The organism is Pseudomonas sp. AK181 (assembly GCF_051122975.1).
GTDB classification, from domain to species: domain Bacteria; phylum Pseudomonadota; class Gammaproteobacteria; order Pseudomonadales; family Pseudomonadaceae; genus Aquipseudomonas; species Aquipseudomonas lactis.
Genome location: NZ_CP146348.1, coordinates 398,747 through 453,368 on the forward strand (window position 1 = coordinate 398,747; position 54,622 = coordinate 453,368).

Annotated in this window: 58 protein-coding genes and 1 pseudogene (2 of these 59 cut by a window edge); 27 read left to right on the forward strand and 32 right to left on the reverse strand. The window is 61.0% G+C overall.

The window, feature by feature from the left end:
• Positions 1-460, reverse strand: the start of a protein-coding gene (gene ilvD / locus V8689_RS01855; protein ID WP_003195159.1) for a dihydroxy-acid dehydratase. Its footprint begins 1,382 nt before the window's first position; only the first 460 of its 1,842 coding nucleotides appear in the window; the start codon lies at positions 458-460; its stop codon lies off the left edge, out of view.
• 383 nt (positions 461-843) lie between these two features.
• On the opposite strand from ilvD, the gene V8689_RS01860 reads away from it, so the two are divergent.
• Entirely contained in the window at positions 844-1,302 is a 459-nt protein-coding gene (locus V8689_RS01860; RefSeq protein WP_056783084.1) for an REP-associated tyrosine transposase, read from the forward strand.
• Between the two features lie 129 nt (positions 1,303-1,431).
• Here the strand turns inward: V8689_RS01860 and V8689_RS01865 are convergent, their stop codons facing one another.
• On the reverse strand, positions 1,432-2,628 hold the full coding sequence (locus V8689_RS01865; protein WP_003195152.1) for a class I SAM-dependent rRNA methyltransferase: 1,197 nt from the start codon (positions 2,626-2,628) through the stop codon (positions 1,432-1,434).
• A gap of 279 nt (positions 2,629-2,907) precedes the next feature.
• Here V8689_RS01865 and V8689_RS01870 point away from each other — a divergent pair, with 279 nt between their 5' ends.
• Both V8689_RS01870 and mutM read left to right on the forward strand, forming a co-directional pair.
• Positions 2,908-3,720, forward strand: coding sequence for an HDOD domain-containing protein (locus tag V8689_RS01870; protein WP_177342985.1), 813 nt, complete (start codon positions 2,908-2,910; stop codon positions 3,718-3,720).
• 21 nt (positions 3,721-3,741) lie between these two features.
• Complete coding sequence (gene mutM / locus V8689_RS01875) at positions 3,742-4,554, forward strand: bifunctional DNA-formamidopyrimidine glycosylase/DNA-(apurinic or apyrimidinic site) lyase (protein ID WP_056783080.1); 813 nt, start codon at positions 3,742-3,744, stop codon at positions 4,552-4,554.
• 123 nt (positions 4,555-4,677) lie between these two features.
• Here mutM and V8689_RS01880 read toward each other — a convergent pair whose 3' ends face one another.
• The 5 genes from V8689_RS01880 to V8689_RS01900 all read right to left on the reverse strand — a co-directional run bounded on the left by V8689_RS01880 (position 4,678) and on the right by V8689_RS01900 (position 9,268).
• Positions 4,678-4,929, reverse strand: a complete 252-nt coding sequence (locus tag V8689_RS01880) for a YfhL family 4Fe-4S dicluster ferredoxin (protein ID WP_003195146.1) — start codon at positions 4,927-4,929, stop codon at positions 4,678-4,680.
• Positions 4,930-5,031: 102 nt separating this feature from the next.
• Positions 5,032-5,511, reverse strand: coding sequence for a pantetheine-phosphate adenylyltransferase (coaD, locus tag V8689_RS01885; protein ID WP_003195136.1), 480 nt, complete (start codon positions 5,509-5,511; stop codon positions 5,032-5,034).
• Between the two features lie 103 nt (positions 5,512-5,614).
• The gene (locus tag V8689_RS01890; RefSeq protein ID WP_056783078.1) at positions 5,615-7,210 is read right to left on the reverse strand and encodes a GMC family oxidoreductase; all 1,596 of its coding nucleotides are present in this window, start codon (positions 7,208-7,210) and stop codon (positions 5,615-5,617) included.
• A gap of 55 nt (positions 7,211-7,265) precedes the next feature.
• Positions 7,266-7,811, reverse strand: a complete 546-nt coding sequence (locus V8689_RS01895) for a hypothetical protein (RefSeq protein WP_056783075.1) — start codon at positions 7,809-7,811, stop codon at positions 7,266-7,268.
• 29 nt (positions 7,812-7,840) lie between these two features.
• Positions 7,841-9,268 carry a coniferyl aldehyde dehydrogenase gene (locus V8689_RS01900; RefSeq protein WP_060766327.1) on the reverse strand — a complete coding sequence of 476 codons (1,428 nt, stop codon included), beginning with the start codon at positions 9,266-9,268 and terminating at the stop codon, positions 7,841-7,843.
• Between the two features lie 145 nt (positions 9,269-9,413).
• On the opposite strand from V8689_RS01900, the gene V8689_RS01905 reads away from it, so the two are divergent.
• The gene (locus V8689_RS01905; RefSeq protein ID WP_032894689.1) at positions 9,414-10,085 is read left to right on the forward strand and encodes a TetR/AcrR family transcriptional regulator; all 672 of its coding nucleotides are present in this window, start codon (positions 9,414-9,416) and stop codon (positions 10,083-10,085) included.
• A gap of 33 nt (positions 10,086-10,118) precedes the next feature.
• Positions 10,119-10,973, forward strand: a complete 855-nt coding sequence (locus tag V8689_RS01910) for a sulfurtransferase (RefSeq protein ID WP_056783070.1) — start codon at positions 10,119-10,121, stop codon at positions 10,971-10,973.
• A gap of 115 nt (positions 10,974-11,088) precedes the next feature.
• Here the strand turns inward: V8689_RS01910 and V8689_RS01915 are convergent, their stop codons facing one another.
• The 4 genes from V8689_RS01915 to V8689_RS01930 form a co-directional block, all read right to left on the reverse strand.
• Entirely contained in the window at positions 11,089-12,087 is a 999-nt protein-coding gene (locus tag V8689_RS01915) for a hydrolase (RefSeq protein WP_056783068.1), read from the reverse strand.
• 112 nt (positions 12,088-12,199) lie between these two features.
• Positions 12,200-12,805: a 16S rRNA (guanine(966)-N(2))-methyltransferase RsmD gene (gene rsmD, locus V8689_RS01920; protein ID WP_032894696.1), complete on the reverse strand. Its 606-nt coding sequence runs from the start codon at positions 12,803-12,805 to the stop codon at positions 12,200-12,202.
• The gene (locus V8689_RS01925) at positions 12,805-14,295 is read right to left on the reverse strand and encodes a M16 family metallopeptidase (RefSeq protein ID WP_032894697.1); all 1,491 of its coding nucleotides are present in this window, start codon (positions 14,293-14,295) and stop codon (positions 12,805-12,807) included. The genes rsmD and V8689_RS01925 overlap by 1 nt, the downstream gene beginning before the upstream one ends.
• Positions 14,288-15,643, reverse strand: coding sequence for a M16 family metallopeptidase (locus V8689_RS01930; protein ID WP_056783065.1), 1,356 nt, complete (start codon positions 15,641-15,643; stop codon positions 14,288-14,290). Before V8689_RS01930 ends, V8689_RS01925 begins: the two co-directional genes overlap by 8 nt.
• 232 nt (positions 15,644-15,875) lie before the next feature.
• On the opposite strand from V8689_RS01930, the gene ftsY reads away from it, so the two are divergent.
• From ftsY to rpoH, 4 genes are all read left to right on the forward strand, one after another.
• A complete protein-coding gene (ftsY, locus tag V8689_RS01935; RefSeq protein ID WP_056783063.1) occupies positions 15,876-17,288 on the forward strand; it encodes a signal recognition particle-docking protein FtsY in 1,413 nt (470 codons plus the stop codon).
• On the forward strand, positions 17,285-17,956 hold the full coding sequence (gene ftsE, locus V8689_RS01940; RefSeq protein WP_003195112.1) for a cell division ATP-binding protein FtsE: 672 nt from the start codon (positions 17,285-17,287) through the stop codon (positions 17,954-17,956). The genes ftsY and ftsE overlap by 4 nt, the downstream gene beginning before the upstream one ends.
• Positions 17,953-18,975 carry a permease-like cell division protein FtsX gene (gene ftsX / locus V8689_RS01945; RefSeq protein WP_003195111.1) on the forward strand — a complete coding sequence of 341 codons (1,023 nt, stop codon included), beginning with the start codon at positions 17,953-17,955 and terminating at the stop codon, positions 18,973-18,975. The genes ftsE and ftsX overlap by 4 nt, the downstream gene beginning before the upstream one ends.
• Positions 18,976-19,105: 130 nt before the next feature.
• Positions 19,106-19,960, forward strand: coding sequence for an RNA polymerase sigma factor RpoH (gene rpoH / locus V8689_RS01950; RefSeq protein WP_003176698.1), 855 nt, complete (start codon positions 19,106-19,108; stop codon positions 19,958-19,960).
• Between the two features lie 718 nt (positions 19,961-20,678).
• On the opposite strand, the gene mtgA is transcribed toward rpoH, so the two are convergent.
• A complete protein-coding gene (gene mtgA, locus V8689_RS01955) occupies positions 20,679-21,401 on the reverse strand; it encodes a monofunctional biosynthetic peptidoglycan transglycosylase (RefSeq protein WP_056783061.1) in 723 nt (240 codons plus the stop codon).
• Positions 21,402-21,475: 74 nt separating this feature from the next.
• On the opposite strand from mtgA, the gene V8689_RS01960 reads away from it, so the two are divergent.
• From V8689_RS01960 to V8689_RS01980, 5 genes are all read left to right on the forward strand, one after another.
• Positions 21,476-21,850 carry a DUF423 domain-containing protein gene (locus V8689_RS01960; protein ID WP_056783059.1) on the forward strand — a complete coding sequence of 125 codons (375 nt, stop codon included), beginning with the start codon at positions 21,476-21,478 and terminating at the stop codon, positions 21,848-21,850.
• 79 nt (positions 21,851-21,929) lie between these two features.
• Complete coding sequence (gene thiS, locus V8689_RS01965) at positions 21,930-22,130, forward strand: sulfur carrier protein ThiS (protein WP_056783185.1); 201 nt, start codon at positions 21,930-21,932, stop codon at positions 22,128-22,130.
• 54 nt (positions 22,131-22,184) lie between these two features.
• Positions 22,185-22,979: a thiazole synthase gene (locus V8689_RS01970; RefSeq protein ID WP_003195103.1), complete on the forward strand. Its 795-nt coding sequence runs from the start codon at positions 22,185-22,187 to the stop codon at positions 22,977-22,979.
• A 9-nt stretch (positions 22,980-22,988) separates the two neighbouring features.
• A complete protein-coding gene (trmB, locus tag V8689_RS01975) occupies positions 22,989-23,714 on the forward strand; it encodes a tRNA (guanosine(46)-N7)-methyltransferase TrmB (RefSeq protein WP_056783056.1) in 726 nt (241 codons plus the stop codon).
• Positions 23,715-23,793: 79 nt separating this feature from the next.
• The gene (locus V8689_RS01980; protein ID WP_056783054.1) at positions 23,794-24,606 is read left to right on the forward strand and encodes a hypothetical protein; all 813 of its coding nucleotides are present in this window, start codon (positions 23,794-23,796) and stop codon (positions 24,604-24,606) included.
• Here the strand turns inward: V8689_RS01980 and V8689_RS01985 are convergent.
• From V8689_RS01985 to V8689_RS02030, 10 genes are all read right to left on the reverse strand, one after another.
• A complete protein-coding gene (locus V8689_RS01985) occupies positions 24,599-25,147 on the reverse strand; it encodes an RNA 2'-phosphotransferase (protein ID WP_056783052.1) in 549 nt (182 codons plus the stop codon). The two genes, V8689_RS01980 and V8689_RS01985, sit on opposite strands and share 8 nt — an antisense overlap.
• Before the next feature lie 29 nt (positions 25,148-25,176).
• Positions 25,177-25,500 carry a DUF3392 domain-containing protein gene (locus V8689_RS01990; RefSeq protein WP_003195099.1) on the reverse strand — a complete coding sequence of 108 codons (324 nt, stop codon included), beginning with the start codon at positions 25,498-25,500 and terminating at the stop codon, positions 25,177-25,179.
• Between the two features lie 19 nt (positions 25,501-25,519).
• Positions 25,520-26,722 (reverse strand): radical SAM family heme chaperone HemW, encoded by a 1,203-nt coding sequence (hemW, locus tag V8689_RS01995; protein WP_056783050.1) that lies wholly within the window; start codon positions 26,720-26,722, stop codon positions 25,520-25,522.
• Positions 26,719-27,315 (reverse strand): RdgB/HAM1 family non-canonical purine NTP pyrophosphatase, encoded by a 597-nt coding sequence (rdgB, locus tag V8689_RS02000; RefSeq protein WP_056783049.1) that lies wholly within the window; start codon positions 27,313-27,315, stop codon positions 26,719-26,721. Before rdgB ends, hemW begins: the two co-directional genes overlap by 4 nt.
• Positions 27,312-27,746: a DUF4426 domain-containing protein gene (locus V8689_RS02005; protein WP_056783048.1), complete on the reverse strand. Its 435-nt coding sequence runs from the start codon at positions 27,744-27,746 to the stop codon at positions 27,312-27,314. The genes rdgB and V8689_RS02005 overlap by 4 nt, the downstream gene beginning before the upstream one ends.
• A 21-nt stretch (positions 27,747-27,767) precedes the next feature.
• Positions 27,768-28,388: a methionine biosynthesis protein MetW gene (metW, locus tag V8689_RS02010; RefSeq protein ID WP_003195091.1), complete on the reverse strand. Its 621-nt coding sequence runs from the start codon at positions 28,386-28,388 to the stop codon at positions 27,768-27,770.
• A gap of 7 nt (positions 28,389-28,395) precedes the next feature.
• Positions 28,396-29,535: a homoserine O-succinyltransferase MetX gene (metX, locus tag V8689_RS02015; protein WP_056783045.1), complete on the reverse strand. Its 1,140-nt coding sequence runs from the start codon at positions 29,533-29,535 to the stop codon at positions 28,396-28,398.
• Between the two features lie 218 nt (positions 29,536-29,753).
• Positions 29,754-30,341, reverse strand: coding sequence for a YggT family protein (locus V8689_RS02020; protein WP_056783043.1), 588 nt, complete (start codon positions 30,339-30,341; stop codon positions 29,754-29,756).
• 25 nt (positions 30,342-30,366) lie between these two features.
• On the reverse strand, positions 30,367-31,185 hold the full coding sequence (proC, locus tag V8689_RS02025; protein WP_056783041.1) for a pyrroline-5-carboxylate reductase: 819 nt from the start codon (positions 31,183-31,185) through the stop codon (positions 30,367-30,369).
• Positions 31,186-31,218: 33 nt separating this feature from the next.
• A complete protein-coding gene (locus V8689_RS02030; RefSeq protein WP_056783039.1) occupies positions 31,219-31,905 on the reverse strand; it encodes a YggS family pyridoxal phosphate-dependent enzyme in 687 nt (228 codons plus the stop codon).
• 57 nt (positions 31,906-31,962) lie between these two features.
• Here V8689_RS02030 and V8689_RS02035 point away from each other — a divergent pair, with 57 nt between their 5' ends.
• The gene (locus V8689_RS02035; protein WP_056783037.1) at positions 31,963-32,997 is read left to right on the forward strand and encodes a type IV pilus twitching motility protein PilT; all 1,035 of its coding nucleotides are present in this window, start codon (positions 31,963-31,965) and stop codon (positions 32,995-32,997) included.
• Between the two features lie 148 nt (positions 32,998-33,145).
• Here V8689_RS02035 and V8689_RS02040 read toward each other — a convergent pair whose 3' ends face one another.
• Complete coding sequence (locus V8689_RS02040; RefSeq protein ID WP_056783034.1) at positions 33,146-33,784, reverse strand: C40 family peptidase; 639 nt, start codon at positions 33,782-33,784, stop codon at positions 33,146-33,148.
• A gap of 249 nt (positions 33,785-34,033) precedes the next feature.
• Here V8689_RS02040 and V8689_RS02045 point away from each other — a divergent pair, with 249 nt between their 5' ends.
• Positions 34,034-34,462, forward strand: coding sequence for an NINE protein (locus V8689_RS02045; protein WP_003195076.1), 429 nt, complete (start codon positions 34,034-34,036; stop codon positions 34,460-34,462).
• 147 nt (positions 34,463-34,609) lie between these two features.
• Here V8689_RS02045 and V8689_RS02050 read toward each other — a convergent pair whose 3' ends face one another.
• The 7 genes from V8689_RS02050 to gshB all read right to left on the reverse strand — a co-directional run bounded on the left by V8689_RS02050 (position 34,610) and on the right by gshB (position 40,708).
• The gene (locus V8689_RS02050; RefSeq protein WP_034128939.1) at positions 34,610-35,881 is read right to left on the reverse strand and encodes a dihydroorotase; all 1,272 of its coding nucleotides are present in this window, start codon (positions 35,879-35,881) and stop codon (positions 34,610-34,612) included.
• Positions 35,878-36,882 (reverse strand): aspartate carbamoyltransferase catalytic subunit, encoded by a 1,005-nt coding sequence (locus V8689_RS02055; protein ID WP_014720325.1) that lies wholly within the window; start codon positions 36,880-36,882, stop codon positions 35,878-35,880. Before V8689_RS02055 ends, V8689_RS02050 begins: the two co-directional genes overlap by 4 nt.
• A gap of 24 nt (positions 36,883-36,906) precedes the next feature.
• Positions 36,907-37,413, reverse strand: a complete 507-nt coding sequence (gene pyrR / locus V8689_RS02060; RefSeq protein ID WP_056783033.1) for a bifunctional pyr operon transcriptional regulator/uracil phosphoribosyltransferase PyrR — start codon at positions 37,411-37,413, stop codon at positions 36,907-36,909.
• A 148-nt stretch (positions 37,414-37,561) separates the two neighbouring features.
• Positions 37,562-37,999 (reverse strand): Holliday junction resolvase RuvX, encoded by a 438-nt coding sequence (ruvX, locus tag V8689_RS02065; protein ID WP_016972946.1) that lies wholly within the window; start codon positions 37,997-37,999, stop codon positions 37,562-37,564.
• Positions 37,999-38,568, reverse strand: coding sequence for a YqgE/AlgH family protein (locus tag V8689_RS02070; RefSeq protein WP_032894725.1), 570 nt, complete (start codon positions 38,566-38,568; stop codon positions 37,999-38,001). The genes ruvX and V8689_RS02070 overlap by 1 nt, the downstream gene beginning before the upstream one ends.
• 203 nt (positions 38,569-38,771) lie before the next feature.
• Positions 38,772-39,677, reverse strand: coding sequence for an energy transducer TonB (locus V8689_RS02075; protein ID WP_056783031.1), 906 nt, complete (start codon positions 39,675-39,677; stop codon positions 38,772-38,774).
• Between the two features lie 77 nt (positions 39,678-39,754).
• Positions 39,755-40,708 (reverse strand): glutathione synthase, encoded by a 954-nt coding sequence (gene gshB / locus V8689_RS02080; protein ID WP_056783029.1) that lies wholly within the window; start codon positions 40,706-40,708, stop codon positions 39,755-39,757.
• Between the two features lie 239 nt (positions 40,709-40,947).
• Here gshB and pilG point away from each other — a divergent pair, with 239 nt between their 5' ends.
• The 9 genes and pseudogenes from pilG to V8689_RS02125 all read left to right on the forward strand — a co-directional run.
• Positions 40,948-41,355, forward strand: a complete 408-nt coding sequence (gene pilG, locus V8689_RS02085) for a twitching motility response regulator PilG (protein WP_014720321.1) — start codon at positions 40,948-40,950, stop codon at positions 41,353-41,355.
• A 46-nt stretch (positions 41,356-41,401) separates the two neighbouring features.
• Positions 41,402-41,767 carry a twitching motility response regulator PilH gene (gene pilH, locus V8689_RS02090; RefSeq protein ID WP_056783027.1) on the forward strand — a complete coding sequence of 122 codons (366 nt, stop codon included), beginning with the start codon at positions 41,402-41,404 and terminating at the stop codon, positions 41,765-41,767.
• Between the two features lie 11 nt (positions 41,768-41,778).
• Positions 41,779-42,303, forward strand: a complete 525-nt coding sequence (locus tag V8689_RS02095; RefSeq protein WP_056783025.1) for a chemotaxis protein CheW — start codon at positions 41,779-41,781, stop codon at positions 42,301-42,303.
• Entirely contained in the window at positions 42,300-44,351 is a 2,052-nt protein-coding gene (locus V8689_RS02100) for a methyl-accepting chemotaxis protein (protein ID WP_056783024.1), read from the forward strand. The genes V8689_RS02095 and V8689_RS02100 overlap by 4 nt, the downstream gene beginning before the upstream one ends.
• A 175-nt stretch (positions 44,352-44,526) precedes the next feature.
• Complete coding sequence (locus V8689_RS02105; RefSeq protein WP_056783022.1) at positions 44,527-50,346, forward strand: Hpt domain-containing protein; 5,820 nt, start codon at positions 44,527-44,529, stop codon at positions 50,344-50,346.
• Positions 50,339-50,794: a chemotaxis protein CheW gene (locus tag V8689_RS02110; RefSeq protein WP_003195048.1), complete on the forward strand. Its 456-nt coding sequence runs from the start codon at positions 50,339-50,341 to the stop codon at positions 50,792-50,794. The genes V8689_RS02105 and V8689_RS02110 overlap by 8 nt, the downstream gene beginning before the upstream one ends.
• A 261-nt stretch (positions 50,795-51,055) precedes the next feature.
• Complete coding sequence (locus tag V8689_RS02115; RefSeq protein WP_081089486.1) at positions 51,056-51,439, forward strand: polymorphic toxin type 44 domain-containing protein; 384 nt, start codon at positions 51,056-51,058, stop codon at positions 51,437-51,439.
• Positions 51,417-51,836 carry a hypothetical protein gene (locus V8689_RS02120; RefSeq protein WP_056783020.1) on the forward strand — a complete coding sequence of 140 codons (420 nt, stop codon included), beginning with the start codon at positions 51,417-51,419 and terminating at the stop codon, positions 51,834-51,836. Before V8689_RS02115 ends, V8689_RS02120 begins: the two co-directional genes overlap by 23 nt.
• A gap of 20 nt (positions 51,837-51,856) precedes the next feature.
• Positions 51,857-51,982: pseudogene (locus V8689_RS02125) on the forward strand (DUF6124 family protein); the annotation flags it as partial.
• Between the two features lie 121 nt (positions 51,983-52,103).
• Here V8689_RS02125 and V8689_RS02130 read toward each other — a convergent pair.
• A complete protein-coding gene (locus tag V8689_RS02130) occupies positions 52,104-52,391 on the reverse strand; it encodes a HigA family addiction module antitoxin (RefSeq protein WP_020301914.1) in 288 nt (95 codons plus the stop codon).
• Positions 52,392-52,405: 14 nt separating this feature from the next.
• Complete coding sequence (locus V8689_RS02135) at positions 52,406-52,684, reverse strand: type II toxin-antitoxin system RelE/ParE family toxin (protein ID WP_056783018.1); 279 nt, start codon at positions 52,682-52,684, stop codon at positions 52,406-52,408.
• 508 nt (positions 52,685-53,192) lie between these two features.
• Here V8689_RS02135 and V8689_RS02140 point away from each other — a divergent pair.
• Positions 53,193-53,432: a DUF6124 family protein gene (locus V8689_RS02140; RefSeq protein ID WP_056783016.1), complete on the forward strand. Its 240-nt coding sequence runs from the start codon at positions 53,193-53,195 to the stop codon at positions 53,430-53,432.
• Between the two features lie 642 nt (positions 53,433-54,074).
• Positions 54,075-54,622, forward strand: partial view of a hypothetical protein gene (locus V8689_RS02145; protein ID WP_150073306.1) — the 5' portion only. Its footprint extends 181 nt past the window's final position; 548 of the gene's 729 nt are visible here — the first part of the coding sequence; it begins with the start codon at positions 54,075-54,077; the stop codon falls past the right edge of the window.

The window sequence follows — 54,622 nt, forward strand, 5'->3', positions numbered from 1 at the left end:
TGGTCTTGCCGGCTTCCATCGGCCCGCCGGAAACGAAGATCACCGGGATGTTCAGGCGCAAGGCAGCCATCAACATGCCGGGGGTGATCTTGTCGCAGTTGGAGATGCACACAATGGCGTCGGCGCAGTGGGCGTTGACCATGTACTCCACGGAGTCGGCGATGATCTCGCGGCTCGGCAGGGAGTACAGCATGCCGTCATGGCCCATGGCGATGCCGTCGTCCACGGCGATGGTGTTGAATTCTTTTGCCACGCCACCGGCGCGTTCGATCTCGCGGGCGACCAGTTGGCCCAGGTCCTTGAGGTGGACATGGCCCGGCACGAACTGGGTGAACGAGTTGGCAATCGCGATGATCGGCTTTTTGAAGTCGTCATCTTTCATCCCCGTGGCACGCCACAGCGCGCGGGCGCCGGCCATGTTGCGGCCGTGGGTGGATGTTTTCGAGCGGTAATCTGGCATGGAGCACTCCGGGCGGCTAATCAGGTACTAAAGGGGAGTGAGCTTCTATTGACGTCTGGAACACCCGAAAAATGGCCGTGGTGTCCGGAAGTTGCCACTCGCACCGCGGGATCGCCGCTTGCTTGGGCCTCGAGCTCATAAACCCGCCGGGGGATGACTGGCGATGAATAGGGCCGATTCTACACCGACTTCTTGTAGGAGCGAGCTTGCTCGCGAAAATCGTCAATGATGACGATGTGCTATCAGGTAGCCCGTGTCGTCTGTGGGTTTTTCGCGAGCAAGCTCGCTCCTACAGGGGGGACATATTCAGAACTACTGTTTAAAGGCTGGTTGGCGCCTCAGCTCCTACCGTTTCTCTTCCAATCACAGAAGAGGACGAAGGAATGTCCAACCAGCAAAATGCGAATCGGCTGCGCAGCGGGCGCTATTCAGAATCGGGCCGTATCTACTTGCTAACGGCCGTCACCCATCAACGGCAACATATTTTTCAAGACTGGCTTATCGGTCGCTTGCTGGTCCGCGAATTCAGAAAGGCTCAGGAAGACAAAGATGCAACGTCACTCGCCTGGGTGGTCATGCCCGACCATTTCCACTGGCTGGTGGAGTTGCACAGCGGCGATTTGCCCAGGCTCATGCAGCGAACCAAATCGCGAAGTGCCCGTGCAGTCAATAAGGCAAGACAGTCCTTTGGAGTGCTTTGGCAAAAAGGCTATTTCGACCGGGCGTTGCGCCGTGAAGAAGACTTGAGGGCAATGGCTCGCTACATCGTCGCAAACCCCTTGCGCGCAGGCTTGGTCGAGCACATTGGCCAATACCCACTATGGGACGCCATCTGGCTATAAGACACCTTCCCCTGTAGGAGCGAGCTTGCTCGCGAAGATCGTCAACGATAACGCAGCGCTATCAGTTAGCCCGTGGCGTCTATTCGTTCTTCGCGAGCAAGCTCGCTCCTACAGAGGGTTTGGTTTTAATCAGCTATTGGGTAGCAACCGGCAGGTAATGCTCTTGATATAGCGCGTTTCGGCAATCGCCGGGTGCACCGGGTGGTCCGGGCCTTGGCCGCCGCGTTCGAGCATCTGGATGTTGCGGTCCAGGTGGCGGGCGCTGGTGAGCAGGATGTTTTGCAGGTCGTCTTCCGGCAGGTGCATGGAGCATGAAGCACTGACGAGGATGCCGTCCTTGCTGAGCAGGCGCATGGCTTGCTCGTTGAGGCGGCGGTAGGCGCCTTCGCCGTTTTTCATGTCTTTCTTGCGTTTGATGAAGGCCGGTGGGTCGGCGACGATCACGTCGAAGCGTTCTTCGCTGGCTTTCAATTCTTTGAGCGCTTCAAAGACGTCGCCTTCGATGCAGGTCATTTTCTCGGCAAAGCCGTTCAGCGCAGCGTTGCGCTCTACGCCGTCGAGGGCGAAGGCGGAAGCGTCGACGCAGAACACTTCACTGGCGCCAAAGGCAGCAGCTTGCACGCCCCAGCCGCCGATGTAGCTATACAGGTCCAGTACACGCTTGCCCTTGGCATACGGGGCCAGGCGGGCGCGGTTCATGCGGTGGTCGTAGAACCAGCCGGTTTTCTGGCCCTGAATCACCGGGGCTTCGAATTTCACGCCGTTTTCTTCCAGCGCCACCCACTCCGGCACCAGGCCGAATACGGTTTCGACGTAGCGGTTGAGGCCTTCGGCGTCGCGCGCGGCGGAGTCGTTCTTGAACAGGATACCGCTGGGCTTGAGCACTTGGGTCAGCGCGGCGATCACATCTTCTTTATGGGCTTCCATGGTCGCCGAGGCGATCTGCACCACCAGGATGTCGCCGAAACGGTCGACCACCAGGCCCGGCAGCAGGTCGGAATCACCGTAGACCAGGCGGTAGAACGGCTTGTCGAACAGGCGATCACGCAGGGACAGGGCCACGTTGAGGCGGTGTACCAGCAGCGACTTGTCCAGCGGCAACTTGATGTCGCGCGACAGCAGGCGGGCGCAGATCAGGTTGTTCGGGCTCATGGCCACGATGCCCAGGGTCTTGCCGCCGGCCGCTTCCAGGATAGCCTGGTCGCCTGCCTGGAAGCCGTGGAGTGGGGTGGCGGCCACGTCGATTTCGTTGCTGTAGACCCACAGGTGGCCGTTGCGCAAACGACGATCGGCGTTGGCTTTGAGACGCAGGCTTGGCAGGGACATGACGTCGCTCCGGAAAAAAGAGCGGGAGTATACCCTTTGCGCACTCTTTCATGTGGGAGCTGGCTTGCCTGCGATGCGGGCGGCGCGGTGTATCAGACGTACGGTGGTGAGGCTATCGCAGGCAAACCAGCTCCCACATTTGATCCGATTTCACAGTTGGGTTTTTGGGTGTCGGCCATGTCGGCATAAGGGGTAGAATTCGCGCCTAGCCCAGAGTGTGTACTTATGTCCCAAGAGCTTTCCCCCGAGCAGATCCAACAGGCCCTGCAAGGCATCAGCGTGCCGCCTCAACCGCAAATCATGGTGGATTTGCAGATGGAGCAGTACATGCCCGACCCGGACCTGGAAGTGATTGCGCGGCTGATCTCCCAGGACCCGGGCTTGTCCGGTGCGCTGCTCAAGATTGTCAATTCGCCGTATTACGGCCTGAGCAACAAAATCGCTTCGATCCAGCGTGCGGTGAACCTGCTGGGCAGTCGTTCGATCATCAATTTGATCAACGCGCAGTCGATCAAGGGCGAGATGTGCGACGACACCATCGTCACGCTCAACCGTTTCTGGGACACCGCCCAGGATGTGGCCATGACCTGCCTCACCCTGGCCAAGCGCACCGGTTCCCAGGCTGTGGACGAAGCCTATGCCTTGGGCCTGTTCCATGATTGTGGCGTGCCGCTGATGCTCAAGCGCTTCCCCAATTACATGGCGGTACTGGAAGAAGCCTACGCCAACGCGGGCCCGGATTGCCGCGTGGTCGACACCGAAAACAACGCGTTCCACACCAACCATGCGGTGGTTGGCTACTACACCGCCAAGTCCTGGCGCCTGCCGGAGCATGTGACCGACGCCATCGCCAATCACCACAACGCCCTGGCGATTTTCAGCGATGAGTCCTCGCGTAACCCGCAGCTCAAGAACCTGCTGGCCATTTTGAAGATGGCCGAGCATATCTGTTCGTCCTATCGCGTACTGGGCAACCAGCCGGTGGATCATGAGTGGAATGCCATCGGCCATCTAGTGCTGGATTACGTGGGCCTGTCGGACTACGACTTCGAGAGCATGAAGTTGTCGATCCGCGAACTGGGCGCGCACTGACCCGTTATTCAAGAGGTACACATGCCCGAGTTACCAGAAGTCGAAACCACCCGCCGCGGGATCGCCCCGCACCTGGAAGGCCAGCGCGTCAGCCGCGTGGTGGTGCGTGAGCGGCGCCTGCGCTGGCCAATTCCAGAAGACCTGGATGTGCGCCTGTCGGGGCAGCGCATCGTGCTGGTGGAGCGCCGGGCCAAATACCTGTTGATCAATGCCGAAGTGGGCACCTTGATCAGTCACTTGGGCATGTCGGGCAACTTGCGCCTGGTGGAAGTCGGCATGCCGGCGGCCAAGCATGAACATGTGGATATCGAGTTGGAGTCGGGCATGGCCCTGCGCTACACCGACCCGCGGCGCTTCGGTGCGATGCTCTGGAGCCACGACCCGCACAACCATGAGCTGCTGATACGGCTGGGGCCGGAGCCGTTGACTGACCTGTTCGATGGTGAGCGCTTGTTCCAGTTGTCTCGCGGCAAGTCGATGGCGGTGAAGCCATTCATCATGGACAACGCGGTGGTGGTGGGCGTGGGCAATATCTATGCGACAGAGGCGCTGTTTGCCGCGGGGATTGACCCGCGCCGCGCCGCTGGGGGGATTTCACGCGGGCGTTATTTGAAGCTGGCGATTGAGATCAAACGGGTGCTGGCCGCTGCCATCGAGCGGGGCGGTACCACGTTGCGGGACTTTATCGGCGGCGATGGGCAGCCGGGGTATTTCCAGCAGGAACTGTTCGTGTATGGCCGGGGCGGCGAGGCGTGCAAGGTCTGCGGCACTGAGCTGCGCAATGTGGTGCTGGGGCAGCGGGCGAGTGTGTTTTGCCCCAAGTGTCAGAGCTGATTGTTGGGGGAGGGCTGATATTGCTATCGCAGGCAAGCCAGCTCCCACCTTTGAATATATTCACCTATCCAAATGTGGGAGCTGGCTTGCCTGCGATGAGGCCCTTACGGGCAATGAAGAGGCTTAAGCCTTACCGGTAATCTTGCGGTACTTCTCCATCAACTGCTCTTCAGTCTCAGGGTGTGCCTCATCCAGCGGGATGCAATCCACCGGGCATACCTGCTGGCACTGCGGTTCGTCGTAATGACCGACGCACTGGGTGCACAGGTTAGGGTCGATCACATAGATCTCTTCGCCCTGGGAAATGGCGGCGTTCGGGCACTCGGGTTCGCAGACGTCGCAGTTGATGCAATCGTCGGTGATGATCAGGGACATGGAAACTCCTGCCAGGGCACTCTGCCAAGGCATCTGAAAACTAATGCGCGTAATTGTGCCGCATTGGCGCCCGCAGTGCGAGCAGGCGCCGACCGAGCAGCCCTACTTCTTGAAGCGTAGCGTCAGCGCATCGGCCACGGCTGGATGGACGAACTTGGTGATATCTCCGCCCAAAGCGGCGATTTCACGAACCAACGTCGAGGAAATAAACGAATAACGCTCCGACGGCGTGAGGAACAGGCTTTCGACGTCCGGCGCCAATTGGCGGTTCATGTTGGCCAGCTGGAATTCGTATTCGAAGTCCGACACCGCACGCAGGCCACGCAGGAACACATTGGCGTTCTGCTCCTTGGCGAAATGCGCCAGCAATGTCGAAAAGCCCACTACTTCCACATTCGGCAGGTGCTTGGTGACCTCTTGCGCCAGCTCCACACGTTGTTCCAGGGGAAACAACGGGTTTTTCTTGGGGCTGGCCGCGACCGCGATGATCACATGGTCGAACAGGCGAGAGGCGCGTTCGACCAGATCGCCATGGCCTTTGGTAATCGGGTCGAAGGTACCTGGGTACAACACTCGGTTCATCGCGTCGTCCTGGCGGAGTCCGTTGGGGAACCGGATGGTATCGCAGCATTACCGGTGGGCCAAGTCGACTTATGTAGATAGATGCCGTGAATACCCTGTTTTTTCATGCCGTTTTCAGACGTTCGGCCAATGCGCTCGCCAGTTGCGCGGTCAATCCGTACACCGACAATTGCGGGTTGGCGCCAATGCTGGTGGGGAACAGCGAGCCATCGTGGATCGACAGGTTACGCAACTGATGATGGCGACCCAGGCTGTCGGCCACGGCATTTTTTGGCTCTTCTCCCATGGCACAACCGCCCATCACATGGGCGCTGCCTAGGGTGGTGCGATGCAGTTCCAGGTTCAAGCCGTCGATCACGCTGCGCGCTTCGGCCAGGTTGTTCACAAAGCGCGCGTCGTGATGCAAGGGCTTGACCGATTTGGCCCCCGCCGCGAACTGAATCTCGGCCATGCTGTGGAAGGCCCGGCGCAGGCCGTCCCAGGCGTAGGGCGAGACCTGATAGTCGAGCACGGGCGTGCCATCACCGCGTAGCTCCACGGCGCCGCCCGGGCTGTCGGGGTGAAAGCCGTCGCGCAGCAGGGCGAGCATGGCGTGGGTGTGGGGCAATTGGTTCATGTCCAAGGCGTTCTGCTTGCCGTAGCCACCGAACAGGGTGCTTGCCAGGCCTGGATGCAGGGGCGGTGCTTCCAGTTTGTAGGACATTTTGCCGGTAGTGCCGTCCTGCCATTGGAAATGGTCGGAGTAGATGGATTGCGGCGCACCGTAGAAGGGGTTGATCACCTCGTCGAACAGCCCGGCGGAGAAATTGACCAGGTGCAGGAAGGTGCGCTTGCCCAACCGCGAATGCGGGTCGGGTGCGTCCGAGCGCATCAGCAGGGCCGGGCTGTTGATGCCGCCGCCCGCCAGCACATAGTGCTTGGCTTTCACGCTGATCTTGCGCCCGGTGGGCGCTACACAGCGCTCGTCCATGGCCACGCATTCAAGGCTGCTGATGGTGTCGCCGCTGTAAATGAGCCGCTCGGCGCGGGCCAGGTAAAGCAGTTCGCCGCCCTGTTCCAGGGTGGACGGGATGGTGGTCACCAGCATCGACTGCTTGGCGTTGACCGGGCAACCCATGCCGCAATACCCCAGGTTGAAGCAGCCGCGCACATTGCGCGGGATCACATGCCAGCTGTAGCCGAGCTTTTCGCAGCCTTTGCGGATCACATCGTTATTGGCATTCGGCGGCAGCGCCCAGGGCGCGATGCCCAGGCGCTGTTCCATTTTTTCGAACCAGGGCGCCATTTCGGCGCTGCTGTGGCCTTTGACCGCATATTCGCTGGCCCAATGCGAGAGGGTGGCATCGGGGGTGCGAAAGCTGGAGGTCCAGTTGATCAAGGTGGTACCGCCCACCGCCCGGCCCTGCAGGATCGTGATAGCGCCGTCCTTGCTCATCCGCCCGATGCCTTCCTGGTAAAGGCTGGCGTAGGCTTCGTCTTCCAGCAGCTTGAAGTCGCTGCTGGTCTTGAGCGGGCCTTCTTCGATCAGCAACACTTTGTAGCCGGCGGCGCTGAGGATTTCGGCGGTGGTACCGCCCCCGGCGCCGCTGCCGATGATGGCGACATCCGCTTCCAGGGTGAGGTCGTTATCCAAGGCGGCGCCATTGTGGGTTTTCCAGCCACGGGCCAGGCCGTCGCGGAACAGATCGGGTACGGGCATAGGTGTGCACTCTTATTCTTGTAGGAAGATGCAATCTTTGGGGGGATTGCCCAGGCTAGATCTTCGGCGGGCCGGGGTAGCCGCAATGGCCCCAGGACTCGGGCCGGAAGTACCAGGCCATGATCACCAGCTTGAGCAGCGAGCCCTGGCCCATGCGCAAAAGATTCAGGTAGCTGTTTTCCCAGCGGTGCAGGAAATTGCGGATCTGCTCGCTGCTGGCGTTTTCCCAGCTGCCCCAGATACCGGTCAGTGGGCCGCGGGTGACGCCCATTGCCAGCACGTCGAATAATTGCTGGGTGAGCTTGAACATCTCGGGCGACAAGTGCTGCAGGCTGTAATCGAGCTTTTTCAGGGTGTCCTCAACACCAGCAAGCACGTGCTCGGCGCTGGCCGCGCCTTCCAGCAGCACCGGGATCACCGCCCGCAAGAACGGCAAGTCGCTGGTGCGCAACATCGCAAAGCCGCTGGCTGGCGTACTGCTGGAGCAACCGCTGAGGCTGGCGCCCAGCCCTGCGGTGGCGAGGAAGGCGCTGGCACACAGGCCGATTTTCAAGACGCCGCGCCGTGACAGCGCGGGTGAATCAGTCAGGCTGGGATTCATTGTTTTTATTGTCCCGAAGGTGGCGGTTATCAGCGGATAAACAGCTTCTGGATCAGCTTCTGGATCGACTTGCCATAGGGCGGGTAGATCAATTTCGCTGCGTTCAGGCGCTGTTTGACCAGCACACCCTTGGCCTTGCTGAACGTCAGGAAACCTTCGTGACCGTGGTAATGGCCCATGCCCGACGGGCCGATGCCACCGAACGGCATATCGTCCTGGGCGACGTGCAGCAAGGTGTCGTTCAGGCACACACCACCGGAATGGGTTTCGTGGAGCACCCGCGCTTGTTCGCCTTTGTTGTAGCCGAAGTAATACAGGGCCAGTGGGCGCGGGCGCTGGTTGATGTAGGCAAAGGCTTGGTCAAGGCCGCGATACGGCACGATAGGCAAGAGCGGGCCGAAAATTTCGTCCTGCATCACGGTCATGTCGTCGCTGACATTCAACAGCAGGCTGTGGGCCATTCGCCGCGCCTGGCCTTGCTCGTACAGCGGGATCAAGGTGGCGCCTTTGTCGGTGGCGTCCTTGGCGTAGGCATTGAGCCGAGCCAGTTGGCGTTCGTTGATGATGGCGGTGTAGTCGGGGTTGTCGGCCAGCGTCGGATAAAACCCACGCACGGCCTTGGAATACGCCTCGACAAAGGCCTCCACGCGATCTTCCGGTACCAGCACATAATCCGGTGCCACGCAGGTTTGCCCGGCGTTCAAGGCTTTGCCGAAGGCGATGCGTTCGGCGGCGTCCTTGAGCGGCACATCGGCCGAAACAATCGCCGGCGATTTGCCGCCCAACTCCAGGGTCACTGGCGTGAGGTTTTCGGCCGCCGCACGCATCACATGCTTGCCTATGCTGGTAGCACCGGTGAACAGGAGCTGATCGAAGCGCAACTTGGAAAACGCCATGCCCACGTCGGCTTCGCCCAGCACGACGCACACCAGGTCCTCGGGGAAGATCTTGGCCAGCAAAGCCTTGAGCAGTTCACCGGTGGCGGGCGTGGACTCGCTGAGCTTGAGCATCACCCGGTTACCGGCAGCCAACGCCCCCACTAACGGGCCGATGGCCAGGTACAGCGGGTAGTTCCACGGCACGATGACGCCGACGACGCCCAGTGGTTGGTAAATGACTTTGGCTGAGGCGGGCTGGAAGGCAATGCCTACAGCGCGGCGGGAAGGTTTCATCCAGCCCTTGAGGTGTTTGCTGGCGTAGTGAATGCCATGCAGGCTAGGCATCAGTTCGGCAAACAGGGTTTCGTCGGCACTGCGATGGCTGAAATCATGGCTGATCGCATTGATCAGCGCCTGGCGTTCGTCGCTCAGCAGATCCCGCAGGGCCTTGAGCCATTGCTGGCGCTGCCCGGCCGGCGGCATCGGGTTGGCGGCATAGGCGCGGCGTTGGGCGTCGAACAGGTCCTGGAGTTGATCCAGCGCCTGGGAATCTTGCAGGTAAGCAACGTTGGCAGACATGGCGCGGCACCGATTGTTATTGGTCTGCCTGGATTTTTAGAGTCATTGCTCTAAATTGTCAAATAACATTGCAGTAACATCCAGATTTATCCTGGCCGGGTTAGGCCGTAAGATGCCCCATCCCGTGTATAGAAGCTGATCCCCTATGGCACCACGAGTAAAGACCAGCGAGCGCATTGTGCAAACCAGCCTGGAGCTTTTTAACCAGCAGGGCGAGCGCAGTGTCAGTACCAACCACATTGCCGCCCATATGGAAATTTCTCCGGGCAACCTGTACTACCACTTCCCCAACAAGCAGGCGATCATCGCCGTGCTGTTTCGCGAATATGAAGCCTTGGTAGACAGTTTCCTGCGCCCACCCCAAGGGCGGGGGATGCTGGTGGAAGACAAGCGCTTTTACCTGCAAGCGGTATTGGCCGGCATGTGGCGTTATCGCTTCCTGCACCGCGACCTCGAACACCTGCTGGAGAGCGACCCGGAACTGGCAACTGGCTACCGGCGTTTTTCCCAGCGTTGCCTGATCCAGGGCGGCGCGATCTATCAAGGCTTTGTCGACGCCGGCATTCTCAATATGGACCCGGTGCAAACCGAAGCCCTGACCCTGAATGCCTGGATCATTCTCACTTCGTGGGTGCGCTTTTTGTGCACCACCAATGAAAAATCCACCCACCTGAGCGCCGAGGCGATCAAGCGCGGGGTCTATCAGGTGCTGGTGCTGGAGGCGGGGTTTGTCACGCCGCAGGCCAAAGAGGCGGTGGATGCCTTGTTCAAAGAGTTTTACGTGCCATTGAATCAGGCACTGGAAGAAGTGAAGTAAGACATTTCCCCTTTGTATTCACAGGAGTCAGTCATGCCGCTTGCCCAACTGATCAGCCCCCAGCAATTGGCCGAGCGCCAACAGTCGAGCGGGTGGGTGATCCTGGATTGCCGCTTTGCCCTGGAAGACCCGGACTACGGCCGGTGCAGTTACGCCGAAGGGCATATAGAGGGCGCGCAATACGCTGACCTTGAGCGCCACCTGAGCGGCCCGGTGACCAAGGGCGTGACCGGTCGTCATCCTTTGCCGGCGGCGGACACGCTCACCAGGCAACTGCAGGCCTGGGGCATCAGCGCCGATACCGATGTGGTGCTGTACGACGACGGCCCCGGTGCCTACGCCGCCCGTGCCTGGTGGTTGCTGGCCTGGTTGGGCAAGCGTGATGGCGTGTTTATCTTGGATGGTGGCCTCAAGGCCTGGCATGCCGCGGGTTTCCCCCTGAGCCTGGACGCGCCTGTGGTTGAGCCGGGTACCTTCGCCGGTACGCCGGATCATCGTCTGTTGCTGGATGCCGAACACCTGCAAAAACGCCTGGGCCAACCCGGCCTGACCTTGATCGACGCCCGCGCCCAGCCGCGCTTTCGTGGCGAAGTAGAGCCCATCGACCCGATTGCCGGGCATATCCCTGGCGCGCAATGCGCGGCGTTCAGTGAAAACCTCGGCAGCGACGGCCGCTTTCTGCCGGCCGAGCAGCTCAAGCAACGCTTTGCCGCGCAGTTGCAAGGGCGCGAGGCGCAGGAATTGGTGGCGTATTGCGGGTCTGGGGTGACGGCGTGCCATAACCTGTTTGCGTTGAGCCTGGCGGGGTATCCGTTGGGCAAGTTGTATGCGGGGTCGTGGAGTGAGTGGATTACTGATCCTGCCCGGGGAATAGCAACGGGCGACTAAACGATTGGTGTGAACACTTGCTCAAAATGTGGGAGCTGGCTTGCCTGCGATAGCGGAGTGTCAGCCACCTCAACATTGGCTGGCCCACCGCTATCGCAGGCAGCCAGCTCCCACACTATTGACCGTACTGGGCCTGAAGCCACTGCGGGATCCGGCGTTCCAGGTAATAACCCGGACGCTTCAGCGAACCCTCCACAAACCCCACATGCCCGCCCTTGGCCAGCAACTCGAACTCGGTGCAGTCCGACAGCTCACGGGCCTTTGGCAAGCTGTGCGCAAACACAAACGGGTCATCGGCCGCCTGGATAATCAACGTGGGCGTACGGATATCGCCCAGGTAATAACGGCTCGACGCGCGGCGATAGTAGTCTTCGGCGCTGATGAAACCGTGCAGCGGCGCGGTTACCCGCCCGTCGAAGTCCCAGAACGTACGCATCTTTTCCAGGGAGCCAAGGGCCTCCAGGGTTTTGAGCCCATCCTCACGACCGTCCAGTAGGAATTGGCGCTGCTTGACGCGGATATACGCGAGCATTTCGCGCATGAAGTGCTTCTGATACACCCGCGAGAACCCCAGGCCGATGCGATCGGCGCATTGATCCAGGCGAAACGGCACCGACACCGCCGCCGCGCCCTGCAAGCCCGAGGCATTGCCGGTCTCCCCCAGATGCTTGAGCAACACATTGCCACCCAGGGAATAACCCACCGCATACAAGGGCGCCAACGGCCGCTTGGCGCGCAGATGAGCAATCGCGGCTGCCAGGTCTTCGCTGGCGCCGGAGTGATAACTGCGAGCCAGCAGGTTGGGTTCGCCCGAGCAGCCACGCCAGTTCAACGCAGCACTGGCCCAGCCTTGGGCGGCCAGGACTTTTTGCAGGCCGGCCACATAGGGCGAATTGGACGAGCCGGTCAGCCCATGCAGCACCAGCACCAAAGGCGCTTGCACGTCATGGGGCCCATGCCAGTCAAGATCTAGGAAGTCGCCATCCTCCAGCCACAGGCGCTCGCGTTGGCGTTCGATGTGGGTGGTCGGACGCCACAGCGGCCCCCACAGTGTCTGCAAGTGGGGGTTGCCGAGGCCGAAGGCGGGTTTGAAGCGGTCTGTCGATGGAATCATGAATTACCCGCTGCCGCGTAGGAGCGAGCTTGCTCGCGAAAAACGTTAACGATAACGCAGCGCTGTCAGACAGTCTGTGTCGCCTGTTCGATCTTCGCGAGCAAGCTCGCTCCTACAGGGCGCGATGCCACAACGCGTAATACACCCGACCGGACTTCTGCTCCCGGTGCAGGCGCCAGCCACTTGGCAGGCCGAGCGTGGAGGGCGCGGTCTCGCTCTCAGTGTAGATCCAGGCATCCGGTGCCAGCCACTGGCGTTCTTCCAGCAGGGTGCAGACGGTCGGCAGCAGGTTCTGGTTGAACGGTGGGTCGAGGAACACTACGTCGTATTCAGTCGCCGCCTGGGTTTCCAGGTAGCGCAGCGCGTCGGCCGTCTGTACCTGGCCGGTGGTGCAACGCAGCGTACCCAGGTGCTCCTTGAGGCTGGACACCGCCACGTTGCTGGCGTCCAGCGCCTGGCCCTGAGCCGCGCCACGGGACAGCGCCTCCAGGAACAGCGCACCGCTGCCAGCGAACGGGTCCAGCACCTTGGCCCCGCCAATGTACGGCGCGAGCCAGTTGAACAGGGTTTCGCGCACGCGGTCTGGCGTCGGGCGCAGGCCCACGACGTCGGGGAAGCTCAGCTTGCGGCTGCCCCATTCACCGCCAATGATGCGCAGTTGGCCCACACCGTTATGCACGTTGTGGACAGGTTTTTTCGGGCGAGATGAACTGGCCATTAATGCTCCGGAACCCCGAGCGGCTGCTCGGCAGGTTTATCAGTGGGGGGCGGTAGTGGCTTTTGCGCAATCGTCGGGCCGGCGGTCACGATGACCATCTTGTCGGCGCTCAAGTGTTTGTTCATTGCAGCCTTGACCTGATCGACGGTCAGGGCTTGGGATTGTTTCATGAAATCTTCCAGATAGCTCAGCGGCAGGTTGTAGAAACCCATGGCGCCCAACTGTCCGACGATATCGGCATTGCTGGCGGTGGACAGCGGGAAGCTGCCGGCCAGCTCGCGCTTGGCGTCATCCAGTTCCTTTTGCGTCGGGCCGGTCTTGAGGTAGTCAGCCAGCACGTCCTCCACCAGGCGCAAGGTGCCACCGCTCATTTCGGCGCGGGTCTGCAGGTTGATCATGAATGGGCCGCGCACCTGCATCGGTGAGAAGCCGGAGTACACGCCGTAGGTCAAGCCGCGTTTCTCTCGCACTTCGCTCATCAAGCGGGTGCCGAAGCCGCCGCCGCCAAGGATCTGGTTACCCAGGGACAAGGCTGCGTAGTCCGGGTCGGCACGGTCGATGCCCAACTGCGCAAACAGCAGGTGGGTTTGCTTGGACGGGAACTCGATACGGCTCAGGCCGGCTTTTGGCTCGGTCGGCTGGGCGATCTTGGCCATGGCCGGGCCCTTGGGCAGCGAGGCGGACACCTTGGCCGTCATGGCTTCAGCTTCGGCGCGGGTCAGGTCGCCCACCACTGCAATCACCGCGTTACCCGCCGCATAGGCCTTGGCGTGGAACGCCTGCAACTGCGCCAGGGTAATCTTCGGCACGCTCTCGGGGGTGCCTTCGCTCGGGTGTGCGTAAGGGTGGTCGCCGTAAAGGCGCTTGAACAGCTCGATGCTCGCCAGTTTGCCGGGGTTCTGCTTCTGGTACTCGAACCCGGCCAGGATCTGGTTCTTGATGCGTGCCAGTGAGTCTGCCGGGAACGTCGGCTGGCCGATCACCTGGTTGAACAGTGACAGGGCTGCGTCGCGCTTGGCGCTGTCGCTCAGGCTGCGCAGGGTCACCAGCGCCATGTCGCGGTAGGCGCCGTTACCAAAATCGGCACCCAGGCCTTCGAACCCGCTGGCGATCTGGCTGACGTCCTTGCCCGGCACGCCTTCGTTGAGCATGGCGTTGGTCATCAGCGCCAGGCCTGGCACGTCGCCATCCTGGCTGCTGCCAGCGGCGAACAGCAGGCGCATGTCGAACATCGGCAATTCATGGGCTTCGACGAACAGCACCTTGGCGCCTTCGGCGGTGGTCCAGGTTTGTACGTCGAGCTTGCGGTTGGTCGGTGCCTTGCCATCCAGTTCCGCCAGGGATTGCAGGGTGCTGGCCGTTTGAGCCTTGTCCAGGGCCTGGCTGGCGACCGACTCGCTGGGGCGCAAGAAGTAAACGGCGCTGGCCGCCATCAGGGTGACGGCGATCAGGCCGGGCAGGATCAGGCGGCTGTTTTTGCGATCACTCATGAGCGGTCTCCTCAGGCAAAACATGGGCGACGCTCAGACGTTCGCGGGTGAAATAGGTGCGTGCGGCCTTCTGGATGTCTTCCGGGGTCACGCTTTGCAGGTCGTCAAGCTCGGTGTCCATGAGCTTCCAGGACAGACCAACGGTTTCCAGGGAGCCAATGGCCGTGGCTTGGCTGGTGATGGAATCACGCTGGTACACCAGGCCGGCAATCACTTGGGCGCGGATGCGTTCCAGTTCTTCGGCGGTCGGTGGCTTGGCCTTCAGCTCATCGAGCAGGCGCCACAGGCCGGCTTCGGCTTGGGCAACAGTTTTCTTCTTCTGCTGGTTCGGCGTGGCCGAGAGGGTGAACAGGCTGTCGCCACGGGTGTAGGCGTCGTAGTTGGTGGAAGCGGCGGACACCAGCTCTTCACCGCGTTCCAACTGCTCGGAGATCCGTGCACTGTAGCCGCCGTCCAGCAGGGCCGAGATCAGGCGCAGGGCCTGCACCGAGCGTTTGTCTTCAGCGGTGGCCAGGCCGGGCACGTTGAAGCCCAGGATCACACTCGGCAGTTGGGTCTGCACGTGCAGGGTCAGCAGGCGCTCGCCGGGCTCGGCCAGTTCCATCGGGATTTTTGCCGGCGGCACGTCACGCTTGGGGATCGGGCCGAAGTAACGTTGGGCGAGGTTTTTCACCTCGTCCGGGGTCACGTCGCCGACCACCACCAAGGTGGCGTTGTTCGGCACGTACCAGGATTGGTACCAGTGGCGCAGTTCCTCGACCTTCATGCGGTCCAGGTCGGCCATCCAGCCGATGGTCGGCGTGTGGTAGCCGCTGGCCGGGAACGCCATGGCCTTGAAGCGCTCGAACGCCTTGGACATGGGGTTATCGTCGGTACGCAGGCGACGTTCTTCCTTGATGACCTCGATTTCACGGCTGAACTCGTCGGCCGGCAGGCGCAGGCTGGCCATGCGGTCGGCTTCCAGCTCAAAGGCCACACCCAGGCGGTCACGGGCCAATACCTGGTAGTACGCGGTGTAGTCGTCGCTGGTGAAGGCGTTTTCTTCGGCGCCCAGGTCGCGCAGGATCAGCGAGGCTTCGCCGGGGCCAACCTTGGCGCTGCCCTTGAACATCATGTGTTCCAGGGCGTGGGACAAACCGGTCTGGCCCGGGGTTTCGTAGCTTGAGCCAACCTTGTACCAGACCTGGGAAACCACCACCGGCGCGCGATGATCTTCGCGCACGACCACTTTAAGGCCGTTATCGAGGGTGAATTCATGGGTGGGTTGTGGATCGGCAGCCAAAGCTGAGAGAGGCAGACAAACTGTGCTGAACAGCAGGCCTGCGGCGCGGCGGGCTAGAGCATTCATTCGTTTTTAAACCTGTTGGGCTGCCCGCTTGGTCTTAGCGTCGGCGGGCGAGGAGGTGCTAGGATACTGGTCCGACTTAAGGACGGCCACTGCGGCTGTCTTGTGAAGGCCCTATTTAGGCCTTACAAAATGTTGCGCATGAACGAGCTGGCTAAAAAACAGTCTGTTACGCATCGAATTTTATTTACCGGCGCGCCCTGTGGCGCGTCGCTACCTTGAGATAGCCGTCTCCATGTTTGGTTCCAACGACGACAAGAAGACCCCAGCTGCGGCTGGCGAGAAGAAAGGCCTGTTCGGATGGCTGCGCAAAAAGCCGCAGGAAACCGTCGTCGAACAGCCACAGGTTCACGCCGAACCGACCCCTGAACCCGTAATAGAAGCCGAACCGGTTGCCGAGACGCCAGTTCCGGTGGTGTTGCCGATGGCTGAGCCGGTGTTGCAGCCGGTCGTCGAGGCCGAGCCGGAGCCGGAGCCGGAACCTGAGCCCGAGCCCGAGCACAAGCCCTGGTTGGAGCTGCCCGTGGCCGAAGAGCCCGTGGCGTTGGTGGAGGATGTTCAGGCCGAGCACGTCGTGCCGCCGATTCCTGCAGTGGTCGAGCCGGTGCCGGTAGAGGTTGTGGCAGAAGTACCGCCCGTCGTTGAAGTGCCTGCACCGGTTGTCGCTGCACCTGCCGTTATCGAGCCAGAACCCGCCGCTGCCGCAACCGAAACCAGCAAAACCGGATTCTTTGCCCGCCTCAAGCAGGGCCTGAGCAAGACCAGCGCCAGTATTGGCGAAGGCATGGCCAGCCTGTTCCTGGGCAAGAAAGTCATTGATGACGAATTGCTGGAAGACATCGAGACCCGCCTGCTCACCGCCGACGTGGGCGTCGAAGCCACCGCCGTGATCATCCAGAGCCTGACGCAGAAGGTCGCGCGCAAGCAGTTGACCGACGCCGATGCGCTGTACAAATCCCTGCAGGCTGAGCTGGCCGCCATGCTCAAACCGGTTGAAGCGCCGCTGGTGATCACGCCGAAAAAGCCGTTCGTCATCCTCGTGGTAGGCGTAAACGGCGCTGGCAAGACCACCACCATCGGCAAACTGGCCAAGAAGCTGCAAGGCGAGGGCAAGAAAGTCATGCTCGCCGCCGGTGACACCTTCCGTGCCGCGGCCGTCGAGCAGTTGCAGGTGTGGGGTGAGCGCAACAAGATCCCGGTGATCGCCCAGCACACCGGTGCCGACTCTGCGTCGGTGATCTTCGATGCCGTGCAAGCCGCCAAGGCGCGCAACATTGATGTGCTGATCGCCGATACAGCCGGCCGCCTGCACACCAAAGACAACTTGATGGAAGAGCTGAAGAAAGTGCGCCGCGTGATCGGCAAGCTCGACGCCGATGCACCCCATGAAGTCCTGCTGGTGCTCGACGCCGGTACCGGCCAGAACGCCATCAGCCAGGCCAAGCAATTCAACCAGACGGTGCAGCTGACCGGCCTGGCATTGACTAAGCTCGACGGCACGGCCAAGGGCGGTGTGATTTTCGCCCTGGCCAAACAGTTCGGGTTGCCGATTCGCTATATCGGCGTCGGTGAAGGCATCGACGACCTGCGCACCTTTGAAGCCGAACCCTTTGTACAGGCACTGTTTGCCGAGCGGGAGCGTTCATGATTCGATTCGAACAGGTCGGTAAACGCTATGCCAACGGGCATGTGGGCTTGCATGAGCTGAGCTTTCGAGTGCGTCGCGGCGAATTCTTGTTTGTCACCGGCCATTCGGGTGCGGGCAAAAGTACGCTGTTGCGCCTGCTGCTGGCCATGGAACGCCCGACCACCGGCAAGTTGCTGCTGGCGGGCCAGGACCTGGCCACTATCAGCAATGCGCAAATTCCATTCCTGCGCCGCCAGATCGGCGTGGTGTTCCAGAACCACCAATTGCTGTTCGACCGCACGGTGTTCAACAACGTGGCCCTGCCGTTGCAGATCCTCGGGCTGTCCAAGGCCGAGATCGTCAAACGCGTGGATTCGGCCCTGGAACGTGTGGCGTTGTCGGACAAGACCGACCTCTTCCCCGGCGACCTGTCCACCGGCCAGCAACAGCGTGTCGGTATCGCCCGCGCCATCGTCCATCGCCCGGCTTTGCTACTGGCGGACGAACCCACCGGTAACCTCGACCCGCGCCTGGCGGCCGAGATCATGGGGGTGTTCGAAGACATCAACCGCCTGGGCACCAGCGTCTTGATCGCCAGTCACGACCTGGCCCTGATCGCTCGCATGCGCCATCGCATGCTCACCCTGCAACGCGGCCGCCTGATCGGCGATGGGGAGGCTGGCGTATGAGTGCTACACGCAGCCCTAAAGTATCCGAACGGGTGGCGCCGAAGCCGGCCGACCCGCAACCGAAAAAGAAAAAGCACGACGAAGACGACGGCCCGGACTTCGGCACCCTGGTGCACGCCTGGATCGAAAGCCATCGCGCCAGCCTGCTGGACAGCCTGCGTCGCCTGGGCAAGCAACCGATCGGCAGCTTTTTCACCTGCCTGGTCATGGCCGTGGCCTTGAGCCTGCCGATGGGCTTGTCGCTGTTGCTTAATAATGTGGAGCGCCTGGGCGGGTCCTGGCAGCGGGCGGCGCAGATTTCGCTGTACCTGAACCTGGACACCAGCAGCAAGGAAGGCGAAGCGCTGCGCGATGACATCAAGAACATCCCGGGGGTGGCCGAGGCCGAGTACATCAGCCGCGACCAGGCCCTTGAAGAGTTCCAGCAGCAATCGGGCCTGGGCGAGGCGCTCAAGGAGCTGCCGCAGAACCCACTGCCGGGCGTGGTGCTGGTAACGCCGAACGAGGTCGACAAGCCGGCGCTGGAGGCCCTGCGACAAAAACTCGCAGAGATGCCGAAGGTGCAACAGGCGCAACTTGATCTAGTCTGGGTAGAGCGCCTGGCCGCGATCCTCAAGCTGGGTGACCGCTTTGTGTTCGGCCTGACGGTGTTATTAGTGTCTGCATTACTTTTGGTGATAGGTAATACCATTCGTCTTCATATTGAAAACCGTCGCACCGAGATAGAAGTGATTAAACTGGTGGGCGGCACAGACAGCTATGTGCGCCGGCCTTTCCTGTACATGGGCGCGCTGTATGGCCTGGGTGCGGGGATCTTGTCCTGGGGTGTACTGGCGTTTGGCCTGGATTGGTTGAACGACGCGGTTGTCGGCTTGGCCGGGCTTTACGGCAGTGATTTCGCCTTGGCCGGTGTGCCGGTAGCCGATGGTCTGAGTCTCTTGCTTGGCGCGGTGTTGTTGGGGTATATCGGTGCGTGGATTGCGGTGGCACGGCATTTACGTGAGCTGGCGCCGAAGTAGTTAATGTCAGATTAATCTGGTTTCGTTTGTATTGACCGTATCAGCGGTTTAGGGAACTTGTCCTACGGTTCCCAGGTCAATTTTCGCAGTGCTGAACTGCACGAGTTATGTGAGTCGGAGGTTTTTTCGTATGACCACTTCTTTGCAACCTGCTTATGCCTTGGTCCCAGGTGCGAACCTGGAAGCCTATGTGCACACGGTCAACAGCATTCCATTGCTGACGCCCGAGCAGGAGCGTGAACTGGCCGAGAGTCTCTACTATGAGCAGGATTTGGGGGCGGCTCGGCAGATGGTGCTCGCCCACCTGCGTTTTGTCGTACATATCGCCCGTAGCTATAGCGGCTACGGTCTGGCCCAGGCCGACCTGATTCAGGAAGGCAACGTTGGCCTGATGAAGGCTGTGAAACGTTTCAACCCTGAAATGGGCGTGCGCCTGGTGTCGTTTGCCGTGCACTGGATCAAGGCGGAAATCCACGAGTTCATCCTGCGCAACTGGCGCATCGTGAAAGTGGCCACCACCAAGGCCCAGCGCAAGCTGTTCTTCAACCTGCGCAGCCAGAAAAAACGCCTGGCGTGGCTGAACAACGAAGAAGTCCACCGCGTGGCCGAAAGCCTCGGCGTGGAGCCGCGTGAAGTGCGCGAGATGGAAAGCCGCCTGACCGGCCATGACATGGCCTTCGACCCAGCCGCCGAAGCGGATGACGACAGCGCCTTCCAATCGCCGGCCAACTACCTGGAAGACCACCGGTACGACCCGGCGCGTCAACTGGAAGACGCCGACTGGAGCGACAACTCCAACCACAACCTGCACGAAGCGCTGGAAGTGCTGGACGACCGCAGCCGTGACATCCTCTACCAGCGCTGGCTGGCCGAGGAGAAAGCCACGCTGCACGACCTGGCGCAGAAGTACAACGTGTCGGCCGAGCGGATTCGTCAGCTTGAGAAAAGCGCGATGAACAAGCTGAAGTTGTCGATCGCCGCCTAAAACGCAGCGAACAAAGAATGCCCCGATCGAAAGATCGGGGCATTTTTGTATGTGTTCGTAAATTTCAAATCCACCACAGTCCACTGTGGGAGCTGGCTTGCCTGCGATAGCGGTGTGTCAGTTTGCAGATAAGTTGGCTGGCCTGCCCTCATCGCACCATAGGTATCTACACAACTTTGTGAGCTGTAGCAGCAGACGGTAACCACGATGCGAAGCGAGCCGCTCTTGATCTGCTTTTGATCTTGATCTTAAGCGCCCCGTCAAACCACGCTGGCCGGAATTCGACAGGGATTTGGGGGGTAAACCGGCAGGGATGCCGGTTTAGCCGCCCCGCGCCATGGATGGCGCGTGGCGGCGGCCCCCCAAATCACTGGCGAATTCCGGGCACACCGAGCCTAAGCGAGGTGCCGAGTGGTGGGGCAAGAGCGTTTTGCTTACTTTTGCGCTTTTCAAAAGTGAGCCGCTGTCAGAGCGGAACCCTAGGTGGCCGTTACCGCAGGAATGGATATGTAAACGGTCCAACTGTGCTGACTGTCAGGCCGCCTTCGCAGGCAAGCCAGCTCCCACATTTGAATCGCGGCGCGTTAGTTAGATCGGCGCCGGCTGTCAGGCCGTCACGGGAGCAAGCTCCCTCGCCACAGGCCCAGCGTCGTATCGAAGTTGTGTAGATACTTATGCTCATCGCAGGCAAGCCAGCTCCCACAGGTCCCGTATTGTGTCAGTCGGACCAGGGTGCCTTTCGAGAGTTGTTCAGCTCTACCAGATAACCATCCCCACCCAACTGGCTCATCTGCTGACGAATCCATGCCGCTCTAAGTGCCACATAGGCTGTGGGATGGCTGGCACTCCACACCCGTGGATTGGGCAACACCGCCGCCAGATAACTGGCCTGCTGCCGCGAAAGCCCCTTGGCGCTCACGCCAAAATGGTGCCGCGCCGCCGCCTCTGCGCCAAACACACCTTCATCCCATTCCACGCTGTTGAGGTACACCTCAAGAATCCGCTGCTTGGGCCACAACACCTCGATCAACCCGGTAAACCACGCCTCCAGGCCTTTGCGCAAATAGCTGCGCCCGGCCCACAGAAACAGGTTTTTCGACACCTGCTGGCTCAGGGTGCTGGCACCGCGAATCGAGCCGCCGCGTTCGTTGTGCAGAATCGCCGCCTGGATCGCGCCGAAATCAAAACCCCAATGTTGCGGGAAGCGCTGGTCTTCCCCGGCCATCACCGCCACTTTGAGGTCATCGCAGATTTCATCCCACGGCACCCAGCTGCGTTGCAGGTCAATGGGTTCGCCATCTATCCAGGACTCAACCTTGCGCTCCACCATCAGCGCAGTGAACGGCGGCGGCACCACACGAAACAGCAGCACCAGCAATACACTGCCGATGGCAAACCATTTCACGACGTTGAGAAAGCGTTTGAAGAGGACACGCAGCATAGAGATGGCTTGGCCGAACCCGTTGAGCGGGCCATTATACAGACCCTGCCCGATGAGTCTGACTGGAGTTCCCCATGCTGCGTAGCTTTCTGATGCTGGCTGCCTTTTTCGGCTTTACCGGCGTTGCGCTGGGCGCGTTCGCCGCCCACGGCCTGAAAAACCGCCTGAGCACCGACTACCTGGCGATCTTCCATACCGGCGTGACCTACCAGTTGGTGCATGCCCTGGCGCTGTTCGGCGTGGCCTTGCTGGCGGCGCATATTCCGGGCCGGCTGGTCACCTGGGCGGGCGTTTCGTTTACTGTCGGCATCCTGCTGTTCTCGGGCAGCCTGTATGTGCTGACCATGACCGGCATCAGTAAACTGGGGATCATCACGCCGTTTGGCGGGCTGGCGTTCCTGCTTGGCTGGTTCTTCCTGGGCCTGGCGGCGTGGCGCTTGCAGCTTTGACCGCTTGACGCTTGGAGCTGACCTTCAGGTTCCAATCGCGCTAGAATGCGGGCCCCTAAAAACGATGGCGGCCCGTGGCATGCGCATTCAGTTGAACGGCGAATCCTTTGAACTGCCCGACGGCGAAACCGTTGCGGCCCTGCTGACCCGTCTGGACCTGACCGGGCGTCGCGTCGCAGTGGAGCTCAACCTGGATATCGTCCCGCGTAGCCAGCACGCCGAGACTGTGCTCACCGAAGGTGACCAGGTCGAAGTGGTCCACGCCATCGGCGGCGGCTAGCCCGCCCCGGCCGCAACGCATTCTGCAGAACCTCATCCAACCAGAGGATTTCCCATGAGCATCGTTCGTAGCGACAAGCCTTTCGTCCTGGCCGGTCGTACCTACCAGTCCCGTCTGCTGGTCGGTACCGGCAAGTACCGCGACATGGAAGAAACCCGCCTGGCCATCGAAGCCTCGGGTGCCGAGATCGTCACCTTCGCCGTGCGCCGCACCAACCTTGGCCAGATCGAGGGCGAGCCGAACCTGCTCGAAGTGCTGTCGCCGCAGCGTTACACCTTCCTGCCCAACACTGCTGGCTGCTACGACGCCATCGAAGCCGTGCGCACCTGCCGCCTGGCCCGTGAGCTGCTCGACGGCCACAATCTGGTGAAGCTGGAAGTGCTGGCCGACCAGAAAACCCTGTTCCCCAACGTGATCGAAACCCTCAAGGCCGCCGAAACCCTGGTCAAGGAAGGCTTCGATGTGATGGTCTACACCAGCGATGACCCGATCATTGCGCGCCAACTGGCAGAAATCGGCTGCATCGCGGTGATGCCGCTGGCCGGTCTGATCGGTTCCGGCCTGGGTATCTGCAATCCGTACAACCTGCAGATCATCCTCGAAGAAGCCAAGATTCCGGTGCTGGTGGATGCGGGCGTCGGCACAGCCTCCGACGCTACCATCGCCATGGAGCTGGGCTGCGACGCCGTACTGATGAACTCGGCCATTGCCCATGCCCAGCAACCAATCATGATGGCCCAAGCCATGAACCACGCCATCGTCGCGGGCCGCCTGGCCTACCTCGCCGGGCGCATGCCGAAAAAACTCTATGCCAGCGCCTCTTCGCCGCTGGATGGTCTGATCAAGTAAGAGCTATTGATGACTGAATCAAACGAAACGCCGAACACCGTGGAAGAGGGCGACGAGTCCAAGCACCGCCGCATCAAGAGTTTTGTGATGCGCGCCGGTCGCATGACCGAAGGCCAGCAAAAGGGCCTGGAGCAGGGCACGCCGCTGTTCGTGTTGCCCCTGGCCGATGCGCCGGTGGACTACGACCAGGTGTTTGGCCGTTCAGCCCCGCGCTCTCTGGAAATCGGTTTCGGCATGGGCCATTCCCTGCTGGAAATGGCTGCGGCCGCCCCGGAGCAGGATTTCATCGGTGTAGAAGTTCACCGTCCAGGTGTCGGCGCACTGCTCAACGGTGTGCTGACCCAAGGCCTGAAAAACCTGCGGGTCTACGACTGCGACGCGATTGAAGTGCTCAACCGCTGCATCGCCGACAACAGCCTCGACCGCCTGATGCTGTTCTTCCCCGACCCATGGCACAAGGCCCGTCACCACAAGCGCCGCATCGTCCAGGCCTCCTTCGCGGAGCTGGTGCGCAGCAAGCTGAAAGTGGGCGGCATCCTGCACATGGCCACCGACTGGGAACCGTATGCGGAATACATGCTGGAACTGATGAACGTTGCCCCTGGCTACCGCAACCTGGCCGAAGACGGCAAATGCGTACCACGCCCGGCCGAGCGGCCGATCACCAAGTTCGAACGCCGTGGCGAGCGATTGGGGCATGGGGTGTGGGATTTGAAGTTCGAGAAGTTGGCTTAACTCGCGTTGCTAATCACGGCGGTGGAATCGATGGGTTCCACTGCCGCTTCGCTTTTTACTTGTAAAGGAATACAAGCGCTTGAAAACCCTCCTTTCCAGTCTACTGTTGCTCAGCCTGCTGTCTGCGACAGCCTTCGCGGCCAGCACATCCTCTTTGCCAGTGACTTCCAGTGACGACTACTTTGAGCGTGCTCAGAAGAAGGCGGAACAACTCAAGCTGATGTTCGATGAGAGCGTCAAGCTGGAAACCAGTGGCAAGCTGGATAAAGCCACGTTGCCCGAAGAACTCAAAGAGGTTCAGGGTGTCATGACTGCGTTCCAAGATGATCTGAAAATGGCCTCGGAGGGCGGGCATGTTGTTGCGACCTATATGCTGGCCAATATCCAAAGCCGGTTCGGCATGTCCGAGGAAGAACGCAAACAGGTGTGTGAGCCGATGCACAAGGCAATGGATCAAGGTTTGTTAGCCGCCGGCGTGGGGTATTACTATCAATGTGATATGGCGTACATGCGTCTAAATCTGCTTGATCCTGGGCACGTAAAGTACCTGGAAGCGCTCAAGCAGATGCTTCTGAACGTTGATCCCAACCATGACTATTATCCGCTGTACACCAATCGTTCGCTTTGTTTCGAAGGTGATCGGCTAGCTGAGATCAAGGAAGAAAGAACCTTGGGCAACATGCAAGCACGCGCCAGCGCGCGGATGCTGACCTATGATCAGTACCGGGCGGATGCCTACTACATCTTGGCGGCGACTCGTATGAACGACAAAGGTGAGCCCGACAGCGTGAATTTGACCTACCTGAATCAGGCGCTCGCGCTGGGTTGCAAAGACCCGATGACACTTAAAGAGTATTACGAAAAAGCATTTGGCAGTCAGGCCTCTAAATAGCTTCGAGGAACTGGGCAGGAACCTGCTTCGTCAGCCAAACCCCATTCTGCGCCTGATAAAACTTGAAACCCTGGGCCAGCATCTTCGAAGTGTTGATCTTCAGAATAACCACTTTCCCATAGCGCTGCCCAACTTCCCTGGCCGTCTCAAGCTGTTCACTGAGATGCACATGATGTCGTGACCCGGGAATCAGGCCCTTTTGGCTGATTGACTCGATGAAGCGCGTTGCGGTGCCGTGGTACAGGACGGCTGGTGGTTGTCTTTCATCGAGTTGTAGCTGGACGCCTTGGTTGGAGTGACCCTGCACGGCGCGGATGTGTTGACCGTCCTCGGAGAACGAAAAGCGCTTCTTCTCGTTTGTGCGTACCACCTGCTCCAGCAGTTCTCGGCTAAGGCTGCGCCCGTCGCGGCTGGCCGCCTCAATCAGCTCTGCAATGCCTGCCCAGCCTTCTGAATCCAATGAAAGGCCAATTGCCTGAGGCTCATGGCGCAGTACATAGCTGAGAAATTTGCTAGTGTCGTCCAGAAGCTTTTTGCTCATGAGATGTCCTTGCCTTCATCTGGATGAAATCAGCGGCGGTCTGCGACGACGCCAATCAACACCAGCACCACGATCAACACCGGCGCCAGGCTGTAGTTATTGAACTGGCTCAACCCCCGCACAATCCACGGCGTGGCATAGATCAACGCCGCGCCGCTGCCGATCAGGCACAGCAGGGCCATCAAGGGTACGCGCAAGGCGCCGGCGATGCTGCCCAGGCGCGCTTCGACCCAGCCCTTGATGTCGGCGCCGAACAGCACCAGCAAACAGCCCACAAGAGCCAACGAGATTTCCGACAGGTTGCTACGGCTCCAGCGGGATACGGTGGCGAGCAGGTCGAGTACCAGATCCATTCGATTTCCTTAAGAGCTATCAGCTCAAAAACTTCTGCAACAGGTCATTGAGAAAGAGTTGCCCACGGTCGGTGGCCGCCAGGCGTGACGGTTCGACCTGCATTAATCCACTTTGTTCTGCGTCGCGGCGGCCTTCGTCGAGGCTCGCCAGATCGAGGCCGGTGCGCTCGGCGTAGAGCTTGGCATCAACCCCGTCGGTGAGGCGCAGCGCGTTCATCAGGAACTCGAACGGCAGTTCATCGTTGGTCAGTTCTTTCGCGCCGGCCTGGAAGCTTTTGGCCGGGTTGAGGTAGTCCTTCGGTGCACGGGTTTTCCAGGTGCGGATGATGCGCCCGTCCGGGTGGCTGAGCTTGCCGTGGGCGCCGGCGCCGATGCCGATAAAGTCGCCAAAGCTCCAGTAATTGAGGTTATGCCGCGCCGGCCGCCCCGGTTGGGCGTAGGCCGAGACTTCATATTGTGCGTAACCGTGTTCGGCCAGCAGCGCCTGGCCGGCTTCCTGGATATCCCACAGTGTGTCGTCTTCCGGCAGCGCGGGTGGCTGGTTCCAGAACACGGTGTTGGGTTCCAGGGTCAGTTGGTACCAGGACAGGTGCGTGGGCTTGAGTGCAATGGCCTGGCGCAGGTCGCCCAGGGCGTCTTCCAAAGACTGGTTGGGCAAGCCGTGCATCAAGTCCAGGTTGAAGTTATCGAACCCGGCCTGGCGCGCCATACCGGCGGCGCGCACGGCTTCATCGCCATTGTGGATACGGCCCAGGGCTTCAAGCTTCTCTTGCTGGAAGCTCTGGATGCCGATGGACAGGCGATTGATCCCCAGCTTGCGGTACGCCACGAACTTCTCTTGTTCGAACGTCCCGGGGTTGGCTTCCAGGGTGATCTCGATATCGTCGGCAAACGGGATGCGCGCTTCAACGCCCTTGAGCAGGCGGCCAAGTGCAGCAGCGCTGAACAGGCTGGGCGTGCCGCCACCGAAGAAAATCGAGCTCAGCTTGCGGCCATACACGGCGTGCAGGTCTTGGTCCAAGTCGGCCAGCAAGGCGTCCACATACTCTTCTTCCGGCAGCACTTTGCTTGCGGTGTGGGAATTGAAGTCGCAATACGGGCATTTGCGCACGCACCACGGAATGTGGATGTACAGCGCCAGGGGCGGCAGATGGGGCAGGGCCGCCCGGGGTGTTTGCGCGCCACCGTGGATCAGCGGCTGCGCAGAGGTGTTCTGGGTCATTTCAAACCCAGGCGCTGGCGCAGTAACGCCATGGCGCGGGCGCGGTGGCTGATCTGGTTCTTGTCGGCCGGGCTCAGTTCGGCGCTGGACACATTGCGCTCCGGCACCCAGAACAGCGGGTCATAGCCAAACCCATGCTCACCGCTGGCGGCTTGCAGAATGCGCCCGTGCCACAGGCCTTCACACAGGATCGGCAACGGGTCATCGGCGTGCCGCACCAGTGCCAGCACGCAGACGAACTGCGCACCACGCTCGGCCTCCGGTACGTCCTTGAGGGCGTCGAGCAGCTTGGCGTTGTTGGCCGCGTCGCCCTTGCCGTCGGCGTAACGGGCCGAGTAGATGCCAGGGGCGCCGCCGAGAAAGTCCACGGCCAGGCCCGAATCATCCGCCAGGGCTGGCAGGCCAGAGATACGTGCGGCATTGCGGGCCTTGAGGATGGCATTCTCGACGAACGACAGGCCGGTCTCTTCCGGTTCGACCTGGCTGAACTCACCAATCGAACGCAGGTGCACAGACTTACCGAGCATGGCCTGCAGTTCTTTGAGTTTGCCGGCGTTGTGGCTGGCGAGTACGAGTTGGGTAAGGTTCATCATTCGGCCGGGAACAGTTCTTGGTTGAATTGGAAGCCGTGGGCCTTGCCGCCGGTTTCAACGTTGATGGTAAACGTCTTGTATTCCCGCTGGGTCACCGAGTAGGGCGCGAGGTAGCTGATGCCGTTTTTTTCTTCGATCTGCTTGAACGTCAGGATCTCGCTCTTGCCACCCAGGTCCTTGATGGTACCGGTGACTTGCGCGGCCACCGGGCTTACGCCCTTGATCACGGTCACGTTGATCAACCCTTTCTCCTTGCTGCGCACCACGCCGACTTTCTGAGCGGTCTCGGGTGGCAGGAAGCTTGAAGTGAAGGTGTTGTAATGAACGGTGATATCGCCAAAGTCTTTCTTGCGATTAGCGTCGATAGTGTCGGCGGCCATGGCGCTGGCGCCCAGGCATGCGGTCAATAGAAAAATAGCCAAACGACTCATGAACGTCCCTCTTGAAGATGATTAGACGGCAACTTTGTGGTCGGTCAGGCCAGGACTGCTGACCCGGTAAATACCAATTTCGCCCAACAGGTTGGGCCATAGCTTACTCGCCCAGCCGTGGCGGTGCTGTTGATCGACGGCAAGGCGGTTGATCACCTTGGCTTCACGCTCGCCACACAGGGCTTCGAAGTCTTCGAAGGTGCAAAAGTGGATGTTCGGCGTGTTGTACCAGGTGTAGGGCAGGAAGTCGGAGACCGGCATGCGCCCCTTGGTGGCCAGGTACCAGCGGCAGCGCCAGTGGCCAAAGTTGGGGAAGGTGATGATGCATTGGCGGCCCACGCGCAGCATTTCGTCGAGGATGCGGTCCGGGTAGTGCACCGCTTGCAGGGCCTGGGTCATCACCACGATATCGAAGCTGTTGCTGGCAAAGTTGCCCAGGCCCTTGTCCAGGTCCTGCTCGATCACGTTGATGCCCTTGGCCACGCACTGGGCGATGTTGTCCGGGTCGTTTTCCAGGCCGTAGCCGGTGACTTGCTTGTGGTCGCGCAGCCAGCTCAGCAGTTCGCCGTCGCCGCAGCCCAGGTCGAGCACGCGGCTGCCGGCGGGGATCCAGTCTTGGATGATTTCCAGGTCGGCTCTCATGGCGTTCTCACAAAGTAATGCGGTTCATGTAGTTACTGAACGCCTGCAGATAGCGTGGGATCGGAATCAGGAAGGCGTCGTGGCCTTGCGGTGCATCGATCTCCAGGTAGCAGACGTCTTTCTTGGCGGCCATCAGGGCATCCACCAGCTCACGGGAGCGTGCCGGCGAAAAGCGCCAGTCGGTGGTGAACGACATCACGCAGAACTTGGCCGTGGCGTGCTCGAAGGTTTTTGCCAGGTCGTCATCGTGGTTGGCGGCCGGGTCGAAGTAGTCCAGGGCCTTGGTCATCAGCAGGTAGGTGTTGGCGTCAAAGCGCCCCGAGAATTCCTCGCCCTGGTAACGCAGGTAGCTTTCCACCTGGAACTCGACGCTGTGGAAGTCGTAGTTGAGCTTCTCGCTCTTGAGGCCACGGCCGAATTTCTCGCCCATGGAATCGTCGGACAGGTAGGTGATGTGGCCGACCATCCGCGCCAGCATCAAGCCGCGCTTGGGGATCACGCCCGCTTCCTGGAACGAACCGCCGTGGAACTCGGGGTCGGTGAGGATCGCCTGGCGCGCCACTTCGTTGAAGGCGATGTTCTGCGCCGACAACTTGGGCGCCGAGGCGATGGCCAGGCAATGACGCACGCGGTCCGGGTAAGTAATGGTCCATTGCAGCGCTTGCATGCCGCCCAGGCTGCCGCCAATCACGGCGGCCCACTGGTTGATGCCCAGCAGGTCGGCGAGGCGTGCCTGGCTGTGCACCCAGTCCTCTACCGTCAGCACCGGGAAGTCGGCGCCGAACGGCTTGCCGGTCTCCGGGTTGAGGCTGCTGGGGCCGGTGGAGCCGTTGCAGCCGCCGAGGTTGTTCAGGCTGACCACAAAGAACTTATTGGTGTCGATGGGCTTGCCAGGGCCGATGCAACTGTCCCACCAGCCTGGCTTGCGGTCGTCGACGCTATGGAAGCCGGCGGCGTGATGATGGCCGGACAAGGCATGGCAGATCAGCACGGCGTTGCTCGCCGTGGCGTTCAGTTGGCCATAGGTTTCGTAGATCAGGTCGTAGGCTGGCAACGAACGGCCGCAGGCCAGGGCCAGGGGTTCGCTGAAATGCGCCACTTGTGGCACGACCAGTCCAACAGAATCGGGGGGGAAGGCAGCTGGCATCGACCCTGCTCTCGTTTAAATGAGGCGTAAGTCTAAAGAGCGGGGACCCTAGCGGCAAGCAATGGTCGGGGGTTAGCGTGATCGTTCCCACGCTCCGCGTGGGAATGCCTCTTTGGACGCTCTGCGTCCTGCCCTGGTGACGCGGAGCGTCACGGGCTGCATTCCCACGCAGAGCGTGGGAACGATCAGTTCTTCGCGAGCAAGCTCGCTCCTACAGGTCAGATCAGGCCAAACAGCTCTTTTGGCATGAACGCATAGTAGGCCAGGCGTGGAATCACCCAGCTCTGCAGCAGTTGAATCGCGATAAACGCAAAGATCGGCGAAATATCCAGGCCGCCCAGGTTGGGGATCAGGCGACGGAACGGCGCCAGCACCGGCTCGGTGATCTGATAGACCAACTCGGCACCCGGGCTACGGCTACCCGGTGCGACCCAGGACAGGATCACGCTGATGATCATCGACCAGAAAATGATCTTCAGGAACAGCGAGAAAATCCCGATCAGGCCCCATGGCAACAGCAGCACGGTGAAGGCCTGGTAGCCATTGAGCATCAGGATCACCACGAACAGCAAAATCTGCAGCAACAGCGCCAGCACCAACGACGACATGTCCAGGCCGAACAGGCTCGGGATCACCCGGCGCAGCGGCTTGAGCAGCGGTTGGGTGGCCTTCACCACGAACTGGCACAGCGGGTTGTAGAAGTTCGCGCGCACCAGTTGCAGGATAAAGCGCATCAGCACGATCAGCAGGTACAGGCTGCCCAGGGTCTGGATGATGAAAATGGCAGCGTCATTGATTCCGAGCATGTTTGATTACCTTGGTAAGGGACGACTATTTGCCCAGTTGCTCAGCCATCTCGGCTGAACGATGTGCGGCGGCACCCAGTGCTGTTTCCACCAGGGCTTCAAAGCCCCCGGCCTGGAACGACTCGATAGCCGCTTGTGTGGTGCCGCCTGGCGAGGTGACGCGACGGCGCAGTTCGGCGGCATCCACTTCACTGCCGACCGCCATTTTCGCGGCGCCCAGGGCGGTTTGTTCCGCCAGTTGCTCGGCCACGTCGTGGGGCAGGCCCAGCTTGACGCCGGCGGCTGTCATGGCCTCGATCAACAGGAAGAAGTAGGCCGGGCCGCTGCCGGAGACGGCGGTGACCGCGTCCAGTTGCTGCTCCTGCTCCAACCACACGGCGATGCCCACCGCAGACAGCAGTTCCTGGGCCTGGTCACGTTGCTGCGCGGTGACTTCGCCAGTGGCATACAAACCGCTGACGCCCTGGCGCAGCAGCGCCGGGGTGTTGGGCATGCAGCGCACGATAGGCTGGGCACCGAGCCAGTTGGTCATGCTGGCGCAGGTGATGCCAGCGGCAATCGACACCACCAGTTGATGGGGTTGCAGGCTCGGGCGCAGGCTCTCGCACACGGCCTTCATGGCTTGGGGCTTGACCGCCAGCACGATCACGTCGACGCCGTGGATGGCCTCGGCGTTATCGGCGAAGGTTTTTATGCCGTGTTCGGCGCTGACGCGCTCGCGGGTCTCGGCGCCCGGGTCGCTGGCGCGGATCTGCTCGGCGTCCAGGCCCTTGGCCCGCAGGCCACCGATCAGGCTGGCCGCCATGTTACCGGCGCCGATAAAGGCAATACGCGTGTTGCTCATGACAGGTCCTTATTTCGAGGGATGTCAGCCATTTCACGGCTGGCCGTAGTCGCGGGCGCCAAACAGGGCGGTACCGATCCGCACCCAGGTGGCGCCTTGGGCAATGGCCGACTCAAGGTCGTGGCTCATGCCCATGGAAAGTGTGTCCAGCGCCAGGTTCAAGCTGGCTTGCAAGTCGCGCACCGTGGCGAACGCCGCATCCTGTTCGGCCCGATCTTCAGTCGGCTCGGGAATCGCCATCAAGCCCCGCAGCTTCAAGCGCGGCAGGGCGCTGATCGCCATGGCCAGGGCCGGCAGGTCGGCGGGTGTGCAGCCGGACTTGCTGGCTTCGCCACTGACATTGACCTGGATGCAGATATTGAGCGGCGGCAGGTCGGCCGGGCGTTGTTCGGACAGGCGTTGTGCGATTTTCAGGCGGTCCACGGAATGCACCCAAGCGAAGTGCTCGGCGATGGCGCGAGTCTTGTTCGATTGAATGGGGCCGATGAAGTGCCAACTCAAGGGCAGGTCGGTTAAATCCGCCTGTTTGCCCAGGGCTTCCTGCAGGTAATTTTCACCAAAGTCGCGCAGCCCGGCGGCGTAGGCTTCGCGCACTGCCTGCGCGGGTTTGGTCTTGCTCACGGCCAGCAGGTGGATGCTGCTTGCGTCACGTTGCACGGCGTCGGCTGCGGCGCGGATGCGCTGGCTAACCAGGCCGATGTTGTCTGCTATCGTCGACATTCAAGATGCGCCCGTGGATATGGAGTCCGCGGCATTCTACTGGAAATGGAAAGCCCTATGGATATCACGCAATTGCTGACGGCCAGCGTAAGCCGAGGCGCCTCAGACCTGCATCTGTCAGCCGGCCTGGCACCGATGCTGCGCATTGATGGCGAGGTTTGGCCCCTGGATGGGCCGGCGCTGAACGCTACCCAGGTGGTCGACTTATTGAGCCCTTTGCTGAATAAGCATCAACAAAAGGATTTCGAAACATCTCTTGAAACGGATTTTGCCTTCGAATTGCCAGGCGTCGCCCGGTTCCGGGCGAACGTGTTCCGCCAGGATCGCGGCGTGGGTGCGGTGTTTCGGGCTATCCCGGCTGAGGTACAGAGCCTCGAGGCACTGGGATTGGGCGAGGTGTTCCAGCGTATCGCCCGCCTCCCGCGCGGCCTGGTGCTGGTGACCGGGCCCACCGGCTCCGGCAAATCCACGACCCTGGCGGCGATGATCGACGACCTGAACCGGCATCGACGCCAGCATATCCTCACGCTGGAAGACCCCATCGAGTTTATCCACAGGCCGAAAATGGCCCTGGTCAACCAGCGCCAGGTGCATCGCGACACCCACAGTTTTTCGGTAGCCCTGCGTTCAGCCCTGCGTGAAGATCCGGATGTGATCCTGGTGGGTGAACTGCGCGACCTGGAAACCATCCGCCTTGCGCTGACGGCGGCAGAGACCGGGCACCTGGTGTTTGGCACCTTGCACACCTCGTCGGCGGCAAAGACGGTAGACAGGCTGGTGGACGTCTTCCCGGCCGGGGAGAAGGCGATGGTCCGCTCGATGCTGTCGGAGTCGTTGCAGGCGGTGGTGTCCCAGGTGCTGGTGAAGAAGGTGGGCGGCGGGCGCGTGGCCGCCCATGAAATCATGCTGGGCACCCCGGCGATTCGAAACTTGATCCGCGAAGACAAAGTGGCGCAGATGGTTTCGGCTATTCAGACCGGTGGGGCGTTGGGGATGAAGACCCTGGATATGAGTTTGAAGGCGTTGGTGGGCGCGGGAGTGATTAGCCGGGAAGAGGCGCGGGAGAAGGCGAGGGTGCCGGCAGATATCTAAAACGCACAGATACACAATGTGGGAGCTGGCTTGCCTGCGATAGCGGACTGTCAGGCACTCTCTCTGCCAACTGACCCCCCGTCATCGCAGGCAAGCCAGCTCCCACATTTGATTGCATTTCAAATGGGGAGCTTCAGTGGCGCCTGGCTTAGCGCTGCACGATCCGCAGGTTGCTGTTCTGCTCTTTAGGCAGTACCCGCTTGGCAATCACGTAGTTCTTGTTCCAGAACGGTTTTTTCAGCGTGTCGATGCTCACCGACTTGCCACGGCGCGGTGCGTGGATAAAGCGGTCGTTGCCCAGGTAGATGGCAACGTGGTTGACCTGGCGGCTCTTGAGCTTGAAGAACAACAGGTCGCCCGGTTTGAGGTCCTTGCGGTCAACCTTCAACCCATGGCCGGCCGCCATGGCGTTGGAGGTGCGGGGCAGGTCCACTGCTTTTACATCGTTAAATGCATATTTCACCAGCCCGCTGCAGTCGAACCCTTTACTTGGGCTGCTGCCGCCCCAACGATAAGGTGTACCGAGCACGTTGACGGCACGGCTCAAGACGTTGCTGCTTTGCTTGGTGTTCACGGCCAGCTGGGTGGAAAGCGCTTTGCCGTTGACCTTGCTCAGTTGAGTCGGGCGGCTGACGGTTGGCTTTGCCGATTTGGCAGTGCTGGGCGTGCTATGGACTTTAGGGGTGAAACCGTTAACGTTCGGAAGTCGTTGCTCACGATTGGTGGCGTGGGCGGCCAGTGGCATTAATAGGCAAATGGTTAGCCATGTCTTGAAAAATGGTCGCATTAGGCGTGGCTCTTATGGGTTTGCGCGCAACTTTATAACAGCTTTTTGTGCTGTTCTCAGGCCGTTTGTCGACTGAACCTTGGGGTCAAACTCAGGAAAAACGCGACGATTCGCCGCAATTGTCCTACACAAGGCAGGTGGCACAAGGCTTTGAGGGCAGGAAGATACCATTTACCGTACGTCGGGCGCCCGTAAAAAAGTCACAAAGAAAATGAAAAAATTTATCTATCGAAGCAAAAGAGGTCCTTCATGAACACCTATCAACAGGTTGGTCAGCAGCACGATACCCACAGTAAGGCGATTGGTTACCTGCTGTGGATTTTCGGTTTTACCGGGGCTCATCGCTTTTATTACGGCAAGCCCGTGACCGGTACGATCTGGTTTTTCACCTTCGGCTTGCTGGGTATTGGCTGGCTGATCGACTTGTTCCTGATCCCGGCCATGGACCGTGAGGCCGACCTGCGGTTTACCGCTGGGCCGATTGAATACAACGTGGCGTGGATTCTGTTGGCGTTCCTGGGGGTGTTTGGCGTGCACCGCATGTATCAGGGCAAATGGATCACTGGTCTGATCTACCTGCTGACCGGCGGTTTGTTCCTGGTCGGGGTGCTGTATGACTTCTGGACGCTGAACACGCAGATCTCGATCCGCAATGCCGAGCGCAACAGCGGCCGCTGAGCACTGATCGTTCCCCCGCTCCGCTGATCGTTCCCCCGCTCCGCGTGGGAATGCAGCCCAGGACGCTCCGCGTCCACCTTTGGAGTGGTGACGCAGAGCGTCACAGGATGCGTTCCCACGCAGAGCGTGGGAACGAGCGTCATCGCTTCAAGCCTGGTAGCTGATCCGCCCATCCATCAAGGTATACCGCACCGTCGCCGGCAGGCTGTGGCCGATGAACGGGCAGTTTTCGCCCTTGGACAACCAGCGCTCACCAGCCACCGTCGAGCTTGCCAGGTCGAACAGCACCAGGTCCGCCGGTGAGCCCACCGCCAACTGACCCGCCGGCAAGCGCAGGGCTTCGGCCGGGCCGGCGCTCAGGCGTGCCAGCAGTGTTGGCAGGTCCAGCAAGCCGTCTTCCACCAGCGTCATCGCCAACGGCAACAACAATTCCACGCTGCTGATGCCCGGCTCGGTCGCGCCAAACGGTGCCAGCTTGGCGTCTCGCTCGTGAGGTTGGTGGTGGCTGGAAATCGCCGACACCACACCCGACTTCACTGCCGCCCGCAAACCGTCACGGTCTGCCTTGGTGCGCAGCGGGGGCTGTACGTGGTACAGGCTGGAGAAGTCGATCAGCGCTTCATCCGTCAGGATCAGTTGGTACAGGGCGACATCCGCGGTTACCCGCAAGCCACGGGCCTGGGCCTGGGCGATCAGGGCCACGCCCCGGGCGCTGGTCAACTGGCTGAAATGCGCACGCACGCCGCTTTGTTCCACCAGCAACAAATCACGGGCCAGGGCCACGGTTTCTGCGGTTTCCGGAATGCCCGGCAGGCCGAGGAAGCTGGCCACCGCACCTTCATGGGCCAGGCCGCCTTCGGCCAGGTCGCGGTCCTGGGAATGGAAGATCACCGTCAAGTCGAAGGTGGCCGCGTATTCCAGGGCACGGCACAAGGTGCGCGTGCTGCGAAAGCTTTCCAGGCCATTGCCGAAGGCCACGCAACCGGCGTCACGCAGGGCGATCAATTCGGCAAGTTGCTCGCCGTCCAGGCCCTTGCTCAAGGCGCCAATGGGAAACACTTTGCAATTGCCGGCTTCGCGGGCGCGGTCCAGGATCAGCTCGGTCACAGCGGAAGTGTCCAGCACCGGCTTGGTATTGGGCGGGCAACACAGGCTGGTCACGCCACCGGCGGCAGCGGCTTGGGTTTCACTGGCGATGTTGCCTTTGCGGCTGTAGCCCGGCTCGCGCAGGGCGACATTCAGGTCCACCAGCCCAGGCGCGGCCACCAGGCCCTTGGCATCGATGCTTTGGCCGGCGTTGAAGCCTGCGGGGGCGGCGCCGATGGCGACGATCTTGCCGGCGTCCAGGTGTAGATCGGTAACTTGGTCCAGGCCACTGGCCGGGTCGATGACTCGGGCGCCGAGAATGCTGAGCTTCACTGGGCCTGCTCCTGCTCGAATTGACGTTGCGCGGTTTGCCCGCTCATGGCCATGGACAGCACAGCCATGCGCACGGCGATGCCGTAGGTCACTTGGTTGAGAATCACCGATTGCGGGCCGTCGGCCACCGCCGACTCAATTTCCACGCCGCGGTTGATCGGCCCCGGGTGCATCACGATGGCATCCGGCTTGGCCTTGGCCAGGCGTGCGGTGGTCAGGCCGAACAGTCGGTAGAACTCACCTTCGCTGGGCAACAAGCCCCCAGCCATACGCTCGCGTTGCAGGCGCAGCATGATCACCACGTCCACATCCTTGAGGCCCTCGGCCATGTCGGTGTAGACCTTCACGCCATACTGTTCGATACCGATGGGCAACAAGGTCTTGGGCGCGATCACGCGGATGTCCGGGCAACCCAGGGCCTTGAGGGCCAGCATGTTCGAACGCGCCACCCGCGAATGCAGGATGTCGCCGACGATGGCCACCGAGAGGTTTTCAAAGCTGCCTTTGTGCCGACGAATGGTGAGCATGTCGAGCATGCCCTGGGTCGGGTGCGCGTGACGGCCGTCGCCGCCATTGATGATCGCCACGTTCGGGCACACATGCTCAGCAATAAAGTGCGCAGCGCCGGAGTCGCCGTGGCGTACCACGAACATGTCGGCCGCCATGGCTTCCAGGTTGCGCAGGGTATCGAGCAGGGTTTCGCCCTTGCTCGCCGACGAGGTGGACACGTTCAGCGTGATCACATCGGCCGACAGCCGCTGGGCTGCCAGTTCAAAGGTGGTGCGGGTGCGGGTGGAGTTCTCGAAGAACACATTGCAGATGGTTTTACCGCGCAACAGCGGGACTTTCTTCACTGCCCGGCCACCGACTTCAAGGAACGAGTCGGCGGTGTCGAGGATTTCGGTGAGCAGTTCGCGGGGCAAACCGTCGAGGGACAAGAAGTGTTGCAACTGGCCCTGAGCATTGAGCTGCAGCGGGCGCTTGGCATCTAGAGGCGTCATCGCGGGGACTCTTTACAAGGCGGTTTAAAGGGCAAGGTCTTGCAGTTCGAGTTCGAGCGGCGTGGGACCGGACAATTTTACCCGCTGCTGGGGGGCAAGCGACAGGGTGGCGCCTACGACGTCCGGGCTGATCGGCAGTTCGCCAGCATCCAGGTCCAGCAGGCACACCAGGGTCACGCTGGCCGGGCGGCCATAGTCGAACAGCTCGTTCATGGCGGCGCGGATGGTGCGGCCGCTCATCAGCACGTCGTCGATCAATACCAGGTGCTGGCCTTCGATCTCGAAGGGCAGGGCTGAAGGGCGCACCTGCGGATGCAGGCCGTTCTGGCTGAAATCGTCTCGGTAGAAGGACACGTCCAGGGTGCCCAGGGGCGAATCACTGCCCAGTTCTTTGAGTAGCGCCTGGGCCACCCACACACCACCGGTGCGTATGCCGATAAAACGCGGTTCGCTGATGGCACGGTGTTCCAGGTGCGCCTTGAGGCGTATCGCCATCTGGCTGATCAGTTCGGCAGGGTTCGGCAAGCTCATGGTGGCTCCTTGTTAAGTGTGTAGGAGCGAGCTTGCTCGCGAAAAACGTCAACGATAACGCGTGAAAACCTGGAAGTGCGCGGTGCCTGTGAGTTCTTCGCGAGCAAGCTCGCTCCTACAAAAACGGCATAGCAGCAAGCCGCGTCAGTCAGGATTCAAATAAAGCGGTGTTTTCATCCAGCCAGCCCTGCAACAGCAAGGCGGCGGCAATGGCGTCCACCGGGTTGTCGCGATAACTGCCCTTTTGCCCGCCACGGTCACGGCGCTCACCCTTGGCTTCAAAGGTGGTGAGGCGTTCGTCGTGGGTATAGAAGGGCAGGTTGTAGCGGCCATTGAGGCGGCGTGCGAACTTCTCGGCGCGCAGGCACATGTCACTCGGGGTGCCATCCATGTTCAGGGGCAGGCCGACCACCACCGCGTCAGGCTTCCACTCTTTGATGAGGGCTTCGACCTGGTTCCAGTCCGGCACGCCGTTCTGGGCCTTGAGGGTGCACAGCTCGCGGGCCTGGCCGGTGATGACCTGGCCAACCGCTACGCCGATCTGTTTGGTGCCGTAGTCAAAACCGAGGATCAGACGCAAAGTCATCAGGCGTGCCCCGCCTGGCTGGTCAACAGGCTGAGGTTGACCCGCAGCTTGGCCGCGGCCGCTTCCAGGCGCAGTTCGCTGGCGGTGTTGAACAGGATGTCAGCGTCGAAGGGGCAGGTCAGCCAGGCATTGCTGGCCAGTTCGGCCTCCAGTTGCCCGGCTTCCCAACCGGCGTAGCCCAGGGTGATCACACTTTGCTCAGGGCCCACGCCGTCGGCGATGGCGAACAGCACGTCCTGGGATGTGGACAGTGACACGCCTTCAAGGTCTACCGTGGCCTGGTACTTCGGCCCGGTGGGGTGCAAGACAAAACCGCGATCGGTCTGCACTGGCCCGCCGATGTAGATCGGCACGTGCTGGCAGCTTGCCGGCGGGTCGATTTCCGGGCGCAGTTGCTCAAGGATATCGGCCAGGTTCAGCTCCTGCGGGCGGTTGACCACCAAGCCCATGGCACCATTGGCCGTGTGCTCGACGATGTAGGTCAAGGTCTGCGCAAAGTTCGGGTCGGCCATATGGGGCATGGCGATCAGGAATTGGTGCTTGAGGTAGGTCGGGCTGACGTTTTTCATGTCCGCTAGTGTGGCGTTGGAGGGGCGAACTGACAAGTGTAGGAGCGAGCTTGCTCGCTGATCGTCGCTGATCGTTCCCACGCTCCGCGTGGGAATGCATCCCGGGGCGCTCCGCGCTCCAAGAGCAGACGCAGAGCGTCCATGGCGGCATTCCCACGCGGAGCGTGGGAACGATCAGCGGAGCGTGGGAACGATCTGTGCGATCAGTTGCTGGAAAGCCGGTCGCCCTTGGCAAACCGCCAGGTGCGGATGATTTCCAGGCGGTCGACGTCGTTCAAGTCGCCGCTGAACGGCGCGAAAGGCGCGGCCAGGCGCACGATGCGTTGCGCGGCCTGGTCAAGCAGCGGCTGGCCGGAGGACTCCAGCACCTGCACTTCATACAGCGAGCCGTCACGGTTGATCGACACCAGTAAGCGCAAATTGCCATAAATCTGCTGGCGCCGTGCCTCGTCCGGGTAGTTGAGGTTGCCGATACGTTCGACCTTCTTGCGCCACTCGTCCTTATACCAAGCGCCTTTGTCGCGCATGGTCGAGGCCGCGTTCAGGCGGTAGATGCGCGGGCGCTTGGCATACAGCTGTTGCTCATGGGCCAGTTCGGCTTCCAGGCTGGAAATTTCGTCGGACAGCGTCGAACTGTCGAACGTCGGCGCAGGTTTCACCGGTTCGGGCTTGGGTTCGGTCTTGGCCTTTTCGCGCTGGGTCGGGGCTTTTTGCGGCTTGGGCGCGACGGTGGCTACCGCAGCCTTGGGCGCGGCCTGCTTGACCTCGGGCTTGGGTGCCGGCGGCGGGGTGACCTTCTTGACCTGGTTGTCGTGGAAGGGCGCCACTTCGGTGGTCTTGGGCACGGCTTTCTTGTCGAGGGTGCCGCTGCCCTGCTGGTTGTCCTGGGCGAGAAAGTCAGCCTTTTCGGGCTTCTTTTCGCTCTTGAACGTGGCGAGGGTGATTTCCAGGGTCTTGGTGATCTGCTTGGGTTCCACCAGGGTGAACCCTACGCCCAGGAGCAGGGCGAGGTGAATCAGCGCAGCGAGGAACAGGGTAAAACCGAGACGATCAGCCGGGCGCACGCCGCTATGGGTGAATTCGGGGGGCAGATCGGACGGGAGTGTCATGACAAGAAAACCAACATCGCGCGTTTCACAGGTGGCGCATGATAACGCAATGTTGGTGTGTGTCCGGCTGTTCTATGTCACTTGGCTTTTAGCTTGCGCTCAATGGCGGCCATCAGCATTTCGCCGATGTTCGTGCCAAATGCATTGTCGATCTCGCGAATACAGGTCGGGCTGGTGACGTTGATTTCAGTGAGGTTCTCACCAATTACGTCGAGTCCGACAAACAGCAGGCCTTTTTCCCGCAGGGTCGGGCCGACTTGAGCGGCGATCCAGCGGTCCTTGTCCGACAACGGCCGCGCTTCACCGCGACCACCGGCGGCCAGGTTGCCACGGGTCTCGCCGGCTGCCGGGATACGCGCCAGGCAGTAATCCACCGGCTCGCCGTCAATCATCAGGATGCGCTTGTCACCGTCCTTGATCGCCGGCAGGTAGGCCTGGCCCATGATCTGCTGGGTGCCCAAGGCGGTCAGGGTTTCGAGGATCACCGACAGGTTCGGGTCGCCGGCACGGTGACGGAAGATCGAGGTGCCGCCCATGCCGTCCAGCGGCTTGAGGATTACGTCGCCATGCTTGGCGGCGAATTCACGCAGTACATCGGCGCGGCGGCTGACCACGGTCGGTGGCGTGCACTGCGGGAACAGCGTGGCGAACAGCTTTTCATTGCAGTCGCGCAGGCTTTGCGGCTTGTTGACGATCAACACGCCGGCACGTTCGGCCTGCTCCAGCAGGTAGGTGGAATACACAAATTCCATGTCGAACGGCGGGTCCTTGCGCATCAGGATCACGTCGAGGTCGCTCAGGGGGCTGTCGACTTCGTCAGAAAGCTCGAACCACTTCTCGGGGTTGGCGAACACCTGCAGCGGGCGCATGCGTGCGCGGGCCTCGCCGTCACCCTGGTAAAGGTCGCGCTGCTCCATATAGAACAAGGTCCAGCCGCGGGCCTGGGCGGCCAGGAGCATGGCCAGCGAACTGTCCTTTTTATAGGAAATGCTGGCGATAGGGTCCATGACAATGCCGACGCGAACGCTCATGGGGGATTTCCTCTAGCAAATTGGGGCGCATAAAAGTGGCGTCAGAGTGGCTCTGCGGCTGTTGTGGGTCAAGGAAAAACCACTGGGCGGGCGCCTCGATAGATTGCGCCAGGAGACTGTGCTAAAAAGGCTGGCACGGCGCAGCAGCCCTTGAATTCCAAGGCTTGCGGCGTTCATCCTGTGCAACATCAGGCAGTACACACCGAAAACCGATTCGCTGTGGCGATGGTAGAGCAGATATGGAACAGCATTCCAACGCCTTGAAGGTGATGGTGATCGACGATTCGAAAACGATCCGCCGCACCGCCGAGACGCTGTTGAAGAACATGGGGTGCGAGGTCATCACGGCGATCGACGGTTTCGACGCCCTGGCCCGTATTGTCGATCATCACCCGCACATTATCTTTGTCGACATCATGATGCCGCGCCTGGATGGCTACCAGACCTGCGCCCTGGTGAAGAACAACCCGGCGTTCAAGTCGATCCCGGTGATCATGCTGTCCTCCAAGGACGGCCTGTTCGATAAGGCCAAGGGGCGCATCGTGGGTGTCGATCAGTTTTTGACCAAGCCTTTCAGCAAGGAAGAACTGCTGGGGGCGATCAAGGCCTATGTGCCTGGGTTCGCCGCAGTAGAACAAGCACACTGACGCCGCCTCACGAGGGCCGGCGCCGACCAATGTAGCGGGGAAAACCATGGCACTTATTCTGATCGTCGACGATTCACCGACCGAAATGTACAAACTCACCGGCATGCTGGAAAAGCATGGCCACAAGGTGCTCAAAGCCGAAAACGGCGCGGACGGCGTGGCCCTGGCCCGCCAGGATAAACCCGACGCCGTGCTGATGGACATCGTGATGCCCGGCCTCAACGGCTTCCAGGCCACGCGCCAGTTGTCCAAGGAGCCGGAAACCAACGGTATCCCCGTGATTATCATCACCACCAAGGACCAGGACACCGACAAAGTCTGGGGCAAACGCCAGGGCGCCAAGGACTACCTGACCAAGCCTGTGGATGAAGAAACCCTGATCGCTACCCTGAACAAGGTGCTGGCCGGCTAAGGCTTGCGATCATGACCGAGTCGCAAACCGCCTTCGAGCTGCTGCTGGATATCGACCGCCGCTGCCGCTTGCTGGCCGCGGACCTGCCGTCCCAGGAAACGCGCCTGCAACGCTGGAGCGGCATCGCTTTTCGCGTAGGGCCAAACGCCTACGTGGCGCCCATGGGCGAAGTCGCCGAGGTGTTGCATGAGCCGCGCTGCACCTTGATGCCGGGGGTCAAGCCCTGGGTCAAAGGCGTGGCCAACCTGCGCGGGCGCTTGCTGCCGGTGATGGACCTGGGTGGTTTCCTGGGCCTTGAGTTGTCCAAGGCGCGCAAGCAACGGCGGGTGCTGGTGGTGGAGTTCAACGACCTGTTTGTCGGGCTGCTGGTAGATGAGGTGGTAGGCATGCAGCATTTCCCATTGGACGCCTGGGTGGCGAGCGCCGCCTCGAGCGCGCCGTTTATTCAGGGCCAGTTCGACGGCGACCCGCCGTGGCAAGTCTTCAGCCCCTTCGCCCTGGCCCAGGCCCCTGGCTTCATGGATGTAGCCGCATGAGCACCGTTACCACGCCCAAACCCCAGGCCGCTTCGCGCAGCCGTTCGCAGATCATCGTGCTGTTTATCGCCTTGATCGTGTTCATCATGTTGCTGTTCGCCAACTTCGCGTACCTCAACACCCAGTCCACCTACGACAAACAGTACATCGGCCACGCCGGTGAGCTGCGCGTGCTGTCCCAGCGCATTGCCAAGAACGCCACCGAGGCCGCTGCCGGGAAAGCGGCGGCGTTCAAGTTGCTGGGCGATGCGCGCAACGATTTTGCCCAGCGCTGGGGCTACCTGAAAAAAGGTGACCCGCAAACCGGCTTGCCGGCGGCGCCCAGTGCGGTACGCGCCGAAATGCGGGCAGTGCAGACCGACTGGGAGGCGCTGCTGAAAAACACCGACGCCATCCTGGCCAGCGAGCAGACCGTGTTGTCGTTGCACCAAGTGGCGGCGACCCTGGCCGAAACCGTGCCGCAACTGCAGATCGAGTCGGAAAAGGTCGTGGATAGCCTGCTGCAACGCGGCGCACCGGCCAGCCAGGTGGCCTTGGCCCAACGCCAGTCGTTGCTGGCCGAACGTATCCTGGGGGCGGTCAACACGGTGCTGGCGGGGGATGAAACCGCCGTGCAGGCCGCCGATGCTTTCGGCCGCGATGCCAACCGTTTTGGGGTGGTGCTCAATGGCATGCTCAACGGCAACCCGGGGCTGCGTATCACCCAGGTCGAAGACCCGGACGCCCGGGCGCGGCTGGCGGACATTGCCGAGCTGTTCGAATTTGTCTCCGGCTCCGTGGATGAAATTCTCGAGACTTCGCCGCAGTTGTTTCAGGTGCGCGCCTCGGCGAGCAATATTTTCAACCTGTCGCAAACCCTGCTCGATGAAGCCTCGCACCTGGCCACCGGTTTTGAAAACCTCGCCAGCGGGCGCAGTTTAGACACCATCGGCGGTTACGTGCTGGGTTTGCTGGCGTTGGCCTCGATCATCTTGATCGGCCTGGTCATGGTGCGCGAGACCAACCGCCAACTGCATGAAACCGCGCAGAAGAACGAGCGCAACCAGAACGCGATCATGCGCCTGCTGGATGAAATCGAAGACCTGGCCGACGGCGACCTCACCGTCACCGCCTCGGTCACCGAAGACTTTACCGGCACCATCGCAGACTCCATCAACTATTCCGTGGACCAACTGCGCGACCTGGTCGCCACCATCAATCTCACGGCCGGGCAGGTCGCGGGCGCGGTGCAAGACACCCAGGCCACCGCGATGCACCTGGCCCAAGCGTCGGAGCACCAGGCCCAGCAGATTGCCGAAGCGTCCACGGCGATCAACCAGATGGCGCAGTCCATCGACCAGGTATCGGCCAACGCGGCCGAATCCTCGGCGGTAGCTGAACGTTCGGTAGAGATCGCCAACAAAGGCAACGAGGTGGTGCACAACACCATCCACGGCATGGACAACATTCGCGAACAGATCCAGGACACCGCCAAGCGCATCAAGCGCCTGGGCGAGTCGTCCCAGGAAATTGGCGACATCATCAGCCTGATCGACGACATCGCCGACCAGACCAACATCCTCGCCCTCAACGCCGCGATCCAGGCCAGCATGGCAGGTGACGCCGGGCGCGGCTTTGCTGTGGTGGCCGATGAAGTGCAACGGCTGGCCGAACGCTCCTCGGCGGCCACCCGGCAGATCGAAACCCTGGTACGCACCATCCAGGCCGACACCAACGAAGCGGTGATCTCCATGGAACAGACCACCACCGAAGTGGTGCGCGGCGCGCGCCTGGCCCAGGACGCCGGGGTGGCACTGGAAGAGATCGAAGGCGTGTCCAAAACTCTGGCGGCGCTGATCCAGAGTATTTCCAATGCGGCGCAGCAACAGACCTCATCGGCGGGGCAGATTTCCCTGACCATGAACGTGATCCAGCAGATCACTACGCAGACTTCGTCGGGTTCCACCGCCACCGCCGAAAGCATTGGTAACCTGGCGAAGATGGCCAGCCAGTTGCGCAGGTCGGTGTCGGGTTTCACCTTGCCGCCGCCCAAGCAGGTGGACGATTGAAATGCGACCTGAACAACACCACAGTCCAACTGTGGGAGCTGGCTTGCCTGCGATAGCGGTCTGTCAAATACAGATGTATTGCTGACCCACCGCTATCGCAGGCAAGCCAGCTCCCACACTGGATCTCCATTGTTTGTGCGATACCAGCAACTCATGAATTCTAAGCGGAGCAGTTATGGTTGATCGGCACGACTACGTGGCCCTCGAATGGGTCAAGGGCGATATTGCCGAAACCCTGAAGCAGGCCCGGTCGGCCCTGGACGCGTACGTTGAAACCCATGACGACGACGCCCTCAACGAATGCCTGGCCGGTATCCACCAGGTAAATGGCGCGCTGCAAATGGTCGAGTTCTACGGCGCGGCGTTGCTGGCCGAAGAAATCGAGGAGCTGGCCCTGGCGCTCCAGGCCGGGCACGTCGGCCAGCGCGATGAAAGTATCCGCCTGCTGCAACAAGCCCTCGGCCAATTGCCGCTGTACCTCGACCGCGTGCACAGTGCCCGCCGCGACTTGCCGCTGGTGGTGCTGCCGCTGCTCAACGACCTGCGCAGTGCCCGTGGTGAAAGCCTGCTATCGGAAACCAGCCTGTTCAGCCCGCAACTGCTATCGATCGAGCCGTTGCCTGAGCAAGCCCTGGCCCAACGGGCAACGGCGGATCTGCATGAACAGTTGCGCCAATGGCGCCACCTGCTGCAACAAGCCCTCGCCGGGTTGCTGCGTGAAGACCACGGCCCCAGCAACCTGGAAGACATGGCGCGGGTGTTCGCACGCCTTGAAGCGCTGTGCCAGGGCGCGCCGCTGCTGCCGTTGTGGCAGGTCACCTCGGCGCTGGTCGAAGGCATGCTCACTGGCGTGGTCGCCAACAGCCCGGCGCTGCGCAGCCTGCTCAAGGCCAGCGACAAGCAACTCAAGCGCTTGCTGGTTCAAGGCATCCATGGCATCAACCAGCCGGCGCCAGATGAGTTGCTCAAGAGCCTGTTGTTCTACGTCGCCAAAGTCACCCGGCCGACGCCGCGCATGCAAAGCCTGAAGGAACGCTACGGCTTGGACGAAGCCTTGCCCGACAGCGCCGTGGTCGATGCTGAACGTGCCCGGCTGGCCGGGCCGGATCGCAATGCCATGGGCTCGGTGCTCGGCGCGTTGTGTGAGGAGCTGGTGCGGGTCAAGGAACGCCTGGATCTGTTCGTGCGCAGTGACCGCCAGCACACCCAGGACCTCGACCCCTTGCTGGCGCCGTTGCGGCAGATCGCCGATACCCTTGCGGTACTGGGTTTCGGCCAGCCGCGCAAAGTGATCATCGACCAACTCGCGGTGGTGTTGAGCCTGGTTCAGGGGCAGCGCGAACCCAATGACGCGGTGTTGATGGATGTGGCCGGCGCGCTGCTGTATGTCGAAGCGACGCTGGCCGGGATGATCGGCACCGTCGAACCGCAAAGCCGTGAAGACAGCCGCTTGCCCACCACCGACCTGACCCAGATTCACCAGCTAGTGATTCGCGAGTCGTGCCAGTGCCTGCGCCAAGCCAAGGAGCTGGTGATCGACTGCATCGAGGCCGACTGGGACCGTCAGCGCCTGGAGTCCTTGCCCGAGCTGTTGAGCCAGGTGCGTGGTGCCTTGGCGATGATTCCTCTGCCGCGTGCGGCGAGTTTGATGCGCGGTTGCACCGATTACGTCGATGAGCAGTTGATGGTCAACGACGGCGCCCCTTCGGCGGTACAACTGGAGCATTTCGCCGAGGTGGTCAGCAGCCTGGAGTATTACCTCGAACGCATGCTTCAAGACCCTGACGCAGTTGGGGAGAAAGTGCTGGAACTGGCCACCCAGGGCTTGAATGCACTGGGCTACCTGCCGGTGGAAAAACCCTGGCGCCAGGCCCTGGCTGCGTCCGAGGGGGCGTTGACCACCGAGGCTGCACCCAGCCAGTCCCAATTCGATGCGCTGGCGAGCCCCACCTCACGTCTCAACCCTCCAGCCTTGCAGCGTCCCGGTAGCCTGTTGCCGCCGCCGGCCGGTGAAGAACCGATTGACGATGAGCTGCGCGAAGTCTTTCTTGAAGAAACCGATGAAGTCCTCGACGTGTTGCATCGCTACCTGCCCGACAGCACGGACAAAGCCGCCCAGGGCGAAATGCGCCGCGCCTTCCATACCCTCAAGGGCAGCGGCCGCATGGTGCGCGCCCTGGTGCTGGCCGAGCTGGCCTGGGCCGTGGAGAACCTGCTCAATCGCGTGCTGGAACGCAGTGTAGCCCTCGGCCCTGAGGTGCAGCAGGTGTTGGATGAGGCCGTGGCCCTGCTGCCGGAGCTGATCGCCGATTTTGCCAGCGGCGACCAACGCCAGCGCGATGAGGTCGACGCCCTGGCCGCCCGTGCCCATGCCCTGGCCAGTGGCGCCGCCACGTCGGCCACCGAGCCCCATGACCCACTGCTGCTGGAGATCTTCCGCAACGAAGCTCAGGGCCATCTGAACAGCCTCGAGCACTTCCTGCAACAGGCCGCCGAGCAGGTGCCGCTGCAGGTCAGCGATGAGCTGCAACGCGCCTTGCACACCCTCAAGGGCAGCGCCTACATGGCCGGCGTATTGCCCATCGCCGAACTGGCACGCCCGCTGGATCACCTCACCCGTGAATACAAGGCCCACCGCCTGCCGCTGGGTAAGGACGAAGTGGCGTTGCTAGTTGAAGCACAAGCGCTGTTCCAGCTCGGGCTGGGTGGCCTGGACCACAATCCACTGGCGCCGATCAACGGCGCGGCCGACCTGATCAGCCGCAGCCAACGCCTGCTGGAGCATCAACTTGCCGCCTTGCTCGACGCGCCCACGGCCGGCCTGCGCGTCAAGCGTGACCCGCACTTGATCACCAGCTTTCTGGCCCAGGGCATGGACATCCTGCTCGACGCCGAAAGCCTGCTGCGCCGCTGGCAGCAACACCCCGGCGACCGTCAGGAACTCACGGCGTTGCTGGACGAACTGACCACCCTGGGCGAGGGCGCGCACCTTGCCGACCTGCATCCTATCGACGCGTTGTGCGAAGCCTTGCTCGACCTGTATGGCGCGGTAGAGGAAAGCAGCCTGGCGGTCAGCGCCCGGTTTTTTCAGGAGGCCGAACAGGCCCACGACGCGCTGATCAACATGCTCGACCAGTTGGCCGCCGGCCAGGAAATCAGCCCCGCGCCCGCACGGCTGCAAGCGTTGCGCGAGTTGCTCGATGAAGCATTGGACCCGTCCGCCACGGGCCTGATCAAAAGCGACGGCAGCCGCGCCCTGAGTATCTCCGAATTGGGCGCGGCCACTGCGCAGTTGGATCACGCAACGGCGATGGACGACGAGATTGTCGAGATCTTCCTTGAGGAGGCCGTAGACATCCTCGACAGCGCCGGCCAGTCGCTCAAGCGCTGGTTATTGGAACCCGAAAACGCCGCGCCCTTGTCCTCGTTGCAGCGGGACCTGCACACCCTCAAGGGCGGTGCGCGCATGGCCGAAATCGACCCGGTGGGCGACTTGGCCTACGAGCTCGAATGCGTTTATGAGGGGCTGGTGGACCGCCGCTATAGCTATTCCGTGGAGCTGTCCCAGGCACTGATGGCCAGCCACGAGCGCTTGGCCCAACAGTTGGACGAGCTGCAACAGCAGCACCCCTTGAGTGACGGTGCCGAGTTGGTCGAAAGGCTGCGCGAATTGCGCCAGGCCAGCAGCCCGGCAGCGCCGGTTGCGGTGGAGCCCGCCTCGGGTGCCGACCCGGAATTGCTGGATATCTTCCTCGAAGAAGCCGCCGATATTCTCGACAGCTCAGGCAGCGCGCTAGTGCGCTGGCAGGCCGAGCCGGGCAATCGCCAGGAAGTGGAAACCCTGCTGCGTGACCTGCACACCCTCAAGGGCGGCGCACGCATGGTCGAAATCGGGCCAATCGGCGATCTGGCCCATGAGCTGGAATTTCTCTACGAAGGGCTGTCCGCCGGTTTGCTCGCGCCGACTCCTGAATTGTTCGCTCTGCTGCAAGGCTGCCATGACCGCCTGGCGCAGATGATCGACGCCGTGGCCGAGGGGTTGCCAGTGGGCTCGGTGGATAAACTCATCGAGCGCATCAAGAGCCTGGTGCACCCCAGTGATGAGCCGGTGACACCCGTGGCACTGCCGGCGGGCAAGGCCGAAGCGGTCGCCGATCCGGCTGCCGACATGGTGAAAATTTCTGCTGACTTGCTCGATGACCTGGTCAACCTCGCCGGCGAAACCTCGATCTTCCGTGGTCGTATCGAGCAGCAAGTCAAGGATGCGCGCATTGCCTTGAGTGAGATGGAAACCACCATCGAGCGCATGCGCGACCAACTGCGCCGGCTCGACAGCGAAACTCAGGGCCGCCTCCTGAGCCGCCAGCAGGCCGAGGCCGAACGTCTGGGCTACGAAGAATTCGACCCGCTGGAAATGGACCGCCATTCGCAGCTGCAACAGCTGGCCCGTGCGCTGTCCGAATCTGCCTCCGACCTGCTCGACCTCAAGGACACCCTTGAGCGCCGCAACCAGGATGCCCACAACCTGCTGCAGCAACAGGCGCGTATCAACACCGAATTGCAGGAAGGCCTGATGCGCACGCGCATGGTGCCTTTCGAGCGCATGTTGCCACGCCTCAAACGCATCGTGCGGCAAGTGGCGGGCGAGTTGGGCAAAGACGTGGAGTTCATCGTCGGCAATGCCGAAGGCGAGATGGACCGCAATGTGCTGGAGCGCATGGCGGCACCCTTGGAGCATATGCTGCGCAACGCCGTCGACCACGGCCTGGAGTCCCGCGAAGTGCGGCTGGCAGCGGGCAAACCGGAGAAGGGCCGCATCACCCTGGACCTGACCCACGAAGGCGGCGACATCGTTTTCGACATGCGCGACGACGGTGCCGGCGTGCCCCTTGAAGCGGTGCGGCGCAAGGCGATCAAGCGTGGCTTGCTCGCGCCCAATCAAGAAATCAGCGACCGTGACGTGTTGCAGTTCATCCTGCAACCGGGCTTTTCCACCGCCGAAAAAATCACCCAGATTTCCGGACGCGGCGTGGGCATGGACGTGGTGCATGAAGAAGTGCGCCAGCTCGGCGGCTCCATGGTGATCGACTCGACGCCGGGCATGGGCGTGCATTTTCGCATTCGCCTGCCGTTTACCGTGTCGGTCAATCGTGCGCTGATGGTGCACTGCGCAGACGACCAATACGCGATCCCGCTCAACACCATCGAAGGCTTGGTGCGCGTGCTGCCCCACGAATTGGCCGGGCACTACCAGCAAGACCCGCCGCACTATGAATACGCCGGCCAGCGCTACGAGTTGTTCTACTTAGGCGACCTGCTACACACCGCCAGTCGCCCGAAACTGCTGGGCCAGTACCAGCCGGTGCCGGTGCTGCTGGTGCACTGCAATGAACGCCGCGTGGCGGTGCACGTGGATGCCATGGCCGGTACCCGCGAGATTGTGGTCAAGGGCCTGGGGCCGCAGTTCTCCGGGGTGCAGGGCGTGACCGGCGCGACCATCCTGGGCGACGGCCATGTGGTGCTGATCATCGACTTGCTCGCGCACATCCGCGCCCGGCAACCGGCCTTGCCGGCCCAGGCGGTGGATGCGCCGCTGACCCTCAACGACCCGCTGAAAAAACGCCCGCTGCTGGTACTGGTGGTGGACGATTCGGTCACCGTGCGCAAAGTCACCAGCCGCCTGCTGGAGCGCAACGGCATGAACGTGCTCACCGCCAAGGACGGCATCGACGCCCTCGCCATCCTAGAAGAACACACCCCAGACCTGATGCTGCTCGACATCGAAATGCCGCGCATGGACGGCTTCGAAGTGGCCATCCAGATACGCAACGACCCACGCCTGATGCGCTTGCCGATCATCATGATCACCTCACGCACCGGCCAGAAACACCGCGACCGCGCCATGGCCATTGGCGTCAACGACTACCTCGGCAAGCCGTACCAAGAGTCGGTACTGCTGGAAAGCATCGCCTACTGGAGCAAGTCCCATGCTTGAGCACCGCACCAGCCAACTCACCGGCCTGCTACTGCCCCTGGCCGACCGCCACCTGGTGCTGCCCAACGTTGCCGTGGCCGAGCTGATCGACTTCCAGCGCGGCGAACCGGCCAGCGACGCGCCGCCGTGGTACTTGCGGCAGGTTACGTGGCGCGATCGGCAGATTCCGTTGATCAGCTTTGAAGCGGCCTGCGGAGAAGCCAGCATGACGGGTGAACGCTCACGTATCGTGGTGTTGAATGCACTGGGCGGGCGCCCGACGTTGAAATTCATTGCGCTGGTGATCCAGGGTATTCCGCGTTCGTACAAGCTCGATAGCGAATTGAGCTACGTGGACGTGCCGCTATGCCCGCTGGAACTGGCGGCAGTGCAAGTGGGCGAGCAGGTGGCGAAGGTGCCGGATTTGATGGGGCTTGAGGCGCTGCTGGTAGAGTCCGGCCTGGCCTGACTGATCGTTCCCACGCTCCGCGTGGGAATGCCGCCGGGGACGCTCCGCGTCCCGCCAGTCAGCACAAGGGTGACGCAGAGCGTCACAGGATGCATGCCCACGCGGAGCATGGGAACGATCAGTTAGCTTGCAAATGATCGGCGATATGTCGGAATAGGATGGAGTTGCTGTAGGCGAGTTCTGAATTTGGAATAGGCGGGTTTTCAGGCCGCAGTGGAGTGGCTAGTTTCTGCACTCCTCACTGCCAGCAAGGACTCGCAAATGGCCGTACCGTTAATGCCGCCCGGTGTTTCAATTCTTGAAAACATGGCGATATCCCAATCCAAACGCATTCATCTCAAGCCCGGCTCGGCATTTGCCTATTCCTGGTTTTACTCCCAAGTACGTGCGGCCGGCCCTTGGAACTACAAGAAGCAGGGGCGTCAGTACGAAGCTTTTGGTAACTTCAATTACGGTGCCACAGGCACGGTGCTGGGCATTCCCGAAAATGTGTTGCTGCGAGCCGCCGGTGTGGCTCAAACCGTCGCCAGAACGACTCGTCCGGATTTTGGATTATGGTGGGGCGGTGAGCCTTTTGGTGACGACCCACAGGACCAATATTGGATAAGAAGAGGTATCGAATATGCCATTTCGCAAGGCCACTAAGCGCCTCATACCTGTTCTGCGTAATTGCCTGCTTGTGATCTGCCTGCTCTATATCGGCGGCAGTTGGGTCCTGGCGCCCGGAACACCGGACCTGGATGAAGTGGTGTTGAAGCACTCCCTAGGCAACGGTATGTCGATCTATGGTGCGCGAGATGGCCAAGGTGGTGCGACGGTGGGGTTTTCCTACAGGTACTACGTGCATAAGGATTTGGGAAGTGATCAGGAAATACTCAGCGCATTAGCGTCTGCACCTCCTTTTCTCAAAACAAAAGAGCCCGATGTTCAAGTCAATAATGAGGGTGGCACCCTGCATCTGGTTATTCAGGGGGAAGTGTATGAGTACCACAGTTATGCGCTGGAGGGCCTGGGGAAGGTCAAGGTCATGATGGTGTTGTGATGGGCTAGCGCTCAGATTTTTCCTGCAACCTGGCCTTCGACCTGGACACTTCCCAGCGCACCATCATGCTGGGGATCCAGCAAATGGCAGAGTTGGGGCAGTTGTTGGTCGATAGAGCGCTGGAGCAAGTCAGCCCGTCGCCAGCAACTTGGAACGGTCCCAAAAAGGGGCTGATCGTTCCCTCTTTGGGACCGCTATCTAACCAACACCACCGACCAATGTGGGAGTAGGCAAGCTCCCACAACGAGCTGCGCTCATCTCTAGGTCTCAATCAATCCGCGCAAACCGTTCAATCACTGGCTGCTCCCGGTGCTCGGCCTGCCACAAGTCATAAGCACTTTGCATCGACAACCATAACTGGGCGGTACTCACGCCCGCGCGCTCCAACCGAACGGCAAGATCCGGGCTGACCGGGGCGTGGCCATGCAAGATCCTTGAAAAAGTCTCACGGGCGAAACCCAGGCGTCTCGCCATCTCGGTGATGGTGATGCCCAAGGCAGGGATCACATCTTCAAGCAGGATCTCACCTGGGTGAGGTGGATTGTGCATACCCATATCAATGCCTCTACTCAGTGGTAGTCAAGATAGTCGACTAGTTCGACCTGATCGTCGAACATCCGAAAAATAATGCGCCAGTTACCACTTATGCTGACGGACCAGTAGTCAAGCAGGTCGCCCTTTAAACGATGGAAGCGCCAGCCGGGCAGGTCCAGTGCATCTGGGTGCTCGGCTTTGTCCAGAATGAGCAGAACGCGGCGCAAGCGCTTTGCATGATTTGCGTTGATGCCTCTGGTTGAACCGGTCTCATAGAAGGCCCTGAGTCCCTTATGTTTCCAGCTAACGATCATGGCATGATTGTGATGTGATGCATCACACTCTGCAATGGCCTTGCATCGGGTTTAACGGTCGGATTCATGATGTCTGCCCGTGGCACGATTCGGATGGAAAAGGTTAGGGAGGCGAGTTCCGAGCAACAACCTGAAAAGCCTGTCGGAGCATTCTTTGCTGCCTATCGGAAGGATGATGGTGGAGGTGGTCTTAGGATTTTTCCCGCAAGATTTTGGGCTATGCATGAACTTGTGGTGAGAGGTCCGCACGCCTAGTCTTCGCTCCGTCATCGCAAAAAACGGTGACACGGACGTGCAAGTCCGACGAAACTGTTTAGGCGTACAAACGCCCAGCCAAACAACGGGCGTTTTTTGTGCTCGCTGCTTTATGGCGGCTGCGCGCAGGAGGTCTTCGGACCTGCTGGGTGTCCTAAACAGGCCCGGTCTTGCACACCTGCGCACGGTCGCCACCCTCATTCGCGTGCAAGCGAACGATGGCGCTCCTTACTAACTGTTTAGGAGTTTCATCATGATCAAACCTACGCCCAATCCACACCTCTTCACCGTAAACCCCCACCAAGACACCGAAACCCTACTGGTCAACGCCAGCGAAACCCTGTCCTCCCTCAACGCACTCACCTGCAACCTGGCCTTCGACTTGGACACTTCCCAGCGCGCCATCATGCTGGGGATCCAGCAAATGGCCGAGTTGGGTCAGTTGCTGGTGGATAGAGCACTGGAGCAAATCAGCCCGTCGCCAGCAACTTGAAACGGTCCCAAAAAGGGACTGATCGTTCCCTCTTTGGGACCGCTATCTAACCAACACCACCGACCCATGTGGGTGGCTTGTCTGCGATGTCCATAGGTATCTACACAACTTTGTGGGTTGTAACAGCAGACGGTAACCACGATGCGAAGCGAGTCGCTCTTGATCTGCTTTTGATCTTGATCTCAGGCGCCCCGTTAAACCACGCTGGCCGAACGCAGGCTTGAATTCGTGGGTAACCCGGCAGGACGCCGGGTTAGCCGCCCCGCGCCATGGATGGCGCGTGGCGGCGGCCCACGGATTCAAGCCTGTGTTCGGGCACACCGAGCCTAAGCGAGGTGCCGAGTGGTGGGGCAAGAGCGTTTTGCTTACTTTTGACTGGGCCGGCATTCCGGCTTTTCAAAAGTGAGCCGCTGTCAGAGCGGAACCCTAAGTGGCCGTTACCGCAGCAATGGATATGTACTCGGTATAACTGTGTTGGCTGTCAGGCCGTCTTCGCGAGCAAGCCCGCTCCCACAGTTGGATTGTGGGGTGTCAGGTAGATAGGCGTCGGCTGGCAGGCCGCCATCGCAGGCAAGCCAGCCCCACATCAAGCTTTATGTGCTACGGCCGATAAGGAGGATTCAGTTTTAGGGATGGAGTGATGTGGGCGTGATGGAATTTCTTGGCGCAGTAGGCAACAGTTTTTCATTTCTCTACAACATGGTTACCGGCGCTTTGATCTTATGGGGCCTGACAGTGACCGCAACAGCGTCCGCAGTCAGGTCATTGGCTGAGGGGCGTGGTGCGCTTTGGGGGGGCATGATTTCCATTGTAGGTGCAGTGATTATCCTACTGCTGATCCAGTTGGTCGGTGTTCCCGAAGACACTATTAACGTTTTAAACAACTTCATCATCATGACCCTTGGAGGGCTGGGGTCTGGTCTGCTGGCTGTTGCACTCGTGACAAAGCCGAACGCGGTCGAGGCGTTGAAGTTCAAACGGGCGTTGTTCAACATTCTTGATTACGCCTTTGTTTGGTTATGGCTGTCCTCTCTGTCCATGATTTTTCTTTTCCTTATTTCGAAGCTCTCTGGCCGCGTAGTGGCAACTGATCATGCGCTTGGAATCATGCTTATTACCTTCTTGTTCACCTTTTTGAGCATTGTGGTGCTTGAGTGCCGTAACAAATTCCCTAAATGGGGAGAGTCGGT

Excerpts from the sequence above, each read along its gene's own strand:
- V8689_RS01860 (WP_056783084.1), top strand. The coding sequence starts at position 844 with ATGTCCAACCAGCAAAATGCGAATCGGCTGCGCAGCGGGCGCTATTCA.
- V8689_RS01865 (WP_003195152.1), bottom strand. The coding sequence starts at position 2,628 with ATGTCCCTGCCAAGCCTGCGTCTCAAAGCCAACGCCGATCGTCGTTTG.
- mutM (WP_056783080.1), top strand. The coding sequence starts at position 3,742 with ATGCCCGAGTTACCAGAAGTCGAAACCACCCGCCGCGGGATCGCCCCG.
- V8689_RS01880 (WP_003195146.1), bottom strand. The coding sequence starts at position 4,929 with ATGTCCCTGATCATCACCGACGATTGCATCAACTGCGACGTCTGCGAA.
- coaD (WP_003195136.1), bottom strand. The coding sequence starts at position 5,511 with ATGAACCGAGTGTTGTACCCAGGTACCTTCGACCCGATTACCAAAGGC.
- V8689_RS01890 (WP_056783078.1), bottom strand. The coding sequence starts at position 7,210 with ATGCCCGTACCCGATCTGTTCCGCGACGGCCTGGCCCGTGGCTGGAAA.
- V8689_RS01895 (WP_056783075.1), bottom strand. The coding sequence starts at position 7,811 with ATGAATCCCAGCCTGACTGATTCACCCGCGCTGTCACGGCGCGGCGTC.
- V8689_RS01900 (WP_060766327.1), bottom strand. The coding sequence starts at position 9,268 with ATGTCTGCCAACGTTGCTTACCTGCAAGATTCCCAGGCGCTGGATCAA.
- V8689_RS01905 (WP_032894689.1), top strand. The coding sequence starts at position 9,414 with ATGGCACCACGAGTAAAGACCAGCGAGCGCATTGTGCAAACCAGCCTG.
- V8689_RS01910 (WP_056783070.1), top strand. The coding sequence starts at position 10,119 with ATGCCGCTTGCCCAACTGATCAGCCCCCAGCAATTGGCCGAGCGCCAA.
- V8689_RS01915 (WP_056783068.1), bottom strand. The coding sequence starts at position 12,087 with ATGATTCCATCGACAGACCGCTTCAAACCCGCCTTCGGCCTCGGCAAC.
- rsmD (WP_032894696.1), bottom strand. The coding sequence starts at position 12,805 with ATGGCCAGTTCATCTCGCCCGAAAAAACCTGTCCACAACGTGCATAAC.
- V8689_RS01925 (WP_032894697.1), bottom strand. The coding sequence starts at position 14,295 with ATGAGTGATCGCAAAAACAGCCGCCTGATCCTGCCCGGCCTGATCGCC.
- V8689_RS01930 (WP_056783065.1), bottom strand. The coding sequence starts at position 15,643 with ATGAATGCTCTAGCCCGCCGCGCCGCAGGCCTGCTGTTCAGCACAGTT.
- ftsY (WP_056783063.1), top strand. The coding sequence starts at position 15,876 with ATGTTTGGTTCCAACGACGACAAGAAGACCCCAGCTGCGGCTGGCGAG.
- ftsE (WP_003195112.1), top strand. The coding sequence starts at position 17,285 with ATGATTCGATTCGAACAGGTCGGTAAACGCTATGCCAACGGGCATGTG.
- ftsX (WP_003195111.1), top strand. The coding sequence starts at position 17,953 with ATGAGTGCTACACGCAGCCCTAAAGTATCCGAACGGGTGGCGCCGAAG.
- rpoH (WP_003176698.1), top strand. The coding sequence starts at position 19,106 with ATGACCACTTCTTTGCAACCTGCTTATGCCTTGGTCCCAGGTGCGAAC.
- mtgA (WP_056783061.1), bottom strand. The coding sequence starts at position 21,401 with ATGCTGCGTGTCCTCTTCAAACGCTTTCTCAACGTCGTGAAATGGTTT.
- V8689_RS01960 (WP_056783059.1), top strand. The coding sequence starts at position 21,476 with ATGCTGCGTAGCTTTCTGATGCTGGCTGCCTTTTTCGGCTTTACCGGC.
- thiS (WP_056783185.1), top strand. The coding sequence starts at position 21,930 with ATGCGCATTCAGTTGAACGGCGAATCCTTTGAACTGCCCGACGGCGAA.
- V8689_RS01970 (WP_003195103.1), top strand. The coding sequence starts at position 22,185 with ATGAGCATCGTTCGTAGCGACAAGCCTTTCGTCCTGGCCGGTCGTACC.
- trmB (WP_056783056.1), top strand. The coding sequence starts at position 22,989 with ATGACTGAATCAAACGAAACGCCGAACACCGTGGAAGAGGGCGACGAG.
- V8689_RS01985 (WP_056783052.1), bottom strand. The coding sequence starts at position 25,147 with ATGAGCAAAAAGCTTCTGGACGACACTAGCAAATTTCTCAGCTATGTA.
- V8689_RS01990 (WP_003195099.1), bottom strand. The coding sequence starts at position 25,500 with ATGGATCTGGTACTCGACCTGCTCGCCACCGTATCCCGCTGGAGCCGT.
- hemW (WP_056783050.1), bottom strand. The coding sequence starts at position 26,722 with ATGACCCAGAACACCTCTGCGCAGCCGCTGATCCACGGTGGCGCGCAA.
- rdgB (WP_056783049.1), bottom strand. The coding sequence starts at position 27,315 with ATGATGAACCTTACCCAACTCGTACTCGCCAGCCACAACGCCGGCAAA.
- V8689_RS02005 (WP_056783048.1), bottom strand. The coding sequence starts at position 27,746 with ATGAGTCGTTTGGCTATTTTTCTATTGACCGCATGCCTGGGCGCCAGC.
- metW (WP_003195091.1), bottom strand. The coding sequence starts at position 28,388 with ATGAGAGCCGACCTGGAAATCATCCAAGACTGGATCCCCGCCGGCAGC.
- metX (WP_056783045.1), bottom strand. The coding sequence starts at position 29,535 with ATGCCAGCTGCCTTCCCCCCCGATTCTGTTGGACTGGTCGTGCCACAA.
- V8689_RS02020 (WP_056783043.1), bottom strand. The coding sequence starts at position 30,341 with ATGCTCGGAATCAATGACGCTGCCATTTTCATCATCCAGACCCTGGGC.
- proC (WP_056783041.1), bottom strand. The coding sequence starts at position 31,185 with ATGAGCAACACGCGTATTGCCTTTATCGGCGCCGGTAACATGGCGGCC.
- V8689_RS02030 (WP_056783039.1), bottom strand. The coding sequence starts at position 31,905 with ATGTCGACGATAGCAGACAACATCGGCCTGGTTAGCCAGCGCATCCGC.
- V8689_RS02035 (WP_056783037.1), top strand. The coding sequence starts at position 31,963 with ATGGATATCACGCAATTGCTGACGGCCAGCGTAAGCCGAGGCGCCTCA.
- V8689_RS02040 (WP_056783034.1), bottom strand. The coding sequence starts at position 33,784 with ATGCGACCATTTTTCAAGACATGGCTAACCATTTGCCTATTAATGCCA.
- V8689_RS02045 (WP_003195076.1), top strand. The coding sequence starts at position 34,034 with ATGAACACCTATCAACAGGTTGGTCAGCAGCACGATACCCACAGTAAG.
- V8689_RS02055 (WP_014720325.1), bottom strand. The coding sequence starts at position 36,882 with ATGACGCCTCTAGATGCCAAGCGCCCGCTGCAGCTCAATGCTCAGGGC.
- pyrR (WP_056783033.1), bottom strand. The coding sequence starts at position 37,413 with ATGAGCTTGCCGAACCCTGCCGAACTGATCAGCCAGATGGCGATACGC.
- ruvX (WP_016972946.1), bottom strand. The coding sequence starts at position 37,999 with ATGACTTTGCGTCTGATCCTCGGTTTTGACTACGGCACCAAACAGATC.
- V8689_RS02070 (WP_032894725.1), bottom strand. The coding sequence starts at position 38,568 with ATGAAAAACGTCAGCCCGACCTACCTCAAGCACCAATTCCTGATCGCC.
- V8689_RS02075 (WP_056783031.1), bottom strand. The coding sequence starts at position 39,677 with ATGACACTCCCGTCCGATCTGCCCCCCGAATTCACCCATAGCGGCGTG.
- gshB (WP_056783029.1), bottom strand. The coding sequence starts at position 40,708 with ATGAGCGTTCGCGTCGGCATTGTCATGGACCCTATCGCCAGCATTTCC.
- pilG (WP_014720321.1), top strand. The coding sequence starts at position 40,948 with ATGGAACAGCATTCCAACGCCTTGAAGGTGATGGTGATCGACGATTCG.
- pilH (WP_056783027.1), top strand. The coding sequence starts at position 41,402 with ATGGCACTTATTCTGATCGTCGACGATTCACCGACCGAAATGTACAAA.
- V8689_RS02095 (WP_056783025.1), top strand. The coding sequence starts at position 41,779 with ATGACCGAGTCGCAAACCGCCTTCGAGCTGCTGCTGGATATCGACCGC.
- V8689_RS02100 (WP_056783024.1), top strand. The coding sequence starts at position 42,300 with ATGAGCACCGTTACCACGCCCAAACCCCAGGCCGCTTCGCGCAGCCGT.
- V8689_RS02105 (WP_056783022.1), top strand. The coding sequence starts at position 44,527 with ATGGTTGATCGGCACGACTACGTGGCCCTCGAATGGGTCAAGGGCGAT.
- V8689_RS02110 (WP_003195048.1), top strand. The coding sequence starts at position 50,339 with ATGCTTGAGCACCGCACCAGCCAACTCACCGGCCTGCTACTGCCCCTG.
- V8689_RS02115 (WP_081089486.1), top strand. The coding sequence starts at position 51,056 with ATGGCCGTACCGTTAATGCCGCCCGGTGTTTCAATTCTTGAAAACATG.
- V8689_RS02120 (WP_056783020.1), top strand. The coding sequence starts at position 51,417 with ATGCCATTTCGCAAGGCCACTAAGCGCCTCATACCTGTTCTGCGTAAT.
- V8689_RS02130 (WP_020301914.1), bottom strand. The coding sequence starts at position 52,391 with ATGGGTATGCACAATCCACCTCACCCAGGTGAGATCCTGCTTGAAGAT.
- V8689_RS02135 (WP_056783018.1), bottom strand. The coding sequence starts at position 52,684 with ATGATCGTTAGCTGGAAACATAAGGGACTCAGGGCCTTCTATGAGACC.
- V8689_RS02140 (WP_056783016.1), top strand. The coding sequence starts at position 53,193 with ATGATCAAACCTACGCCCAATCCACACCTCTTCACCGTAAACCCCCAC.